The organism is Mycobacterium sp. 050272, assembly GCF_039023525.1.
GTDB lineage: Bacteria > Actinomycetota > Actinomycetes > Mycobacteriales > Mycobacteriaceae > Mycobacterium.
In genome coordinates, this window is the sequence record NZ_JBCHKV010000019.1 from 57,672 (window position 1) to 109,582 (window position 51,911).

A 51,911-nucleotide genomic window follows, 5' to 3' on the forward strand; every position below is an offset into this window, starting at 1 on the left:
TTGGTGATGCCTTCGCGATAGACGTCGTCGGCGGTCACCCGGGTGTGGAAGGCGATGGACGCCAGGATCGCGGCCTTGGCCGCCGCGTCGTAGCCTTCGACGTCCGCGGTGGGATCGGCTTCCGCGTAGCCCAGCGCACTGGCGTCGGCCAAGGCGCTGTCGTAGTCGGTTCCGGTGCTGTCCATCGCGGACAGGATGTAGTTGGTGGTGCCGTTGACGATGCCGGCCACCCGGACCACCGTGTCACCGGCCAACGACTGGGTGAGCGGACGGATCACCGGGATCGCGCCCGCGACCGCCGCCTCGAAATACAGGTCGACATGCGCGTTTTCGGCTGCCTGAGCCAGTTCGCCGGTCGAGGTGGCCAACAGTGCCTTATTGGCAGTCACGACCGACTTGCCGTGCTCAAGTGCGGCCAGGATTGCCTTGCGCGACGGCTCGACCGGACCCATCAACTCCACGACGATGTCGACGTCTTCCCGCGAGACCAGCTCTTCGACGTTGTCGGTGAGCAGTTCGACGGGCACACCGCGGTCATCAGCGACGCGCCGTACCCCGATGCCGCGCAGCGCAAGGGGAGCGCCGACCCGGGCCGCGAGGTCGTCCGCGCTCTCCTCGATGATGCGGACCACTTCGCTGCCGACGTTGCCCAACCCGAGTACCGCTACGCCGACTGGCTTTGCATTACCCGACACAGTCACCTCACTTCCAGACTCAGCAGATCGTCGACCGTCTCGCGGCGCAGGATCACCCGCGCCCGCCCATCGCGAACCGCGACCACGGCAGGCCGGCAGATCATGTTGTATCGGCTCGACAGCGAATAGCAGTAGGCGCCGGTCGCGGCCACCCCGAGCAGGTCCCCCGGCCCCAGGTCGCCGGGCACCCAGGCGTCGCGCACCACGATATCGCCGCTCTCGCAGTGCTTTCCGACGATGCGGGCCAGCGCCGCCGGTGCGTCGCTGACTCTGGACACCAGCCGGGCGTCATACTGCGCGTCGTAGAGCGCGGTGCGGATGTTGTCGCTCATGCCGCCGTCGACGCTGACATAGCGCCGGATGGCCGTCGTGCTGACCTCGACGTCCTTGACGGTGCCGACCTCGTAGAGCGTGATGGTCCCCGGTCCGGCGATGGCGCGTCCCGGCTCGACCACCAGCCGGGGCGTGGGCAGACCCACGGCCGCGGCCTCGTTGTTGATGATCGCACTCAGCTTGGCCGCGAGTTCGGACATCGGCGGCGGGTCGTCGGAGGCCAGGTACGAAATGCCAAGGCCGCCACCGAGATCGACGGTGGAGATCTGCGCGGTCTTTTCGACCCCGAACGCCGCGACGACCTCCTGCAGCAGGCCGAGGACTCGGCGTGCGGCCAGCTCGAATCCGGCCACGTCGAAGATCTGCGAACCGATGTGGCTGTGCAGGCCAACCAGCCGCAGGTGATCGGTCGCGAACACCCGCTCCACCGCAGCCATCGCCGCGCCGCCGGCGACCGACAGGCCGAACTTCTGGTCCTCGTGCGCGGTGGAGATGAACTCGTGGGTGTGTGCCTCGACGCCGACCGTGAGTCGCACGAAGACGTCCTGGACGACGCCGGCCTCCCCCGCGATGGTTTCGAGGCGCTCGATTTCGGTCATCGAGTCCACGACGATGTGGCCCACACCGGCTTTGACCGCGGTCGTCAACTCCGCGACAGATTTGTTGTTGCCGTGCAGGGTGATTCGCTCCGGCGGGAAGTTGGCGTGCAGCGCAACGGCCAGTTCCCCGCCGGTGCACACGTCAAGGCAGAGGCCCTCTTCGTCGATCCAGCGCGCAATCTCGGTGCACAGGAACGCCTTCGCGGCGTAGTGGACATTGGCGCCGCCGCCGAACGCCGACGCGATCTCTGCGCAGCGGGAGCGGAAGTCGTCCTCGTCGATGACGAACAGTGGAGTTCCGTACTCCTGGGCCAGCTCGGTCACCGGGACCCCGGCGATGACAGCTACCCCGGCGTCATTGCGAACCATGTTGTGCGGCCAGACATTCGGTGCCAGCCCCAGCAGCTCCTCCGGAGACTGTGGCCGGGGCGGGCTGTCCGGGTGACGGACTTCTTCGGCATGCCGGGGACCGGCGGGATGGACGTTCACATTCTCTCCGGGGCGCTGACGCCGAGTATTGCCAGTCCGTTGGCGATGACCTGCCGCGTGGCCTGGCACAACGCCAGCCGGGCGATATGCAGGTCCGTGGGTTGTTCGTCGCCCTGGGGCAATACCCGGCACGAGTCGTAGAACCGATGGTAGTCACCGGCAAGGTCTTCCAGGTAACGACAGATCCGGTGTGGTTCGCGCAGCGACGCCGCGGTGTCGAGCACCCGGGGAAACTCGCCGATGGTGCGCAGCAGCGCACCCTCCTTGTCGTGGCTGAGCAATTCGAGATGTCCGGTGTCGGGAATCAAGCCGAGCTCGGCGGCGTTGCGGGCCAGCGCCGAGAGCCGGGCATGCGCATATTGCACGTAATAGACCGGGTTTTCATTCGACGCAGAGGACCACAGCGCGAGATCGATGTCGATCGCGGTGTCCACCGACGAGCGGATCAGGCTGTAGCGGGCGGCGTCGACACCGAGCGCGTCCACCAGGTCGTCGAGCGTGATCACGGTGCCGGCCCGCTTGCTCATCCGCACCGGCTGGCCGTCGCGCACCAGGTTGACCATCTGCCCGATCAGCACCTCGACGGTCGCGGGATCGTCACCGAACGCCGCCGCCGCGGCCTTGAGCCGCGCGATGTAGCCGTGGTGGTCGGCACCGAGCATGTAGATGCACAAGTCGAAGCCGCGTTGACGCTTGTCCAGGTAGTACGCGATGTCCCCGGCGATGTAGGCGGGCTTGCCGTCGCTCTTGATTACGACGCGGTCCTTGTCGTCACCAAAAGCGCTGCTGCGCAACCAACTTGCGCCATCCTTGTCGTAGATGTTGCCGGCCTCGCGCAGCCGGGCGATGGCCTCGTCGACGCGCCCGCTGGTGTGCATCGAGTCCTCGTGGGTGTACACGTCGAAGTCGGTGCCGAATTCGTGCAGCGTCTTTTTGATGTGGTTGAACATCAGGTCGACGCCGATCGCGCGGAAGGTCTCGTGCATCTCGGCGTCGGGCAGCTCCAGCGCGTCGGGCGCCTTCTGCAGTACCTGGGCGGCGATGTCGTTGATGTAACTGCCGGCGTAGCCGTCCTGCGGCGTGGGTTCGCCCTTGGCCGCGGCGATCAGCGAGTTGGCGAAGCGGTCGATCTGGGCGCCGTGGTCGTTGAAGTAGTACTCGCGCGTGACGTCGGCGCCCTGCGTGGACAGCAGCCGGCCCAGCGCATCGCCGACGGCCGCCCAGCGGGTACCGCCGATGTGGATCGGTCCGGTCGGGTTGGCCGAGACGAACTCCAGATTGATCTTGGTGCCCGACAGCGTGTCGGAGTAGCCGTACCGGTCGCCCGCGTCGATCACATCGTCGACGACCTTGGCCTGCGCCGACGCCTCGAGACGCAGGTTGATGAAGCCCGGCCCGGCCACTTCCGCCGAGGAGACACCGTCGGCGCCGGCCAGCGCCTCGGCCAGCCATCCGGCCAGTTCACGCGGGTTCGCACCGACCTTCTTGCCCAGCTGCATCGCCAGGTTGCTCGCGTAATCGCCGTGTTCGGGATTGCGTGGCCGCTGCACCGTGACCGTTGCCGGTAGCGCCGACGCGTCGAGTCCACGCTCGGCCAGCACCGCGGATGCTGTGGCTTTGAGCAGCTCAGCCAGGTCAGCGGGGGTCACGAGCGTCCATCCTATTGGTTAGCGCGCCTACGCCCCGAATCCATTGCGATGTCAGGGCGGCCACCTGGATGCGTTAGTCTGTCGGGGCCGATTGGTGCGACGACTTAGTCGTAGCGCCCCCGTAGCTCAGGGGATAGAGCGTCTGCCTCCGGAGCAGAAGGCCGCAGGTTCGAATCCTGCCGGGGGCACAGGTTCCGCCGCAGGTCACAGGCTATTTGGGTGCCCTGCTGGGTTGCACGAAACTCAGCCGCACCCTATCCTTCGACGTTCGCTGGTCCCGCCGACCTGCGGCAAAATTTGCTCAGCCGTCTCCGGCGCGTCGTTCCCGCGTGTCGCCCAGTGAGTACCGTTGTCGTGTGATCGGTCGCAACTTGCTCGACGGTTTCGAACCGACCGCTCGGCGCTGGCTCAAAGCCTCGTTTGTTAGCGGGATCGCATTCTCAGTCTTTCTGATATGGCTCGATGCGTTCTCGCCGCGCGCGCTACGCACCTGGTGGCACGGGTTGAGTCTCGGCTACACGAATAATATTCTGGCAGCGGCGACCGGCTTTCTCATCGGCGTGCCGGTCACCGTGGTAGTGATTGATAGATTCAAATCGAATTTGGCCGAAAAGATACAAACTGAAGCACAAATTGCGTCAGTAAATCGGGTCTCAAAAGCAGCTTGGCGGGATTTTGCCGAAGCGGTAGACGAATTTTGCAACGATGAACGTGTAGAGGCTGTAAATCACCGACAAGACCGTCCTACTGCAACTGATCAACTTCAAGCCGAGCACGATCTTATTATCGAGCGCCTACAAGCCTGTCGCGCCGCGATCGCTAGCAACCCTAACTCAGCGTTGGCCGAGATCGCTAATCTGAAACCTTTCCTCGCATCTCATTCGACGACGCTTGAAGCGAGACGACGTGCTGTCGATCAACAATTTGGAACCAAGTATTATGTGCGGCGCAATTGGAATTACATCGTTTCGCGATGGCGAGTTTTGGACGAATACGTCAGAGTGAGAAGAATTGAGTTCGAGTTAGAACCTATACCTCGAAATTACTACGAGACCATTCTCGATGCTCTTAGCTCGGGCGACGACAACGATCTCTATGGATTCCTTGACGCTCATAGCGGCGCAAAGTCGTCTCGGTGGCGCGGAATCGCGGCAATTCTTGACTTGCAACACATCGTTGATATCGCTATTGGTATGCCCGACGCGCAGCTAGCTAACATGTTGGCGAACCATTACGACGACTGGATTGGTCCTGGACTTAAGCAATATTGGACTAAGGCTCTCGGGGCGCATATCTTTCTCACGTCACTCGAGATGAGGGTTCAAACGGTTACCCTTTCGGGTTGGCCCCAGAACGCAACAAGGCCGCGACGCCAGGCTGTTACTGACAGCGAAACGAGCGGCAACGTGGCAGTGCCGAGCGAACCGGCGGCTCAGCCGACGACAGTCGAACAATCCCCTACCGACGAAGAAAACAAAGTGCCCACGGAGGGGCAAGAATCGCCGGTTTTGTCGGACGACAACAAGTGAGCTGACCCGAAACTAGCCGCCCCATCGGTCCAGCGCCGCGACTTCCATTCCAACGAGGACGGGCTACGATGTCTCGTCCCAGATCAGCCCATACGGAGGCTCTTCGGCTCGCCCCGAGAATCGGATCACTACATCGCCGCTAGCCGATGGAGGCGGCCCATTGTCTACGACGATGATTTGTGCGCCCTGGCCTGAGGCTGCCAGCCACTCATGAAGATGCCGGTATACATCGTTCACCGCAACGCTGTCAGCGAATTCAGAATCACGCTCGCCGCCGTAACCAAGATTCTTCTGGGGGCTGTCCAACATTAGGAAACCAGGATGGTTACCACCCAGCTCCCACGCGAGTTCAAATATTGCTAAGATCCACGCCAGCGAAATTAGCGTTCGGCCCCCTGACGAGGCGTTAGTGTAACTCATTCCGCGCATGTATGGAACAAGGTTACGCTGTATCGATGCTTCGTCCAATTTGGGATAATGCCACGTCGCTAAAATCTCGACGTATCGGGCACTCACCGCAGCCATAATATCGCTGCGATCTGCCGACTTACTGGCCGCGGATAATTCAGAGCGTAATGCACTGATTGAAGCTTCCAGTCGCACGACCGATGTCAAACGACGCTCAACGCTGTCATACATTTTCAGTGTCGCGCGGGCGCGTTCGACTTGGGTAATCGCAGCCTCACGTTGCCGCATTATGTCATCGCGTTGACTGAGGAAAGGTGTGACAGACTTGTTAGCAGCATGGTCTACGGCAGATGCTGCTTCTATCTCCGACTGGCTAGCGGACTCCAAGTCTCTATACAAACGGGGAAGACCAGCATCTAGCTCTTCGATATACTCGGAAAGCTCCGCCAGTCTAGCTTTCGTTGCCCTCAGCTCGGAGTCAACATCAAAAGCACCTTCAACGTCGCTGGATAAGTTTAATGGTTGTTGACCATTGTGGCTGCCTTCGCTTTCAGATTGAGGGTGTGAATCATCTCCATTAGTGCTGGCTGATTCTGTTTCCAATTCTGACTCGCATAACGAGCAGTGCCCGTCAATGATTTCAGCAGGACGACCGAGCTGGCTAAGGCAGGCAGGACACACCTTGACTCGAAGCGGATCGAACAGTCGACGCGCTTCCGCCAACATATTCAACTTTGAGACATCCTCGGCATACTGAGCCCGTAGCGGAACGAGGCGCTTGAGCTGTGTCTCTCGATCCCGTACCAAGCTAGCCGCATTTCGGGCTTGTTGGGCAGCATCTTGATGGCGGGCCCGGAGGCTCTCTGCGAATGAGGAAGCTGCGGCAATCGACTGATCAATGGCGGCCAAGGTAGATTCAACCTCACTGATACTCCGCAAGGCCTCGTTTTGCAATATCTCAGCGCGAGCGCGAGTGCCCAAGTCTTGCTCGTCAACGAAAGCCTGAGCAGCAGCATATTCTGCGCGTGCATGCATTAGACGAGTCTCTAGCTCTTTTACTTGATTTCCTAACATTATGGCTTTGTCATCGTGTATGCCAAATACGACATCAAAGACTTGTGTCAGCTTCAAATTCCTCATGAAAGAGGATTCGAAAAGCAGATTTTTATCATCCAGACGCTCGTTCGGCATGTAGCAAAGAGCCATCAAGTCACGAAAACTCAATGGGTCGGTCTTCGACTCGGGTTTGGTCGGAGCTTCGCGCAGCTCCACGCCTTCTAATCCGCAGAAACTGAGCAGGAAGCTTGGCAGGCTGGTGGGGTCGCTTGGCGGGCGGACTGGTCGCCTTTCCGTCGAAATGCCCTTGTCGTCAAGCTGCCCCGTGCGGACAAAAGCGACCGTCGAGGATTCCCCGACCGCGCGTTCAATGACATGCGGCGCGCCGTTTAACAGAACCTCAAGAAGCGCGCCTCTTACCTTGCGTAGCACTTCTGGATGGCGCGGATGTTCTCGTGCGCCTAAACAGTAGTCGATGAATTCCAAAATCGACGATTTCCCAGTACTGAACGCGCCTGCAATGATCGAGAGCCCGCGAGGCTGTGTACCAGATGCTCTGAAGTCAATCTCGTAGTCAGTCTCTATGCCCTTCAGGCGCAATCGCAGTATTCGAATTCCACGGTTGTCACGGACGGGGACTGTAGTCGAACCCGTGGCATCGAGTTGGCCACTACGGACAGCTGGAAGGTTGGCTGGCTGTTCAGTCATTCGTAGTCGTTGGGGCTTTAGAAGAAGAGTTTGTCCCTAGCGTCTCAGCGGGGTCATCCTCGCCCTCAGCAGCGCTCGTATTAATAGCAAACAAAAGGTCAATTACCTCCGGCCTCGAAGATTCCGGTGACATCGATATCCATTCGCGCGCATTCTCGCGAAGTCGCCGATCGCTGAGCCTGGTTAGCCGCCGTATCACTATTTCAGCAGAGAGACGATAAGCGGCGGCGTATACCGCAGTAAATTGGCTAGCCAACTCATGACCGGCGGGAGTGACCCCGTATGTCACTTTCCCTTCGACATGCGGCATAGCTAAACTGTACGAGATAAGAATGGCCAGATCGTGCTGTAGGCGCTCTCGCCGGTTCGTGAATCGCTGGGTTGGGCTCGCATAACTCAAAGCACGTCCATCGAATCCAGCCATCACGAGTCGGGTGCGATCTGGATCATTATCGTCCGTGATCATAAGCATCGGATTTGCTACAAGAAAATCATAATAGCTTAGTCGCTCCAGATTTATTCCTGGTTGCGATTGCTGCGCAAGCGTATCGAGCAATAACAACAACTGCGCTAACCTGAAGGTCGTATCATCTTCCGGAACATGGAGTGGGCGGCCGGCTCGCAGGTTCGTATGCGCGCTGCTATTAGTTGGCTCTGTCATTGTTCATACCGGTAGTTGCAATTGCTGGAACGCCGCCCTCAGCTTGATCCTCGGGTGGTTCTTCCTGAGCCTCCGCGCTGTTGGACTCTGATGAGTGTTGCGCCGCGACATCTTCCCACCGCGAAATCCATCCTGCACGCTGATCGTCAACTACTCGGTGCATGAGACCACGAGAGTGAATCAGTCCACCAGGGAGGCCTCTCGACAAAAGCGAGTGGTTCTGTTGAATGTCTGACATGACCGCGTTATGCAATCCAGGTAATTGAGGGTCACTGGCATCGCGTGAGAATTCATTGAAGCGGTCTTCCCAGAGACTATGCACTGTTGCATCTGCGGTAGTCAGGGCCCCAACCTCGCTAGTCACGCCTTTATCGACAATCTCACGAGCCATTAGCTCGGCGTTGAAGAATTGCCGCTTTGCAGCCGCGACTTGTTGGCGACCAGCGGCGCGCAACTGTTTTACGAATAAGGCGTGGTCAAGTTGTGCGGCGTCCTCCTCAGGAACGGCGACCGGCGGCGTCTCGTGGGGAATCGTCCGCTGAGCATTTCCGTAATAGTGGTTCCGGACATCTATAGCGTCCGGCGAGATCAGCAATCCCCGGAGCTCGGTTTCATCCCACAGATTTATGATGATCTTGTGCTCCCGTTGCTTTCTCCTCTTAAAACCGTCCCACCATGAAGCTGTAGGGCCATCCATACTCGAAGGAATGCATAGCGTCCACTGGCTAATAGTGTGTCCCTCTCGATCTGCAGCCACAATCGCCGCTTTAAGAGAGTCTCTAATTTCCTGTTGATGCCCTCGTGCTGTAACCGGATAGAAGAATTTCGATTGCCAGACTGCGACTTTGCCACTTAGAAGACCAACTAGTACATCAATTCCCCAGTCCCCTGGATTCGCAGCGATCATGCGCGCACCGGGGAGGACGGCACGCACGAGCTGACCGAGCATCTTTTCGAAGTCCTCTCGCGCGCCCTCATGTCCCGCCCGCACCTCATGGGCAGCGAAGCTGATAAGTGGGTCGCCTGAAACGACCCCGCTGCCTATCACCCCCGCACTCAAGGATGGGCCCTCCTGGTCATCTACCGCCTCGATGATCTCCATGTTGGCGGCACAGGCTGCGTGGCCGTGACGACAACACCAGCACAGTAGCCCCACCAGCGCGGATTCTGTGGACGTTTTGTCCGACAGCTAGCGCCTCGTTCTCGCCTCGCCGCTACCGGAGAAGGTCATGTCGCTCGGACTGCTGAAAATCAGCGTCAGACCGCCTTTCAGCCAGCTAGCGTGATTGCCCGTGACCGATGACGTGAGAAAAGTGGTAAGCACATTGTTCACAGTTCTGGCCGCTGTGTGGGGCATACCAGCGCTGCTGACACCCGCCGCCCGTGCTGATGCCAACCAATATCTGGCTGACCTTCACTCGCCAGGTATTGCGCATCCCTCGATACCAGACTCGGGGCTCATTGCTATCGGAAACGATGTTTGTTCCAAGCTCAGCGATGGCGCAACTTCTGACGCTGCACGTGATTGGCTCGTTGGTCATCTAGCCCATGGGGGCTACCAGGCAAGCAATGCCGAAGCGGGGACTGTTGTGCATTACGCACTGCAAGATCTTTGCCCCGGAGCTGGTCACTGACGCGGGACGGCGGAAACTAGGTTGGGCAGCCGGTAATCCAGCGACCAGGCGACCGCTGGACTCACCGGATCGCGATGGAGTCGTCGGCGTGCACCACGACATAGGTGGCGTCCGCTAACCACGGAATCCGTTGCGCCAAATGGCCGAAGCGACGACCCCGCAGCTTCCACGCCGGAATCACGACGGGCACATCTGCTTTCAGGTCGGCCAGCATACACAGGGGGGCGGCTGGATTGCGGCTACCTGCTCGGCAGCCGGACCCGGCGAAAGGTAGACACGCGGATCGAGCTGCGCTTGATCCCGCTGCTCGCGCTCGATGAGCCGGCGCCGAAAGCAGGGGATGCGGTCTGTGGCGCGTAGTGCCCATCTCGGGTGTGTCTCCTTTGCCGTGCGGGGCGGCTGCGGAGCCGATCTCCGCACCTCATCTGCACCCAACGACGCCCAGAATGGCACTTCCTGGCACTCACTGTCACTTGCTGTCTTTTGCGAACTTACTGTTAAAGAGCATTTTTCCCTGGCAGTACGTTTGCTAGCGTACCGTATCTCGCAGGTTCGAATCCGGCCGGGGGCACTGCCGTTAGTCAGCTCGGCTAATCACCGTGGCATGGACTCAGATGGTGCGTTTCAGCCCGACGTGGGCGGCGTGGTACCCGAGCCGGCGATAGAACGCCCGAGCCCGTTCGCGAGCCTCGTCCGTGGTCACCTGCGCCAGCTGCGCCCCGTGCCCTCGGCCGTAGTTGTGTGCCCACTCGACGAGTGCAGTACCAAGACCCTGCGCGCGTTCGGCTTTGGCGACCCGTAATCCCTCGATCTGCAGCCGGGTGGCGCCGCCGCGGGAAAGGCCGGGAATGATCGTCAATTGCACTGTCGCGACGACCATTTCGGAACTGTTCAGGACGACTCCGAGATAGTTGGATCGGTTGCGAACCACGATGTCGTAGGCCGCCTCGTACCGTTCCAGTTCGGCGTCTTCGCGATCCTGACTGAATTCGTCGTCGGAGAGCAGCTGGGCGATCACCCCCACGTGTTCGCGCGTCGCGCGCTGCACACGATATGTGCGGCCCGCGACCCGCAGCAGTCCTCGAACCGAGGACTGCGCCAGAGCCTGTAGGCGCGCCACCAACAGGTCCAGCCACGCCCCCACGTTGGTTCGTGCCTCCGCGGTATCCGGGTAGCGGCATCGCAGATGTAGTCCGGACTCGTCCCGGATGAACCAGAGCATCACGCCGTCGGTGTCAACGCTCGCGCTCACATACTGCGCGTCGAGTCCGACCGAGTCGATGCGCACCGGAAGTCGGGTTTGGTCGAGCCACGAAATCGCGAACATGCCGGGCGCGATGGGCATTCCACCCCACGGAGCCAGCACGTCGGCCAGTGGCCAGGAACCCAGCTGCACGGCTTCTTTGACGGCGGCGGCCGCGGCGTGCGGCTCGGCAACCGGCGACTCCAGGACCGAATTGGTGATGAACCAGCCCACCGAGTCGTGCCATTTTTCTTCAAATCGGCTGTGCACGGGGAAGACCGCGCGCAGCGGAGCCCCGGCCAACTCGCCAGTCACCGCAGTCATGGCGACCACAGCGAGTGCCAGCGTCGAGACACCGTCGTCGCGTGCCTGCGCGACGAACGCGGCGCCGTCATCGACATCGAACACGTCACGCACTTCAACGCGTTCCGGATACGGCCCGCACTCACCCAACGGCAGCGGAAACCGTGGCATCACCCCACCGCTGTCGCTGATGATTTGTGCCCATCGCGCGCGCACATGGTCCGGGGCCACGGGACGGTCCAACAGTGCTTGCGTGTGCACGACAAATGCCGGCGGCGGCTGCAGCGACGAGGTACGACCGATGCGCGCGTCAGCGAGCACGGACAACAGGTCCCGGGCAATCACCAGCATCGACCACATGTCCACGTGGGCGTGGTCGGCGGCGATCACCACCGTCAATCCGGCGGCGGTCTCCAGCACACACAATCGGTGTGAGGGCCGCGCATAGGGCGAGCACGTCGCATTGAGAACTACTCGCAGTGCGTCGTTGACCGCCTGGCCCGGAGTGATCTCGTGCTCGACCCACTTGCCGGGGTGAATTTCGATCTCGTGTAGCTGCGGATCGCCGTCCGGCCCGGGTGTGAATGCCGTTCGTAGGGTGCCGTGGCGGGCGATCACGGCCAGCCACGCATCGGCCAACGACTGGCGACTGACCCCCGCCGGCAACCGAATGGACAGAGCCATCCAGGAGCCGGGTCGTGCGCCCGCACCAACGTGTATGCGCTGGTCAAACGACACCGGGAGCTGCCGGCCGAGGTCAGACATCGACACGTCGTAGCCCCAGAGCCGACCGAAGGGTAGCCGGAGGTGCGCCACGTTGGTCAGCCGCATGGCGGTACCCTAACGCCCCAGTTAGCCTGAATGCTCGGTCTGCGCGGTCGGCTCCGGGGCGAGCCTTCCGGTCGTGAGAAGAGTTGGGTGATGTCCACTTTCGTGGTTCCTGGAGCAGAGCTCGCGGTTGAACTGAGCGACGAAGGTGGTCATCCGGTAGTTCAGCTGCACGGACTTACCTCCAGCCGCGCGCGTGACCGGGTGCTCAATCTCGACCTCGGCAGGGGCCTCAGCGGGACCCGATTGCTGCGGTACGACGCACGCGGGCATGGCAAGTCGACCGGACGCAAGGTCGACGAGGATTACCGATGGGAAAGCCTTGCCGAGGATCTTCTGCAGCTGCTCGACAAATGGTTTCCCGGCGAACGGGTGCACGGAGTCGGCCCGTCCATGGGTACCGGCACGCTGCTGCACGCGGCTGCCCGCGAGCCGGACCGCTTCGCCGGCCTCACGCTCATGGTGCCCGCCACCGCGTGGGAAACCCGGCCCGCGCAGGCGGCGATCTACCGGGTTGCGGCCGAACTTATCGAAACCGAGGGAGTCGGGGCATTCATCGCGTCGGCGCGTGGGGCGACACCGCCGCCAGCCACGGCCGGCGCGCCCGAAACAGTTCCGGATGTGGCCGATGCGCTGCTGCCGTCACTGTTTCGAGGCGCGGCTCTCAGCGACCTGCCCGCTCGCGAAGCGGTCGCACGAATCGATGTGCCGACGACGATTCTGGCCTGGGTCGGCGACCCGGCGCATCCGATGTCGACGGCGGAATCGCTTGCCGCACTGATGCCGCGGTCAACGCTCACCGTGGCGCACGTCCCGGCCGATGTCGAGACCTGGCCCCAGATCCTGAGCCAAGACGTCGCCCGCAGAGGCTGACTTGTTCGGCAGATGAATACCGCTGCGATTGAGCGCACTGCCCAACCACGACGTCGGCCCAACGCGGCGGCGACGTCTTCAGGTGATCAGATCGGGACAACGGAGTCAATGTCCTTGTCTCGCTTGCCCTTTAGCGTCGCTCGGTTAAGTGTTATCAACGCAATGTTTGGGTTGCCGAAGGTCGGCCGCATCAGCCGAGATCGGGCCACGCAGTTGCCGCGCCATGGCCGTGAACCAGCCGAGGTGGAATTCGTCATCGTCGGCCAGGAATGCCGAGCGAAGTTCGTACCAGGGCAGGCCCGGATGCCGGTGATGAACGCTGTGCAAATTGAATGCGAGGACGAATCGTTCCAAAGCTCGCGGCAGCCGAAGATTCAGCGCCTCCAGCCGCGCGTCGAGCCGGGTGCCGTAGTGGTATGCGTTGTCCGCGATAGAGATCAAAACCGCGCGCGCAGCGATCGCGACGGCCAGCATCCAGACGTGCCGACCGTAGGCGAAGCCCGCGGCCGCATACGCCGCGACCACCAAAACCGCGTCCGCGCGGAACTCCCCCAGATGCCGTCGGCTGATGCCCTCGAGCAACATGCCGCCGAACGTGTCGGGCGAGTCGAGCAGGCGCCCCAGGTAGCGCCAGAGCCGGCGCGGCGCGGCGACGAGCAACACCGAAGCGGCCTCAATGGCGTAAAGCCCGCCCAGAAGGTGCAGGTAGTACGCGGGAGCCGCCGCAGCCCAACTTGAGGTTGCCGGATCAAAGACCTCGGTCCGCTCCCGGCGGGTCCGGTTGTACCGGTGATGCAACAGATGAGCGGACTTGAGCAGCACAAATGGCGCGCCATAGCCGATGGCAAGCACCCGACCGCAGCCATCGTTCCATTTCCTTTGCCGCATCAACGTGCCGTGGATGGCCTCGTGGATCAGCGACCAGAACGGCATCGAAAGCAGCGCGATCGGCGCCAGCAGCCATCCGAAGGCCGGATCCGCCGGCAACAACCAGAGCGGCAGGACCAATAGCTGGAGGCATAGGCCGGCCAGCGCCACCGCCACTAACACGCACGAGGTGACGCGGCCAGACTTGCCATCTTGTGCGGCTCGCCAGGTCGTTGACTGGATTACTGCCATGACCGCCTGCTCCCCTGTTCAGGATCGGTTGACGCGAATATGGGCCGGACCCCGCCGCGAACGGTGGCGGCCGCGCTCTCAGCGAACGGACGCCCCCTTGGTGCCAGCGCCCCTTCTGGCCAGCACGAGCAGCGCACCGGCGTAAAGGAAGTCCGACGCGGTGCCAACAATCACGGGGGGTGCAATCGTCACCGCAATGTTGGGTGTGGCCGCCAGCTCGTGGCCCACGTACAGCCAAATCGCACTCAGCGTCGAAGTTCCCAGCGCGGCCAACCAGAAGCCGCGCACGGGATCCGACGGCACGCGGAAAAGCCGTTCAAGCATCAGCACCGCCAACAGGGTCGCGATCACGCTCAGTGCCAGCTGTGCGAAGCCCGCGCGCACCGCCACCTCCAAGCCGAGCCGGTGGTGAGTAAACGCCGCCCAGCAGCCGTATGCCCCGCCCCCGAACAGCGCGGCCAACACTGGCCGGGCGTGCGCCCTCACGCGCCCACAGCGAGTGGCCGGTACCCGATCGACGCGAGCAGTTCTGTGACATGCAATTTGATGGAAGGTGAATTGATGGTAGGAGAATTTGTCTCGTCGAAAACTGCGGTACGCATGACAACCCTTTTTCTTGGGTACGTTAAGCATTGATTCAGCTTGCCGCTATTGCTTTCTTCGCGAACATCCTCGCATCGCACTGGGTAATCCGCAACGACATCGACTCCGTTTCCCGCGTCTCGAGCCAGTGGTAGCCCTCCGGCGGGCAAGATAACCTGTCAGTCCCGTTGCCATTACATGGCCGGTCGGTGACGAAACGTGTTGGCCGGCGCGTGTGTTGAGCGAATAACGAGGTTGCGGCTAGGGTCGGGTCGGGCCTTTCGGGACCTGGACAGGATCGGCCCTATATGTATTGCGAGATAGCGGCCACAGAAAGGCTGAATTCATGGCAGGTTCGGTCCGGCGCACCGCGGGAGTCGAAGACACTTTGAACCGGCCTGGACTCATGAATCGTGCGCTGATGCATATAGTCGAATGGGCTCAGGAGCTGAACGAGAAGTACGCGAAACTCGGTAATCGACCGGTGTATGACGTCGAGGAGTTTCCGTGGGCGATGGACATCGAGCGTGAATGGCACCAGGTCCGCGCCGAACTCGATAGCCTGCTAATCCGCAAGGAGGAGCTGCCCGGCTGCCACGAGATCTTGAGTGAGCTGCGCTCGATCAGCACCGACCGCGACTGGAAAACGTTCGTCTTGGCCTGCTACGGCGCCAAGTCGGCCGAGGCCATTCGCCGGTGCCCGCACACGTGGCGCATCCTGCACACGATCCCGGGTATGAAGACGGCGATGTTCTCGGTCCTCGAGCCGGGAAAGCACCTCAAGCCACATCGCGGACCCTACAACGGCGTGCTCCGCCTCCACCTCGGCCTGCTCGTGCCGGACGCCGCGCCCGGCACGGTCGCGATCAGCGTGGACGACACCATCTGCGAGTGGGCCGAAGGCAAGGTCCTGATCTTCGACGACTCATACGAACACGAGGCATGGAACCGCTCCGACGAAACCCGCGTCGTGCTGTTCGTCGACTTCGTCAAGCCGCTGCGCTTCCCGGCCTCCCTCGTCAATTGGCTGCTCCTCAACATCGCCGCCTTCACCCCGTTCATCAGGGAGGGAAAGAAGGCGCACAAGAAATGGGAGAAGACCTTTTACCGAAACGGGGACTCGCTGGACACTGCCGCGCCGTCAGCGCCCGCCGTTGTCCCGACGCAACGCTCGAGCCGTGCGGTCTAAGGCGTACGAGCGAGCGGAATGTTCTCTAGGACAGCCGAATACAAGATGGTAACGCTCAAGTCCGGTCGCGAACTGATCATCGCATTCGGCCTCTGGCTGTTACCGATCATCGACCGGATCATGATGCGGTTCGCGGCGACTGAGGAATACCAGGTCTTCCCGAACGAGGTGTTTCCCTGGACGACGGACCTCGCCGAGAACTGGACCGCCATCCGCGACGAGGCCCGGGAGGTGATGCGCGACCCGATGTCCGTTCCCGCGTTGCGCGAGATTTCGGTCGATCATGAAAAGATCGCGGTCGATGAGCGCTGGCGCTCCTTTTTCCTGTGGGGCTACGGGATCCGCAGCGACGTCAACTGCGGCCGCTGCCCCGAGACGGCGCGGGCCCTCGAGCGCATCCCGGGCCTGATGACCGCCATGTACTCGGTAATGCTGCCCGGCGCACACGTGCCGCGCCATACCGGGCCGACCAAGGCCATCGTCACCGCCCATCTGGGCCTCACCGTGCCGCGTGACCGCCAGAACTGTCGGATGGCGATCGGCGACCATGAGGTGGTGTGGCAGGAGGGCCACATCGCGATCTTTGACGACATGTTCCCGCACGAGGTGTGGAACGACACCGAGGATCACCGCGTGATCCTGCTGCTTCACGTGAAGCGGCCGCTGCGCTTCCCCGGCTCGCTGGTGCGCGACACCTTGTTCGCTCTGTTGCGGTCGAGTCCTTTCGTGCGCGACGGGGTGCGCAATATTGAGCGGTGGCACCAGAGGCAAACTGCCGCAATGGATTAACGGTGCGCCTTCGTCGCGACTGTCGGCGGACAGATTGTCACCGCCACCCTGAATCGCCCCGTACGCACCCGACATCGTCCCGAGCGGCCACATCTCCCAAGCGCCGTGGGTCACGGGTCGGCCAGCATTCGCAGACAACTGGAGTCTTTAGTCCCTAGTGGCCGGTCCGGTACCGACGCGACGATGGGGTTCTGGGCGCGAGTCAGCAGGCACCCAGATGGGCCCGCGTCGGATCCGGATTCAGCACCCTTCCGGCGCGGGCCCGCTCACAGCATCATCGACAGCCATCGCTCACGTAGCCGCGACGGCCCGACGGTTGGAGTCAACAACATGAATTGGCGTGTGAACATCTATGCGGATATCCCTCACCAGGAACCGGCACGACCGTTTGTAGAGCAGTCGCCGATGTTCACTGACTGGGAGTCCATCGGCGGCACACAGCGCAGAATCACCCTAACCGTGCCAGCCACCGCGGCCGACGATCCCGGCTCAGCGTGCGAGGTCGCCACGCGAGAACTTGAGAAACGCCTCACTATGTTGCGGGGCATCAGTGAGTGCAACGCCACTCGTCTGGACTAGTCGGTGAAGCGAACAAACCGCGTCCGGGTCCATGCCACGACGGTATGGCTTCGCAGCCTCGCGGCCGCTGGTGCCGTGTTGATGGCCGCGACGGCGCTTGCGGCCATTGGGCGCGCCGCTGGACCGCCGATGCCGGGCATCGAAGTCGACGATGAAAGCGGCAGGTGCACAGCGGGTTTCGCGGCCCAAGGCAGCGATGACAACTACTACCTGTTGACCAGTGGACACTGCGACGCGCACGACGGTTCCATGTGGACGTACGAGCAGGATGTCCCGCTCGGAAGGATCACCGCGAGCGAGAACGATGGCGATAACAAGGACGCCGCCATCATCCGCCTCGACCCAAGCGTCGGTATACCAGTGGGAGATGTCGACGGCAAGTACCCGGTCCGAGATGTGTTGAGCCCCTCCCAAATTCAAGTAGGCGCGGCGTTCTGCAAATTCGGCGCGGTCACCGGTGAGACTTGCGGCACCGTCAAGAGCGTGGAGGACGGGGTGGTCGAAGCCAGCGTCTACAGCTTGAAAGGCGACAGCGGCAGTCCCGGCTTCGTGAAGAACGCAGATGGCAGCGTTAGTGCGGTCGGCATCTTGATGTCTTCACCGGAAGGTGATGACCACACCACGTACTTCACACTCGTGTATCCACTGCTCGGCAGGTGGAGCTTACGCATTCTCCCCTGAGCATGGCTGAAGGATCGGCTCGCAATCTTCACACCGCCTTCGCCGCGTCGACCTGGTCCCGGCCGTATTCGATGACGGGCGGCGAGTCGCCGTACACGTTGAGAGTGTGGATGAAGCGATGCAGCCCCATCACACCGGCACAGGTGAACCCGAGCTCGATGATCTGCGCGGCGGTAAAGTGCTCGCCCAACCGCCGGTAGAACTTGTCGTCGATCGCGTGATGGTCGGCCGAGAGCAGATCGAGGAACTCGACCGCCATCCGCTCCTGCGGGGTGAGTGTGTCGTGGCCCGGCGCGAGCAGGCAGACGACGTCCTCGTCGGTGATCGAATCATGTTTGCGCGACTGGCTACACGGCTCACATTCACCGAGTTGGGCGCTGCGGATGCGCAATAGCTCGAGAATGCGTCCGCCGAGCAGAGTGCCGGCACCCAGGTGCGTCCGCGCCATGTTCACCTGTTCGAGCTGCGCGCTGCGATAGGCGAAGATCTGCAACGGCACCGGCGTCGCGTAGAGCCCGGCGGCCACGCCGGCATCGACGATTTCGCGGGAATGCGCGCTGAGTTCTTCCATCGGGATTGGTGCAATACGCGGCATTAATTCAGGTTATCTTTTTCATGCGGTGCTGAGAAGGAGAAATCATGTCCAGACTCGCCGGAAAGGTCGCAATAGTTACCGGAGGTGCCGGCGGGATTGGTGCGGCGACCGCAGCCGAATTAGCCCGCGAAGGCGCGGCGGTTGCTGTCGTCGATATCGATGAAATCAAGGCCGGCGAGGTCGCCGATCGGATTCGGCACACCGGCGCGCGAGCAATCGCGCTCGGCGGCGATCTTGCCGAGGAAGACGTGGCGCACTCCGTCGTGCGCGCGACGGTGGCGGAGTTCGGCCGCCTCGATGTCCTGCACAACAACGCCGCGCTGACCGCGAGCAGTTTCCTGTCTCGCGACACCACGGTCTCGGAGATGTCCATCGAGGTGTGGCAGCGGTCCATGGACGTCAACCTCGGCTCCCAGCTGTTGATGTGCAAATAAGCTATTTCCGAAATGCGTAGCAGCGGTGGAGGTTCGATCGTGAACATGTCGTCGGGCGCGGCGCTGTCGGGTGAGCGCACCCGGCTGGCTTACGGCGTCTCGAAGGCGGGGGTGCACGCCCTGACGATGTATGTGGCCACCAGCGAGGGCAAGGGCGGCATCCGGGCGAACACGATCGTGCCCGGATTGATCCTGACCGACGCCGTGCGCGCGCACCTGTCCCCCGACATCCTCGACGGCCTGGGTCGAGCCACCCTGACGCCGTACGTCGGAGAACCACAAGACGTCGCAGAGCTCGTGGTGTTTCTGGCTTCCGAGCAGTCCCGCTACATCACCGGACAAATGATTTCGATCGACGGCGGGATGTCCGCGCATGTCGCAATGAATACCGGCGGTTAATTAATCGCAGCAATTGTCAACACAACCGCGATTGCGAACGGCGGGCGTGAATTAACGAAATCCTTATTAAGTTGTCGGCCCGAGCGCGTATGCCCCGGTTTCCGGGTGGTGGTACCAACCGCCGGCGGCATGCGTGCCCCCATCGACGTGGATCGTCTGGCCGGTGACGTAGCTGGACATGTCGGATGCGAGAAACACTGCCGCCCCGGCCATTTCGTCGACGTGACCCGCGCGTCCCATCGGAACCGTGAACCCCATCCGCTGCTGGGATCCCGGCGGCGCGATTTGCTCGAGACCTTCGGTCCAGGTGATGTCGGGGGCCAGCGCGTTGACCCGGATGCCGTGCGGCGCGAGCTCGAGCGCGGCGGTCTTGGTGTAGTTGATCACGCCCGCTTTGGCGGCCGCGTAGGTCGCATAGCCGGGCGCAGCACGCACGCCCTCGATCGAGGTGACGCTGATGATGCTGCCGGGCAGCTTCTGCTCGACGAGGACGCGGGCCACCCGTTGCGTGCACAGGTACACGTGGCGCAGATTCGACTTGTACAGAGCGTCCCAGCCGTTCTCACTGGTGTCGAGGATCCCCGACCAGAAGACGCCGCCGGCGTTGTTGACCAGGATTGACACCGTCCCGAGCTCGCCCGCGGTCTGGGCCAGCGCGGCGTCGACCGCGGCGCTGTCCCGGACATCGACCGGAATGCCCAGAGCGCCAATCTCGCCGGCAGCGGCCGCGCAGGTATCGGGGTTGCGTTCCCAGATCGCGACCCGCGCACCGAATGCCGTCAGCCCGGCCGCGATGCCGCGGCCGATGCCCGCGCCGCCGCCGGTCACGACAGCGACGCGATCGGTCAGCAGCACACTGGAGGGATCGAGTGCCACGGCGTCGACTATAGAACAATCCCACCTCACGGTTTACAGTTCTCACTAAGTCTGTTCGATGTGTAACGGCAGGAAGGCCGCGATGGCCAGCACGATCTTTGTCACCGGCGCGACTGGTCAGACCGGCGGGAACGTCTGCGAGCAGCTGATCGAGCGCGGCGACCACGTCCGCGCCCTGGTACGCAATCCCGACGACGCCGCCGCGCTGGCCGAGATCGGCGTCGAGCTCGTCAAGGGCGACATCAGCGACGCCGACGACGTGCTCAATGCGGCCAAGGGCGCCGAGGCCGCGATCCACTGCGCCGCGCTGCTGGGCGGTGCCAGTCAGGACCTCGACGACTTCAATGCCGTCAATGTCGTCGGCACGACGAACGTCCTCGACGCGGGCAAGGCGCACGGCATGCGCCGAGTGGTCGCCCTGAGCACCGCCACCTTCCTCGATCTGAGCACGGGCGTCGATTTCGAAGAGGCGCCAGTGCTGAAGAACCCGCCCAACGATCCCTACACCGTCACCAAGCTCGCCGCATTCCAGGATGCCCACCGGCGTGCGGCCGCCGGCGACGACGTGCTGACGTGTCACCCGGGCGCCATCTTCGGGCCCGGCCTGGTCACCGAACGCGCGTTGCACCGCACCAGCTTCAATCGGGTGCTGTTGGCGGGCATGCGCGGAAAGATCAAGCGCTACTTGGCTTTCCCGGTGACCTGGGTGGCCGGAGCGGATGTTGCGAAGGGCTCGATCGCCGCTCTGGACCAGGGGGTCCCCGGCGAGCGCTACCTGTTGGTCGGCCGGCCCGAGGACACCTTCAGCACGGCGGGTGGCATCAACCGGGCCTGCGAGGTGGCCGGCATCGAACACCGGGTCGAGGATCTCGACTACCGCACCGATCCCGAGGCGCTGACGGCCGAATTCGGGCCCACTTTGATGGCCATCGCGCAAGCTGCGGCCCGCATCCAGCGCAAGCCCAGAAGCAAAGACAACCTGACCGCCAGGCGCCTCGGGTATGCGCCGATGTCCTTTGACGATGGGCTGCGGCTGTTGATCTCGTGGCTGCGCAAACTCGGCAAGCTGTAGGCCGCCACGGTGTCGAGCGCCGAATCACGCAGACCCCGTTCCGATCATGGAGATCTGTCCGACCGAATCCTGGACGCCGCGCAACGGCTGATCTTCCGGACCGGCGCCCGCAAACTGTCGCTGTCGGACGTGGCAACGCTGGCCGGCGTGTCACGGCCCACCATCTACCGCTACTTCGTGTCCAAGGAAGACCTGATCGACGCGATGGGAAAACGCGAACGCCGTCGGTTCGGTACGGCGATGGACGACGCGATGTCGGGAGTCGTCGGTGTCGCACGATTGGAGGCGGCGGTCGACGTCGTCGCGGGGTTCCTCGAGGCTGCGCCGCCCGGTCGGCTGCTCGACCTCGAGCCGGGCTTCGCACACGACCAGCTGACCGCGGCACTACCGATGATCACCGAAGGGCTGATACAGGTCTTGCAGCGCTGCGCCCGCGAGGGAGCGCTGGCCGCGGCGGTGGATCCCCGCGACGTGGCCGGCGCCATCGCGCGGACTGCCTTGAGCCACTACATATTTCCCGAGACTGATCGCGGTGCGGCTCGCCGACAGATCCGGGCCGCCGCAGGTCTCGGCGGCCCGCGCCCATGATGGCCAAGGTTGGCGGAGCTCAACGGCTATCCCGACTTTCTTTGTTCTTCACACATTTGGCGCACACTGACTCCATGTCCACATCTGCCTGGCTGGTCAGAATTACCGCTCCCGCATTGGTCAGTGCCGCCCTGGTTTCGAGCGCACCGATGGCGACTGCCGATCCCGTCAATGACGGATACCTTGCTCAACTGCGCGCCGCCGGCCTGTCCTGGCCGCCGGGACACGAGGGCGCCCTGATCGGGATGGCCCAGCTCATTTGCGACGATCTCGGCTGGGGCTGGACCGCCGACCAGATCGCCCGAGACGTGCACGCCAACTTGGATCCGAGAGGCATCGCGGTCGGTGACGTGGCATCGATGGTCGGCATCGCGCACGCGACCTACTGCCCCACCCAGAGGTGCTGGGCGCCGCACTGCTGAACGCCTCGACACGGCAGGATCCGGGACGCATGCCGATTTCATAGAAGATTTCGGTACAGCCGACCAAGTTGTCTTTCAATTCGCTATGCGTCTCGGGGCAAACGAATACCTCCCATTAGTTTGCTGATACGTTCTCGCCAGGTGGCCGCGCAGCGGTTAAACCGGGAGATGAGGACGGAAGAGATGAGGATAAGCGGATTCATCGCGACTACCGCGTTCTTTGCTGGCGCGGCCACGTTGCCGGCACTGCCAGCCTCGGCCGAGCCACTGGCCGCCGCCGACGACACGAAATTGAACGGTGTCTACCACTACGCGGACGAGGACGGCGACACCGGAACGTGGACGATCAACACCACGTGCAAGCAGGTCTGCGTCGCTCACGTGACGACCGCTCCGGGTCAAGGGTTCAACGCCCCGCTCATCGACGGCCAGTACAGCGTGACGCGCACTATCCCGGAGGCCGCGATATGTCCGAACGACAACAGCCTGCACCCGGTCACCGTTCACCAATCATGGGACCCGCTGACGCTCACCGGCCTTGCCGTCTTCTTGGACAGTACCGCGCCCTGCGGCCTCACCGACTCCCACGACACCTTCACCCTGACGAAAATTGGCTAGCTGCAACACCTTTCGATCACACCTTGGAGCCCAGCCCCGCGATCAAATTGATCGTGACCGCCAGAACCACCGCGCCCAGTAGGTAAGACACCAGCGCCTGACGCAACACCGCGGCGCGGATGGACGTCAGATTGATCTCGGTGTCTGACACCTGATACGTCATGCCGACGGTGAAGGCGACATACGCGAAGTCCTGAAATCGCGGCGGCTCCGGATCATGGAAGTCGATGCCGCCGGGATTGCCGGAGTAGTAGAGCCGCGCATAGTGCACGGTGTACAGCGTGTGCACGGCGAACCAGGATGCCGCCACGCTCAGAATGCCGACGATGGCCGCTTGGAGGGCCTGGGCGCCGGAGCGCGACCCAGCGGCCACCACATATCCGACGCCACCCAGGCTTGCGATGCTTGCGGTCAGGATGATCGCGTCCGCGAGCCACCGGGTCGGGTCCTCTCGCGTCGCCCACTCGCGGGTTTGGTCAGCGTCCATTCCGCGCAGGATGAGCTGCGTCCACACCACATACACCCCCGCGGCGGTGATCCAGCCGACCAGCGCATACCGCGAACCGAGGGCATGTCCCACCAGGATGGCGACAACCACGCCGAGCACCACGACAACCGCCATCCGAACCGCAACGGTGTCGCGGAGCAATTTCACCCAGGACATCACATCCCGACCTAACCATCATCGGATAGCGACACTCGGGAGAAACTCCGAAAAAGACATCATTGCCGACGTTCACTATTTCGTGGGTATTGGAATTAAGTGGCTTTCCATGTCGTAGCCTGCCCATTTGCTGCCGGCCATGACCACACCGAACCAATTGCCGTCCCGACTTTGCCACCGACGGGCCCGTCGACGCCGCGCCCAGCAACGTCTCCGTCAGAAACATCGTGATCTCGAGCGCGCCGACGGGGCGACCAGCACGGTGCTAATCTTTGCCCGCTGCGTCAATTCGGCGCGCACGGCCGCTTCAGGAATCGCATAATGATGCGGTTGCACCGCCTCTCCCAAACAAGGAGCCGACCATGATTTCCGCTCGCAAACTGTGCTTATTGACGGTCCCCGCTATTGCTGCCACCGCGTTGACCGTGGGAACCGGGATCGCGGTCGCCGACGACGACGGGTACCTCGCGCAGATCAAGAAGATCGGCCTCACCGGAGACCCCACCGCGTTGATCCAGCTCGGACACTTGATTTGCGCCGACCGCGCCAACGGCGAGACCCCGGACCAGCTGGCCCAGGTGGTGCAGAGCAAGAACCCGGGGATCAGCCTCAGCGACGCGACCGGCGTCGTCAGCGCCGCGGAATCCAACTACTGCCCCTAATGGCTTGAGCGGGCCGCGGCTATCGCGGTGCCGCTGAAAACGCCGCCACCGGCATCTCCACCGTCCCGCGGCATGGGCCGCCGGAGATGTCGGTGTGCCAGGTGCCACGCAGCGACCCGTCCGGTTGCGGCGCGTAGAAGGCCCATGACGTCGCGGGTGCCCAGACCTTCGGAGCCCCTTCACCCATGTAGCAATCCCACTGAAAATTGAAGTGCTCCACCCAGCGGGCTCCGTCCCAGGTGTAGTGGGACGGCTGGGGCAGCGTCGGGTTTTTCGGGACCGGCCCGTTCGTCGCGGTCGCGACGCAGCTGCCCGACGCGCACGACGTCACGAAGACGTAGTCGGCGCTGAAGGTGGGTTCGGCTTGACCGGCCGCCACGCTGGTGCCGGTCTTGTTCACGGCGTATCTGACCAACGAGTACTTGCCATTCCACACGGGTGTCGCGGCGTGCGCCGAAATCGCGGGCACGCCAAGGATCGCGACGATGCCGAGCAGCGCGGCCAGGTAACGCGAGCACACCGTGCCCATGGTGCGGACTCGATGACGCGATGCGATCTCGGCACGGACACGATCGCACGGTAATGCCCCAGTCCAGCCGAAACTTCTTGGCGCCGAACGGTTCCACCCGGCCCCGCCCCGAAACTCATCGCCCGTGCAACAGGAACAGCCCGTAGGCGGCCACGGACTGCGCGTCGGCGATCACCCCCGAGCGGATCATCTCCTCGACGTCTTCGCGGGAAAACCATGCGCTGCGCATGTCCTGCTCCTCGTGCTCGAGGGCTGCTTGCCCCTCGGAGATCCCCGTGGCCAGGAACACCCAGCCGCGCTGACTGGTCATGCCGGGAGCGACGTCGAGCAGGCCAAGTGCCTCGAACGACGCGGCGCTCAACCCTGTTTCCTCGCGCAGCTCGCGCGCGGCCAGCTGGGCGGGTTCGGTGTCGGCCAGATCGGGTGCGGTGCCCTGCGGGAACTCCCAGCGACGCGCGCCCAGCGGATAGCGGAACTGCTCGACCAGCCGGAATCGGCGTCCGTCATAGGGCATCACCAGGGCATAAGTCGGCTTATCCACTACGGCGTAGATGCCGGGGCTGCCGTCGGGGCGGCGGATATCGTCCTCACGGAGGATCAGCCACGGATTCCGATAGATTTCGCGCGATGCGAGGCGTTCGATGAAAGGCACGTTGCTAGTATCACCAACCCGAAGCGACCGCCATGGCGAACAGGTAGCGTCCGGAGCCATGCCTTCCCAAGAAGCCATCACCCACACCGTCAACAGCTATCTCGCCCACGTCGCCAGCGGCGCTACCGACGAGATTGTGAACCTCTACTCCGCCGATGCCACCATCGAGGATCCCGCCGGATCGGAAGTCCGGCGCGGCCGCGACGCGGTGCGCGAGTTCTACACGGCGTTCCAAGACGCCAAGAAAGACACCGAACTCGCCGAAATACGCGTCGGCGGCAACGAGGCGGCGTTCTACTGGCACCTGACGCTCGAGGCCGGCGACACCCGCACCCGAATTTCGCCCATCTCGCTGATGACGTTCGACGACGACGCGAAGATCACGTCGATGCGGGCGTTCTGGGGGCCCTCCGACGTCCGTGTCCTGTAGCGCAAAACCATTACAGCCCAAGAAAATACGGACCCGGCGCTGGGCTGGCCATCGCCGTGGCGGGTGTTGCGCTGGCAGAAATCGGCACAGTAGCCGATAGTCATAGCAATGTGACGTTCTCGGGAGGCGGGTGAGCATGCACGGCCACATCATCGTCAGCGGTGACGACGCGCTGGCGACGACGATCGCCGAGGAGCTGGAAAACGCCGGCGCCACTGTGGTCAAGCTCATCGACGACACCGTCGCCGACACCAAAGAAGACCTCATCGAGGCCGGGATCGTGCGCGCCGCCGCCGTGGTTTGCGCCGGCGACGACGACGCGATCAACCTCGAAATCGCTTTACTGGCAAGGAAATCCAATCCGAATGTGCGCGTGGTCGCCCGGCTGGCCAACGATGTACTGCGCGAAGCCGTCGCCGACGACAACGGTCCGGGAGCGATCCTCGATGTCGCCGAATTGGCGGCGCCGTCGGTGGTCGAGGCTGCTTTGGCGCACACCGTGCACCCGTTCGAAGCGGCCGGCATCAAGTTCCTCGTCTCGGGCTCGCAGGCACCCTATGACGCGACGCTGCGCGAGATCTACGCCGACCTGGCGCCGGTCGCGGTGATTCACGGCGAGAACTCGCATGCGCCCGGGTTGCTGGAGACCTGTCCTGGCCGCGACCTCAAGGTTCACGCCGGAGACTGGACCGCGATGATCGGCACCGTCGACGAGCTGATGGCACGCGGCATCAAGGCCCCGCGGCCCAACACGACACGCATCCGTCAGCGCCGCGTGCGTCTGGCCATCGACGTCGCCCGCGGCCTGCGCAACGACGTCAACCCGATGTTCATGCGCGCGGTGGCCGCGGTGCTGACCGTGTTGATCGGCTCGACGGTGTTATTGCGCTATTGCTACCAACCGCACGCGAAGATGACCTGGGTCGACGCGTTGTACTTCAGCACCGAGACGATCGCGACGGTCGGCTATGGCGACTTCAGCTTCCTCACGCAGCCCACCTGGCTGCGACTGTTCAGCATCGGTTTGATGTTCGGCGGGTTGATGACCACCGCGGTCCTGGTGGCGTTCATCGCCGACCTGCTGATCTCGCAGCGATTCGCCCACACCGCCGGCCGCCGGCGGGCGCGCCATCTGCGCAACCACGTCGTCGTCGTCGGACTCGGCTCGTTCGGCAGCCGCGTCGTCGCCGACCTGACCGCCGCCGGATACGAGGTCGCGGTGATCGAGATTGACGAGAACAACAGCTACCTGTCGACCGCCGCCGAACTCAAGGTGCCGGTGATCTTCGGGGATGCGACGCTGCGCCAGACGCTGGACGCGGCCCGGGTCGACACCGCGCGTGCGATCGCGGTGCTGACCCACGACGACATGACCAACATCGAGACCGGGATCGTGCTGCGCGAGATGCTCGGTCCGCGAGTGATGCCGAGAGTCATCCGGCCCGATGTGCCGATCGTGCTGCGTATTTTTGACCACGCGCTCGGCAGCGCGGTGGCCGAACGGTTCGGTTTTGACACCGTGCGTTCGACCGTCGCACTGGCCGCACCGTGGTTCGTCGGCGCCGCGATGGGCCTGCAGGTGCTGGGGACGTTCTCGGTCGGGCAGCGCTACTTCATGGTCGGCGGCATGCACGTGGCGGCGGGCAGCGAGCTCGACGGGATGCGGATGTTCGAACTGTCCACGCAGACCCGCGTCATCGCAATCACCCGGGACGACACCCCGGTCCAGCTGCACCCGCGACGCGACGCCCGGCTGCGCGCCGGCGACACCGTCTACCTCGTGGGCCCCTACCGCGAGCTGGTCGCGACGCTGCAAAAGGGTCAACCCCCGCAGCCGGAGGTCGGTCGCGAGCGGCTACCGGCCTAGAGCCGCGTGGCGACGTCGGCGGCCCGGCGCACCTGGTCGACATCGGAACTGGTCGGAATCAGCTGAACCTCGTCGGTGCCGATCTCCTCGAATTTGCGCAGTACCGCGAGCAGCTCGTCTTCGTCGCCGGCCCAGCCGGTCATCGGGGCCATTGCGTCCACGTACTCGGCCGGGATCCAGTTCATGTAGCGGCGCAGGTGCCGATGCACCTGGGCGCGCGACTCCTCGGGCGTGCCGAACGCGAACCAGAACGACGTCACCAGATGCGGTTTGGGCTTGCCGGCCCGCGCCCACGCCTCCCGCGTGACGTCGAAGAGCTCATTTTGCTTGTCGACGTCCAGGTCCAGGGTGGTGCCGGCCAGCCCGTCGGCCCAGGCGGCCGCGCTGCGGATGGTCTTCGGCCCGATGCTGCCGACGAACAACGGCGGACCACCGGGCTGGACGGGTGCCGGCCCGACCGGGAGCACCGACTCGGTGATCTTTTCACCGGCCCATACCCGCTTCATCACCGCGACTCGCGCGGCCATGTCGCGCATGGTCTGCGACGCCGGGTCGGCGCCCACTGCGTGGTAGTCCTCGTGCCTGCCACCCACGCCGATGCCGACGGTCAACCGTCCGCCGGACAGCATGTCGCCGGTTGCCAGGCCTTTCGCCAACATCACCGGATCGTGCAGCTGCGGCACGATCACCGTCGTCATCAGGCGCACCCGTTTCGTCCAGGCCGCGAGCGCACCGAGCAGCGTGAGGTTGTCCGGGTTTTCAAACGCGATGCGTTCACCCCAGCACAGCGACGAGAAGGGGCCCTCGTCGATCGCGCGTGCCCAGGTCTCGAGCACCGTGGCATCTAAATCCGGCTCCATCACCGGCATCGTCATTGCTATCCGCACGACGGCGATTCTGGCATGCCCTCAACATGTCGTCTCTCCAGTGGCAGCATGGGGTGAGTGTCGTTAGCCAGTACCTCCATCGCACATGTCCGACTGACCGTCACCGATATCGAGCGATCACGGCAGTTCTACGAGAGCGTGTTCGGTTGGCCGGTGTTGCTGGAACTTCCCGAAAATGCCGACGAGGCAACCCGCAACCAGTTCTCCTTCTTATACGGCGGTGTCATCTACGACCTCGGCGGCACGCTGCTCGGGCTGCGGCCGGTCGCCTCGGATCGCTTCCACGAAGACCGTTGCGGTCTTGACCACATCGCTTTTCGGCTGGCCAGCTTGGACGAATTAGACACCGCGGCAGCACATCTCGACGAACTGGGCGTCGAGCACGAGCCGATCAAAGATATCGGGCCGTCCTACATTCTGGAATTCCGCGACCCGGACAACATCGCGCTGGAGCTGACCGCGCCCAAATAGGGGAATACTGGAAAGAACTATGTCCATCAGTTTCAACCACACCATCGTCGCCGCCCGCGACAAACACGAATCCGCGGAATTCCTCGCCGAGCTCTTCGACCTGCCCGCCCCGAAGCCATTTGGCCACTTCATGGTCGTCGCGCTCGAGCACGGGGTGAGCCTCGATTACGCGGACGCCCCCGAGGGGCAGGAGATCCGGCGCCAGCACTACGCCTTCCTGGTGTCCGAGCCGGAGTTCGAAACGATCTACGGCAAGATCCAATCGCGCGGCCTGCAGCATTGGGCCGATCCACGGCAAAGCCGGCCCGGCGAGATCAACCACCGCGACGGCGGCCGCGGGGTCTACTTCCTGGATCCCTGCGGGCACGCGATGGAGATCTTGACTCGGCCCTACGGATCAGGCGGCTGAGCCAACCGGGCTAGTCGGCGCGTGCAGGGCCATGCCGCAGGCTCTCCTGGCCGCGATAGTCGTCGGCGAGCTTCGCCACGTGTTTGGGCAGGGCGCCCGACGCCACATCGGCCAGCATTGTCTCCTCCAAGACCGAGCGCATGCTGGCGCGCAGCGCACGCCACACGTCGGCCAGGGGTGCCGTCGGCCCCGAGTACGGCAGGTCACCGAGGCCGATGTCGCGGACACTGGCCAGCGGCCCGTCGATGCAGCGCAGCACGTCGGCAATGCTGATCTCGCTGGCCGGACGGGCCAGCTCGTAACCCCCGTCGCGGCCGCGGTGGCTGCGCACCAAACGATCGGTACGCAGGTTGGTCAGGATGTCGACGAGAAACTGCGGTGGTATGCCCTGCGCTTGCGCCAAATCGTCGGTCTTGACCAGCGTGCCGCTGTCCGCGGTGGCGAGCTGAATCATCGCCCGCACCGCGTACTCCGCTTTCGCCGACATCCGCACGTTGAGGATTGTGCCACCATCGGCGCATTGCGATGCGGATGCTCGGGTCTGCGGGCTAGGCGCGCAGCTCCAGCATGTCGATGACGCGCTGAGCCATTTCCTCGAGCGAACAGTCCGGGATCAACCGCAAATCCGGATTCTTGGGCCGCTGATACGGACTGTCGATGCCGGTGAAATGCGTGATTTCGCCCGCGCGGGCTTTGGCATACAGCCCCTTGGGATCACGCGCTTCACACTCCGAGAGCGGGGTATCGCAGAACACTTCGAAGAACTCAAATCCGGCATCGTCGTGCACTTTACGAGCCATCTCGCGGTGCTCGGCCAGCGGACTGATCGCGGGCACCAGCACCGTCTGGCCGGAATCGGCGAGCAGCGTCGCGACATGAGCGAGCCTGCGCAGGTTCTCCGCGCGGTCGGCCATCGAGAAGCCCAAGTCGGCGTTCAGGCCGTGGCGCAGGTTGTCGCCGTCGAGAACATAAGCGGGAGTGCCCTTTTCGAGCAGCTTCTGCTCGACGAGCATCGCCACCGACGATTTACCCGCACCCGACAGGCCGGTGAGCCATACCGTCCGGCCGCGAGCCGCCCGGTCTTCGGCGGTGACCAGCGACTTGTGCCGGACGGTGTTCGGGCTGGCCTTCTGCGCCGCGACGTCGCGCAACACCATGCCCGCCGCCACCGTGCCGTTGGTGTTCGGATCGATCAGGATGAACGAACCGGTGCTCGCGTTGCGGGTGTATTCGTCGAGCAGCAGTGGCACCTGCGTGCGCAGAGTTATACGGCCAAGTTCGTTGAGCTTCAACGCCGTAGCACTCTTGTCCCGATGCAGGGTGTTGACATCGAGCCGGTAGTCCAGCGCGGTGACCCGCGCTCGGGTGGTTCGGGTGGTGTGCTTGATGACGTAATCGCGGCCCGGCTCGAGTGCCGCGCCGTCGGCCATCCAGCACACGGTCGCGTCGAATTCCTGCGTGACCCTGGGCTGGTTGTTGGAGCGGGCGATCATGTCGCCACGCGAGATGTCGATGTCGTCGGCCAGGCTCACCGAGACCGCCATCGGCGGAAATGCTTCTTCCACAGGGCCATTGGGGCCTTCGATCTCGGTGATCCGGGTGGTCTTGCCGATCGGCAGCACCACCACCTCGTCACCGGGGCGCATCACGCCGCTGGCCACCGTTCCGGCATAGCTGCGGTGGTCGCGATGCTCGTGGGTCTGCGGCCGGATCACGTACTGGACCGGGAAGCGCACGTCGACCAGATTGCGGTCACCGGCGACGTAGACCTCCTCCAGATGCGAGAGCAACGCGGGACCCTCATACCAGGGCGTCTTGTCCGATTTGGTCACCACGTTGTCGCCGTGCAGCGCCGACATCGGGATGGTCGCCACGTCCTGCACGTCCAAACGTGCGGCGAACGCGTGGAATTCGTTCTTGATCGCTTCGAATTTCTCTCTGTCCCAGTCGATCAGATCCATCTTGTTGACGGCCAGCACAATGTGCTGGATGCCCAGCAGCGAGGCCAAAAAGGCGTGCCGCCGGGACTGCTCGAGCAGACCTTGGCGGGCGTCGACGAGCACGATCACCAGTGCGGCGGTCGACGCACCGGTGACCATGTTGCGGGTGTACTGGATGTGCCCCGGGGTGTCGGCGATGATGAATTTGCGCCGGGGAGTCGCGAAGTAGCGGTAGGCGACGTCGATCGTGATGCCTTGTTCCCGCTCGGCCCGCAGGCCGTCGGTGACCAGCGCCAGATCGGTGTAGTCGTGGCCGCGCTCTTTCGAGGTCTTTTCGACCGCGGCCCACTGGTCTTCCATCACGGCCTTGGAGTCGTACAGCAGCCGCCCGATCAGGGTGGACTTGCCGTCGTCGACCGAGCCGGCCGTCGCGATGCGGAGCAGTGTCGTTGGTGCAGCCATCAGAAGTAACCCTGCCGTTTCCGGTCTTCCATTCCAGCCTCCGAGATGCGGTCGTCCGCCCTGGTGGCGCCGCGCTCGGTCAGTCGGGACACCGCCGTCTCGGCGATGACCTCCGAGACCGTCGCGGCCTCCGATTCCACGCACCCGGTGCAGGTGACATCGCCGACCGTGCGGAACCGCACCGTCTTCTCCAGCACCGGCTCGTCGGCGCGCGGTTGCATGTGGCGGTGCACGGCCAGCAGCATCCCGTCGCGCTCGAACACCTTGCGCCGGTGGGCGTAATAGATGGACGGCAGCTTGACCTTCTCGGCGCCGATATAGGACCAGATGTCGAACTCGGTCCAGTTCGACAGCGGGAAGACGCGGATGTGCTCGCCCTTGTGGTGCCGGCCGTTGTAGAGGTTCCACAGCTCGGGACGCTGGGCCTTGGGGTCCCACTGGCCGAATTCGTCGCGGAAGCTGAACACCCGCTCCTTGGCGCGGGCCTTCTCCTCGTCACGCCGGGCGCCGCCGAACGCGGCGTCGAACTTGTTCTCCCGGATGGCACGCAGCAGCGTCACGGTCTGAATCGGGTTGCGCGACGGGATGGTCTCGACGACCCGTCCGGCGTCGATGTCCTCCTGCACCGACGCCACCACCAGGCGCACCCCGAACTCGTCGACGAGTTCGTCCCGGGTCGAGATCACTTCGTCGAAGTTGTGGCCGGTGTCGACATGCATGACCGGGAACGGCAGCCGCCCGGGGCGGAACGCCTTGAGCGCCAGGTAGAGCATCACGATGGAGTCCTTGCCGCCGGAGAACAACAGCACCGGCCGCTCGAACTCCGCGGCCACCTCACGGATGATGTGGATGGCCTCGGCCTCCAGCGAGCGCAGATGGCTCAATTCGTACTGACCGGCCGCAGGGCCCGTCGTCACACCACTGGTCATGGCTTCCCTGTCCAAACCGCTTATCCGGATAATCTTGGTAGAACTGACCATGTTTACGGTCATTGACGTTCATAGAACCAGCCCGGACCCGGCCGTGTCAATGGCGCTGGTAGCGGCGGCCGGCGCGCAAGGCGCTAGACGGTTATCTCTTCGAGCTTGCCGCTGGCGACGTCGAAGACGAAGCCGCGCGCCGATACATGCTTGGTGACGAACGGGCTGTTTTCGATGCGGCGCAACGACTGCCGGACGTCCTCGGCGAGGTCCCCGAACGCCTCGGCCGCCCACGGCGGCTTCACACCCGTCTCTTCTTGGATAGCGCGCTTGAATTCGTCGTCGGTGAAGGTGAGCATCCCGCAGTCGGTGTGGTGAATCAGAATCACCTCGCGGGTCCCCAGCAGTCGCTGGCTGATGGCCAGTGACCGGATGACGTCGTCGGTGACAACTCCGCCGGCGTTGCGGATGACGTGGGCCTCGCCCTCGTTCAGGCCGAGGACGCGGTAGACGTCGAGCCGGGCATCCATGCACGCCACGACCGCGACGTGTTTGCTCGGCGGCAGCGGCAGTGGACCATGGAATGCGCTGGCGTAACCGGCGTTGTTTGCCAAGTAATCATCGGTGACCGTCACGCAAGCCTCCTCGGATGGAAATCGCCAGCCAGTCGGTGCCGCAGCATATCTCCTGCGATTGGCGCAGGGTCTAGTTTTGCTCAGCGAATTCTGAATCCCTTAGCGACGGCCACTGGGGAGTCCGGGCTCGCCTCGGCTACAGGTCGTTGCCCGCGTAGGACTGGTTGAAGCTCTTGTTGGCCAACGGGAAGTCGGGGACGATCGTGTCGGCCATCGCCACGGGCAGCGCGGGCCAGTTGAACCAGGACGGGTCGACGATCTTGGAACGGGTGATGCGGTTGGCCGCGTCGATCTCGACGCGGTGCACGATGGTGCCACGCCAACCCTCGACTATGCCGACCCCGCTGCCCGGCGTGCCCGCTTCGGTGCTGACACCGTATTCGATTGGGCCGCTGTGCGACTCGACAAGGTGCCGGACCAGGACAGTGGCCGCGGCGAACTCGTCGCTCCGCACGGTGTAGCGGGCCAGGACATCGCCTGCCGTCGCGGCTATTTCCACGACGGGCAGATCGACGGTGGGGTGCTCGACCCGGGCGTCCGTGCGAAGGCCGCTGGCACGAGCGACGTACCCCAGGCAGCCCAGGGCACGAGCGTCTTCGCAGCGAAGAATCGCGGTGCCGGCGAATCGGTCGTAGGCGACCGCGTTCGTCAGTGTCAGCGACGCGACCTCGGCCAGGTCAGCGGCGAGCTGGTGAAGTTCCTCGGTGTCGGGAAGACATTGCAGCACAACGCCGCCCGGGCGAATAGCACCGCGCAGCAGCCGGTGGCCGGTGACGGAGGCGTTGAGCCGCAGCAGTCTTTCCCGGATACGTTGGGCATGGGCGTTGGCGATGGAGTAGCCGATGTCGTTGGCCAGGGCGCCGAGATCGGCGGCGTGGTTGTAGAGCCGCTCAAGTTCGACGATCAGCGCGCGCAGCCGGTGCACCTCGTCGGGCAGTTCGATGCCGAGGGCGTCTTCGACGGCGAGGCTGTGGGCCAGGGCGTGCGCGGCCGACGTATCGCCGCTGATGCGTTCGGCGAGATCGACTGCCCCATCGGCGGTCCGGCCGTGGAACAGCTTCTCGATGCCGCGGTGGACGAACCACAGCCGGGCTTTCAAGCGCACGACGGTCTCACCCGCGACCGAGAAGCGAAAGTGGCCCGGTTCGATCAGGCCGGCGTGCACCGGGCCGACCGGGATCTCGTACACCCCGGGCCCTTCGACGTTGAGGAACGGGAACGCGCCGGTGTCGGGGAATTCGGGCGCGGGTCCCGGGTCGGTGCGCATCGGATGCCAGTCGGGCCAGTGCGCGTGACTGACCAAGCGGCGAAGTTTGGGGTGGCCGACGGGCCGAATTCCGTAGAGATCCGCCATCTCGCGCTCGAATCGACTCGCCGGAAACGACACATAGGCCAACGATTGGATCGTTGGATTCTGAACGGGCACAACGCATTCAAGCTCGACACGGCGATCGGGGCAGCCGGCCAGAAACAGGTAGACGACACGCAGGCTGTCCCCGTCGTCGTGTGCGGCGACCAAGGCCAGCCTGAAGGAATCGTCCAGCAGTTGTTCGGCCCTTTCGGCGAGCTCGCGCTGAGAAATTCTGTGCCGCAACCAGCTTCGGTTCATCGCGAGGATCCGGCGTTGGCGCTGGCGGCGACTGTGAACAGGTGGGTGAGCGGGCCGGCCGTGATGCCGAGGGCGGCGGCGACCGCGATACCAAGGACCAAGACCGTTGCGGCTGTGGCCGGCACGGCAAGAGATGGCGCACCCGCCGCGGGCGCACCGAGCAGTACACGCCCGCAGTTGCGGGCCAAGGCGGCGAAGGCGATCGCGATCAGCAGGATCGCGACACCCAGCACCCAGGCCAGCCGCGCGCCGGCCAGCGAGCGCGCGATCGCCAGTTCGCTGGCGAACATCGCGAACGGTGGCAGGCCCAGCAGCGCGATCAGGCCGGTGGCGAACGACACGCCGATCAGCCGCGACCGGTGCATGACGCCGGTGATATCGGCGATCGCCGTCGAGTTGTGCGCGGCCTGCAACTGACCACCCGCCAGGAACAACACCGTCTTGGCGATTCCGTGGGCAAGCACATGCAGCAGCAGTGCGGCGACCGCCAGCGTGGTGCCCGCGGCCGCCGCGATCGCGATCAGCCCCATGTTCTCCATCGAGGAGTACGCCAGCATCCGCTTGATGTCGCCGGTGACGGTCAGCATCAGCGCGGCGACCAGCAGCGTCGTCAACCCGACCACCAGCAGTCCGCCGCGCAGAAAAGCGGGTCCGGTGGCCGCGTCGATGATCGGTCGCAGTCGGATGATCACCGAGAACGCGACCGACAACAGCACGCCACTCATCAGCGCGGACACCGGCGCGGGGGCCTGGCTGTGGGCGTCAGCCAGCCAGGTGTGGAACGGGAACAGCCCGGCCTTGGCGCCGTAACCGATCAGCAGTAGTCCGCCGGCCAACCGCGCGACAGCGGGATTCAGGCCGTGCGCGTACGCCGCAAGGACATCGAGGTTCAACGCGTGGGCGGCGGGCAAGCCGGCGTAGCGCGCTGCGAAGTACAGCAGCACGGTTCCCAGGAACGCGACGGCGATACCGACCGAGCAGATCACCACGTACTTCCAGGTCGCTTCCAGCGCGGTGCGCGTGCGCCGATGCCCCACCAGGAAGGCGGTGATCACGGTGGTGGCCTCAATCGCCACCCACACCACGCCAATATTGTTGGCACACACCGCGAGAACCATCGCCGCCAAGAACGCCGGTGTCAGTACACCGAACAGGCGGGCGCCGCGCTCATCGGTGTGGGCGCACGCCAGCTCGCCGTCGATGTAAGAAACGCTCGCCCAGGTGGCCAGCGTGCCGACGATCCCGATGACGATGAGCATCGTCGCCGTGAGCGCGTCGGCACGCAGCAGGCCGCCGAGCGCGAACCGGGTACCGGATCCGACCTGAAATCCCACTGTGACGCCACATACCAGCGCGGTGACCGCGGACAGGACAGTCAGTGCCGCGGTCACGTGCCGCCATCCGCCGACCAGGGTGGCGATTGACGCGGCAAGTGGCGCAAGGATCGCAATGAGGAGCAAAGTAGTCATCAGTCGTGCAGTTCCTGCAGCTTGTCCAGGTCGGCGTCGCCGAAGGTGTTTCGCAGCCGTCCGGTCAGCACGCCGATCACGATGACGGCCAACAGCACATCCAGTGAAGCTCCGAGTTCGACGATCAACGGCACTCCCGCCGTAAGCAGGAAAGCCGTCGCGGCAATCCCGTTGTCTAGCATCAGGAATCCGACGGCTTGCGAGATCGCGTGCAACCGGGTGGTCAACACGAAAAGCGCGATCAGCACCACCGCGAACGCCGCCGGCACGGCGTTGGTGCTGGGGCCGGGCGCCAGGTCCACCACCGGTTGGGTGATCGCAAAGGCGGCGACGGTCAATCCGCCGGTAATCAGCAGCGAACTGGTGGTATTGATCAGCGGCGTGGCCTCGCGCCGCGAGGCGGTCTCGGCACTCACCACCCGCGCGAGCAGCCACGGCAACACCACGACACGCAGCACCAGTACGACGACGGCGACCGCGATCAGCGCGACATCGTGATCGTGGATGCCGCGCAACGCCGGGATCGCGGTGAGTGCCAAGCCCTGCCAGGCCAGCAGATGCACGATGGCGGGCACGTCGCGGCGCCAGACAATCAAGACCGCGGCCAGCACCAGCCCGCCCGCGGCGAAGTCGACCAAGGTCGAGAAGTTCGCGTCGCTCATGTGCGCACCGTGAAGAAGTTGGCGGCGGTGACGGCGAGCAAGGCCAGCAGGAATGAGCCCGCCAATAGTTCTGGCACCCGGAACAATCGGAGCTTGGCGATGAACACCTCGAATGTCGCGAGCAACGCGGCCAGAACCGCCACCTTGATGACTACCGCCGCGACAGCCCCCAGCACCTGAAGCGCGGTGGGCGCGGCGCCGGCAATCCCCCACGGCAAGAACAGGTTTGCCAGCAGCGCCAGCAGAACCGTGAGTCGCATCCCCGACGCCCACTCGACGAGCGCCAACCGGGGTCCGGCATACTCGAGGACCATCGCCTCATGCACCATTGTCAATTCCAGGTGAGTAGCCGGGTTGTCAACCGGCAGCCGCCCTGTCTCGGCGACGATGACGATCACCAGCGCGACAAAGGCGAGCACAGCGGTCAAGGACAGTACATGCTCGGGGTGCGCGATCGTATTTGTCACCAGCGCACCGAGATTGGACGATCCGGCCGGGATGGACAGCGCGAACACCGCCAGCAGGATCGTCGGCTCGACCAGGGCGGCAATGGTGATCTCGCGGCTCGCGCCCATACCCCCGAACGAGGTGCCGGTGTCAATGCCGGCAAGAGCGAGCGCCACAGTGCCCAGAAAAAGTAAGCCGACCACGGCGAATAAATCGGCGCTGGAGTCCAGGGGTGAGCCCGTGGCGACGATCGGTGCGATCGCCGCGATCAATAGTGTGGTTCCGGCGAGGATCGCGGGCGCGACAATAAACACGATCGTCGTTCCCGCCGGCGTGATTTGTTGCTTACCAAGCTGTTTGAGCAGATCTCGCCATGGTTGCAACACTCCGCCGCCCGCTCGGCCCTCCCAGCGGGCCCGCACTTGACGCGTAAGGCCGACCACCAGCGGCGCACCGAGTATGACCAGGCCGAGCTGAGCCGCCCCCGCGACGTAGGACATCGCGTTCACTTGGCCGCCACCAGCACGATCAGCACACCAAGCGCCCCGTAGGCCAGGTAGAGGTGCACGCTGCCGGTGTGCGCACGGCGCATCAGGCCGGCCGCGGCGGCAACCGCCGCGACCACCGGGGCGTACAGACGCTGTTCGATCGCGTCGGTGATCGCGGTCCGGTAGGTGATCCGGTCGGCCATGAACCGTGACTCGGCCGTCTGGGTGACCTCGATGTCGGTGTCGGGGCGCAGCACCTCACCGAAGACTCGCTGCAACGGCTCGGCGAAGGACGTTGCGGTGTATTGCATGCGCTCGGTGAGATCGTCTGCACCACAAGCCCATAACGGCAGCACGACGGGCGCGGGGCGGCGCCGGAAACGCAACCGGGCCAGGCCGGACGCCACCAGCGCGGTGGCGAGCACACTGGCGGCGATCACACCCGGCGCGACCGAACCGAGCACCCCGGGCAGCCGGACCACGGTGCCGAAGTCGGCAAACCCGACGCTGTGGGCGAACGGCAGCGTCGCGACGATCCGCCGCACGATCGGGGCGAGGCACCCCGGCGCGACCGCCAGGATCAGGCAGGCGCCCGCCGCGGTCGCCATGCCGGCGCGCATGCTGGCCGGCGCCTCACCCGCGCCAGCGGCCTGGTGCGAGCGGGGACGGGCGAGGAACCCGATCCCGAATGCTTTGACCATCGCGGCCACACTCAGGCCGGTGGCCAGTGCGACCACGCCAACCGCCAACGGAGTGGTCAGTGCCACCGTCGGATCGTGTCCGGGTGCGGCGTGGATCAGGGACTGGACCAGCAGCCACTCGCCGACAAAACCGGCACCGAGCGGGAGCCCGCATGCGCCCAGTGCGGCCACGCCGAAGAACACCGTGGTGAGCGGCATCCGGCGGGCCAGTCCGCCGAGCAGGTCGAGATCGCGCACACCCGTGGCGACCACCACCGATCCGGCCGACAAGAACCCGAGGCTCTTGAACGCCGCATGCGCCATCAGATGCACTACCGCAGCGGCTGCGGCAATTGTCGCCGCAGCGTAGGCACCGGTGTCCACGAAAAGCTCGGCTGCACCGAGCGCCAACGTGACCAGGCCCATGTTCTCCGTCGTCGAATACGCCAACAGTCGTTTGATGTCGGTCGCCACCGAAGCCTGCAGCACACCGTAGAGCGCGGATGCGGCTCCAACGGCCATCAGCGCCAGACCCCACCAACGGGGACCCGGCCCAAGCAACTGCAGGTCGAAGCGAACGATGCCGTAGATGCCCAGATTGACCATCGCCGCACTCATCAACGCCGACACCGGGCTGGGTGCCTCGGGATGGGCGCGCGGTAACCACGCGTGCAGCGGCACCAATCCCGCCTTCGATCCGAAGCCGACGACGGTCAGCACGAACACCACCGCGCGGAGGCCGCCGGACATGCCCTTGAGGTCGGTGAGCCGGTCGGATGCGCCGGCTGCCGACAACACCATGAGCCCGACCAGGATCGCGGCGAACCCGAGCTGCGTCATCACCGCGTACGACAGGCCCGCGGCCCGGACCTGCGCACGGGTGTCGTCGGACAGCACCAGCATCAGCGACGTGATCGCCATCAACTCCCACGCCAGCAGAAAGGTCGTCACCGAACCCGCGGCCGGCACCAGCAGCATCGTCGCGACGAACATCGGCAGCATCGCGACTGTGGCCCTACTCAGCCGCTCATGCCGCGCGTACCCGATCGCATAACAACCCACCGGCACCGCTACCGCGCCAGTGAGCGCCATGAAGAATCCGCCCAGCGAGTCAAGCTCGATGTGTACGCCGGACAGCGGAAGGAGCCAGTCGATATGTATCGCCCGTACCGACCCGAACATGGCTTGCCAGCCCAGCCATACCCCGGCGATGCCCACACCCGACGTGACAATCCCACCGACCGCCGGGCCAAAACCCTTTCGTGACACCGTTTTCGGCGTCGCCACCGTACCTAGAGTCGACGTGGCCGTCATTTCCCAGTCACCGACCGCAGGGCCGCAACGATTGCGGCTGGTGTCGGCGGGCATCCCGCGATCTCGATATCGACTCCCACCACCTCACTGACCGCGCCAGCAACGGCGTAGGCATCCTTGAACACCCCTGCGTTCAAGGCGCAATCTCCGCACGCGATCACCACCCGTGGACGTGGCGTCGCCTCCAGGGTGTTGCGCAGCGGGCCGGCCATGTTGCGCGTCACCACCCCGGTCACCAGCAGCGCATCGGCATGCCGGGGCGAGGCGACCAGCCGGGCCCCGAACCGCTCGGCGTCGTACACCGGCCCGAACGCGCCCGATATCTCCACCTCGCATCCGTTGCACGAACCCGCGTCGACATGCCGGATCTGCAGCGAACCGCGAACTCCCGCCGGTGGTTCTATTGCCGACGGCGGTGGCGCGCCCGCGGGCTCGACGACCCGGCCGACGTGCAGAATTTTGGCGAACCAACCCATGGCGCTAATTCGCCGAGTGGTCGGCGCGCAGATCCTCCAGCACCGCGACCCGGTCGGTAAGCACCCGGGCGAGTACCTTGCGAGCAACAGCGAGTAGCTCGGCGATATCGGGCGAGGCGATCGAATAGGTCACGACGTTGCCGTCGCGGTCAGCGGCGACAACTCCCGCCCGACGCAACACCGCCAGCTGCTGGGACAGGTTCGATGCCTCGAGTCCGACATCGGACACCAACAACTCCCCCACGGAGCGGTCCCGCTCCACCAGGAGCTCGAGAATCCTGATGCGCGCGGGGTGCCCAAGCGTCTTGAAGAAATCGGCTTTGAGCTTGTAGAGGGGCTTTGCTTCCACCCGTGCTCCTGAAGGCTTTGCTAATGCTGTAGTTCATCAATTGAAGAATTCATCATACGCAACTGCGGGCGAGCCACTTCGGCGCGTCCGGCGCCGGGCGATCCAAGCCGGGTCGCGCTTATCTCGCTACCCTGTCCCAATGCGATGCAGGCAGGCCCGCCGGGCATGATCCGGTACCTCGCCCGGCGTTTCCTCAACTACGCCGTCCTGCTGGTGCTCGCGTCCTTCCTGACCTTCCTGCTGACCTCGCAGACGTTTCATCCGCTCGACAGTTTTATGCAGCGCCACCCGACCCCGCCGCCGGAGGCGATTCACGCCAAGGCCGTTGCGCTGGGCTTGGACAAACCGGTGGCCATCCGCTACGCGAAATGGATTTCCGGTGTGGTCCACGGTGACTTCGGGGTGACGGTGAGCGGTCACCCGGTCTCCCAGGAACTGTGGCGCCGGGTCGGGGTGAGCCTGCGACTGGTGGTGACCGGTTCGGTGCTGGGCACGCTGATCGGCGTCATTGTGGGGGCCTGGGGCGCGGTGCGGCAGTACCGGCTCAGCGATCGGGTGATCACCGTGCTGTCGCTGATCGTTTTGAGCATCCCGTCGTTCGTCCTGGCAAGCCTGCTGATTCTGGGCGCACTGCGGATCAACATGTTCGCCGGCGTGGGAATCTTTCAGTACACCGGGGAAACCTCGCCGCTTGCGCCCACCGGAACCGTCGACGCGATCATCGAACGGTTGCAGCACATCGTGCTGCCCACCCTGACCCTGGCCCTGGGCGCCATCGCGGGTTTCAGCCGCTACCAACGGAATGCGATGCTCGACGTGCTCGGTGAGGACTTTATCCGGACCGCGCGGGCAAAAGGACTGACCCGTCGGCGGGCGCTGTTCAAACACGGTTTACGCACCGCGCTCATTCCGATGGCGACGCTGTTCGCCTACGGAGTGAGCGGGCTCGTCGTCGGCGCGGTGTTCGTCGAGAAGATCTTCGGCTGGCACGGCATGGGCGAATGGGTGGTGTCCGGAATCGCGACCCAGGACGCCAACGTCGTCGCGGCGATCACGCTTTTCTCCGGCGCCGCCGTTCTGCTGGCGGGGCTGTTGTCCGACGTCATCTATGCGGCACTCGATCCCAGGGTGCGGGTGTCATGACCCAAGACACCGATCAAAGCGTACCGGGGCGCTCCGGCATCCACCCGGTCGCCACTTTTACGTCGCGCCGAAACCTGTTGGTGCGACGCTTTTTCCGCAACAAGCCCGCGGCGGTGGCGCTGATCCTGTTGGCGCTGGCATTCGTCGGCTGCTACGCAGTGCCGCCGCTATTGCCGTATAGCTATACCGATCTCGATCTGCACTCGCTGCTGCAGCCGCCGTCGTTGCGGCACTGGTTGGGCACCAACGCGCTGGGCCAGGACCTGCTGGCCCGCACGCTTACCGGCATGCAGAAGTCGCTACTGATCGGTGTGTGCGTCGCGGTGATCTCGACCACCATCGCCGCCACCGTCGGATCGGTCGCCGGCTATTTCGGTGGCTGGCGCGACCGCGCACTGATGTGGCTGGTAGACCTGCTGCTGGTGGTGCCCAGCTTCCTGCTCATTGCGATTGTCACGCCGCGCACCAAACATTCGAACAGCGTGCTGTGGCTCATTGTGCTGCTCGCGGCGTTCGGCTGGATGGTCAGCTCGCGGATGGTGCGCGGCCTGACAATGAGCCTGCGGGAACGCGAATTCGTCCGTGCGGCAAGGTATATGGGCGTGTCGAGCCGACGGGTGATCGTGCATCACATCGTGCCGAACGTTGCCTCGATCCTGATCATCGACGCGACGCTCAACGTGGGTTTCGCGATCCTGGCCGAAACCGGGTTGAGCTTCCTGGGATTCGGTGTTCAGCCACCGGACGTATCGCTGGGCACGCTGATTGCCGAAGGCACTCCGTCGGCGACCACCTTCCCCTGGGTCTTCCTGGTCCCGGGCTCGGCGTTGATATTGATTGTGTTGTGCGCGAACCTTGCCGGCGACGGTCTGCGCGACGCGATCGATCCGGGCGCGAAGCCGTCCCGCCGCAGGAAGCCCAGGCCAATCGGGCCGCCGCAATGACGGCACTGCTGGAGGTGACCGATCTCAGCGTTACCTTCGACACCGGGGATGCGCGGGTGCCCGCGGTGCGCGGGGCGACCTACCACATCAATCCGGGCGAGGTGCTCGCGATCGTCGGGGAATCGGGCTCGGGCAAAAGCACCGCCGCCATGGCGGTCGTCGGGCTGCTGCCCGAATACGCTGAGATTTCGGGTTCGGTTCGGCTGCACGGCCAGGAGCTGCTCGGCCTACCCGACCAGGCGATGTCACGTATCCGCGGCAAGACGATCGGCACGGTGTTCCAAGACCCGATGTCGGCACTGACGCCCGTCTACACCATCGGGGACCAGATCGCCGAAGCCATCCAGGTTCACCACCATGACGTCAACCGCGCAACCGCCCGGAGCCGGGCCGTGGAGCTGCTCGAGCTGGTCGGTATCGCGCAGCCAGATCGGCGGGCAAAAGCGTTCCCGCACGAGCTATCCGGCGGCGAGCGCCAGCGGGTGGTGATTGCGATCGCGATCGCCAACGATCCGGACCTGCTTATCTGTGACGAGCCCACCACCGCGCTGGACGTCACCGTGCAGGCGCAGATCCTCGATGTGCTGCGGACCGCACGCGATGTCACCGGCGCGGGAGTGTTGATCATCACCCACGACCTGGGGGTGGTATCGGAGTTCGCCGACCGGGCGATGGTCATGTACGCCGGACGTGAGGTCGAGATCGCGGCCGTCGACGATCTCTACCGGGACCGCCGCATGCCCTACACGGTCGGATTGCTCGGGTCGGTGCCACGGCTGGACGCCCCGCAGGGCACCCGGCTGGTTCCGATTCCCGGAGCGCCGCCGAACCTGGCCACGCTTGTCCCCGACGCCTGTCCGTTCACGCCCCGCTGTCCGCTGGCCATCGACGAATGTCGTTCGGCCGAGCCAGCTCTGGTGATCGTCTCCGAAGGCCACCAGGCGGCCTGCATTCGCACCGACGACGTCGCCGGGCGCAGCGCCTGCGAGATCTTCGATGTGACAACCGCGCCGCCGGGCGTCGATAATGCGGCAGACCAGGACGCAACCGTGCTGCGGGTGACCGACCTCAGCAAGACCTACCCGCTCACCAAGGGCGTGGTATTTCGCCGGCGGGTAGGCGAGGTGCGAGCGGTCGCCGGCGTCAGCTTCACCCTGCAGCAGGGCCGGACGCTGGCGATCGTCGGAGAGTCCGGTTCGGGCAAATCGACTATTCTGCAACAGATCTTGGAATTGAATACGCCGCAATCGGGTTCGATTGAGGTTCTCGGCGCCGACGTCGCCGGGCTGAATCCGGAGAGCCGGCGCGCGATGCGGCACGACATTCAGGTGGTGTTCCAAGACCCGGTGGCGTCATTGGACCCCCGTCTCCCTGTTTCCGAAATCATAGCCGAACCTTTGCAGGCCAATGGATTCCGGAAGGTCGATGCCGATGCACGCGTAGCCGAACTGCTCGACACCGTCGGTCTGCGTTATGCGGACGCCGCTCGCTATCCGGCCGAGTTCTCCGGTGGACAAAAGCAGCGCATCGGTATCGCGCGAGCGCTGGCGTTGCAGCCGAAGATTTTGGCGCTCGACGAGCCGGTGTCGGCGCTGGACGTCTCGATCCAAGCCGGGATCATCAATCTGCTGCTCGACCTGCAGGAGCGCTTCGGTTTGTCGTATTTATTTGTCTCGCATGATCTTTCCGTCGTCAAGCACCTGGCGCACCAGGTGGTGGTGTTGTACCGGGGCGGCATCGTCGAGCAGGGCGATGGCGATGAGGTTTTCACCAACCCTCAGCACGAGTACACGCGGCGACTGCTGGCCGCCGTTCCACGGGCGCATCCCGATGCCGCAGCCGGTTAGCATCTTGCGCGTGACACACCTACCGAGAGCCCGCACGCTCGCGGCGCTGGCGCTGGCGTTCGTGGTGATGGTCACCGGCTGCTCAAGTGGCTACGAGGACCTGCCGGAGACCCGAGCGGCTCAGGTCGGCGCCACCAGCGACATGAATCCGCAGGACCCGGCGACGCTGCAAGACGGCGGCAACCTGCGACTACCGCTGACGGAGTTCCCGGACAACTTCAATCAATTGAACATCGACGGCAATACCTCTGACACCGGTGCGGTGCTGGCGGCCACGCTGCCGGGGGCGTTCACGACCCAGGCGGACGGCAGGCTGACGCTTAACAACGACTACTTCACCGGTGCCGAGCTGACCGGGACCAACCCCCAAACCGTCACGTACACAATCAATCCCAAAGCGACGTGGAGCGACGGCGCGCCGATCACCTGGGAAGATCTCAAGTCGGAGGTCGACGCGTGCAACGGCCGCGACAAGAGGTACTTGATCGCCAGCCGGGCCGGGTTCGAACGGGTGAAGTCGGTGACCAGGGGGGTGAACGATCGGCAGGCGGTGGTCACCTTCTCCGATCCGTACGCCGAATGGCGGGGGATGTTCGCCGGCGGGATGCAACCGCGCAGCATGACGGCCAACCCGGAGGTCTTCAATAAGGGTCAGCTCGAAGCGCCGGGCCCGTCGGCCGGCCCCTTCATCGTGTCCACGATCGACCGGACAGCGCAGCGCATCGTGCTGACCCGTAATCCGCGATGGTGGGGCCGCAAGCCACGGCTGGATTCGATCACCTTCCTGGTGCTCGATGTCTCCGCCGTCATCCCTGCCTTGCAGAACAAGGCAATCGATGCCGCCGGCATCACGACGCTCGACGATATGGTGACCGCCGGGCGCACACCCGGCATCGTTATTCGGCGCGCGCCGGCCCCGACCTGGTTCCACTTCACGTTCAACGGCGCCGAGGGTTCGATCATGGCCGACGAGCGGCTGCGGCTCGCGATCTGCCAGGGTATCGACCGCCAAGCCATCGTCGATGTCGTCCAACACGGACTGAGCACCCATCCCGTGCCGCTGAACAATCACGTCTATGTGGCCGGACAGGTTGGCTACCAAGACAACAGCGCGCCGGGCGCTTACAACCCGGACAAGGCTCGAAGAGACCTCGATGCCATGGGGTGGAAACTCAACGGCGCGGTGCGGGAGAAGGACGGCAGGCAGCTCGTCGTTCGCGACGTGCTCTTCGACGCGGCATCCAACCGGCAGATTGCCATGGTCGCGCAGAACAGCCTGGCGCAGATCGGCGTGAAGCTGGTACTCGACCTCAAGGCCGGCAGCGGATTTTTCAGTCAGTACGTCGGCGTCGGCGATTTCGATATCGCCCAATTCGGTTGGGAGGGTAACGCTTTCCCGTTGTCCGCACTTGCACAGATTTATACCTCGGACGGTGACAGCAACTTTGGCAGGATCGGCAACGCCGCGATCGATGCGAAGATCGCCGAGACGTTGTCGGAGCTGGACGTAAACAAAGCGCGTGCCCTCGCCAACCAGGTAGACCAGATGATCTGGCAGGAGGGCTTCAACCTGCCGCTATTCCAGTCGCCCGGGAACCGAGCCGTACGAAAGGATTTGGCCAATTACGGCGCGGCAGGCCTGGCCGATGTGGACTACACCGCGGTCGGGTTCATGCGGACCTGAGCCGCCGCCACAGCGGTGTCACCGCCGGCAGCGCACCCTCCGCGATCGCGGCTACCTCGACGGCCTTCCACAGCAGGCGCATCGCCGGACGAGCCGGCAATGCGTCCAGCGCCGGTCCCCGGGCGGCCAGCTGGTCGACTTCGCCGCGGCACACCGCCTGGGCGATGATCAGTGCCGCAGGCTCACGAAAGTCCACGGCGCTGTGCGCCATGGTCGGCAACGCGAGTAACAGAGCATTCGGCACCAGCGATGCCACCTGCTCTGCGACCGCCCGCGGTGTCACCAGATCACGGCCGCCGGAGACCACGACCGTGGGCCAGGTGAACTTCGGTATCTCCGCGACCAGATCGTACGGCTCGGCCTCGAAAGCATCTGTTCCGCTTATGATTTCACGCAACGCCACAGCCGGATCGAGCGGCAGGCCGTCTGGCTGGGCGCCGTAGTCGAGTTCGCGGAACGCGATTCGACTCACCAGGTCGATTTCGTGACGGTACGCGACATTCATACTCACGACCGCGGAGAAGCGAGACAGCATCCGCCACAACGTCATTCGGCCGCTGAGCAACAAGTCGAGTTCGCGATCCAGCAGCGGCGCCCCGCCGTAAGCGTAGATGGTGGTGGCAATCTCTCCCGCCGTCCCGGCCATCACCCCGGTGTCGATCAGCTTGCGAACCTTGGGAGCCAATGCGGCGGTCTCCGGAGTATCACCATCGAACAGCAAGCCGCGGACGGCGCGGCGAACGACCGCAATGTCGTGTCGTGACAGCAGGGGCGAATCCAGAATCATTGCGTGCACCCGGCTGGGGTGGCGTACGCCGAAGCCGGCTGAGATATAGCTGCCGTACGAAGTGCCGTAGATGACGGCGGAGTCCACATGGGCGTCGTCGAGCACGGCGGCGATGTCGTCGACTACCTGATCGACGGTAATCGCGTCGGGCGGTAGGTCCGCGCCGGAGTCGTCGTGGCGCGACATGCCGATCCCCCGGTGCTCGATCATGATGATGTCCAGACCGGCGAGGGCGGCGCGACGCCGTAATCCCTTGTAGACCTGCACCGACGCCACTCCCGGCCCGCCCGGGATGATGACCAACGGGTGGGCGGACTTGCGGCCGGTGCGCACGTAGTACAGATCGAACTCCTCGGCGCTGGCTGGGGATATCGGCCTGCGCACGGGCCGCACGCCGGGCATTCCCGCAAGCTTTTCGTGCACTCGGCGCCGTTTCGCGTTCATGGTCATCGCCGCCCATTCTGCCGGGGCCAGTGGCGATCAGCAGCGCGGCGGGTGCTACGCATTGAGATCGATGCGGTGCGCACCTTTCACGCTGTCGTAGCGATCGGGACTACAGGTCAACACGATCACTTGACCCTGCGCGCCGACGGTGTCGAACACCTCACCCATCTTGGCCAGCCGCTGCGGGTCGGTGAACCCCAGCGCGTCGTCGACGACGACCGGAACGGCGTCCTCCTTGGCGACCAGCGCGGCGCCGGCCAATCGCGCCAGGATCCCGAGTTGCTCCTTGGCCCCACCAGACAGGGAGTCATACGGCACCGTGACGCCATCGAGTGTTCGGCTGCGGATACACAAGTCGGTGTCGACGTCGACCTCGAAGCTGGGCCCGAACACCGGGCGGCCGAGTCGCTGCAATTCGGTGCGGTAGGGCTCGACATAGCCCAACCGGGTGGTGTCGCGATGGCGAGCCATCACGGAACGCAACAGCTGTGCGGCGCGGGCCCGGCCGCCGATCCGGTTGTGCTGATTAGCGGCGTGCTCGCGCTCGATCTCCGCGGCGTCGAGCTTGCCCTGGCGACCCTCGCTGCCGAACACCGACAGTTCGATGGTGAGCTCGCGCAGCGAGCGGGCCGCGTCTTCGTAGCTCGCCCCGAGCGACGCGGCGGCCTCGTTGGCCGCGGCCAATTCGGCGGTCACCGCATCTGGCGCCGCCGCGGCCAATTCTTCGGCAAGTTCTGCGGCCTGACGCTCGGCGGTCGCCGCGGCCTGCCGTCCGGCCTGCGCCGACGAAGCCAGGTCCTCGTCAGCCACCGAGGTACGCTCGGCCACCAGCTGTTCGGTCGCCCTGGCGAGTTCGGCCCGTTGCGTTGTCAATTCGTTGAGCAGAAGTGTTGCCCGGGTGGAGGTTTCGACGAGTTTCGCGTCGGCGTCCGCAGCGGCCCGGCGACTGGTCTCGGATGCGGTTTCCGCGGCCAGGCGAGCGGCCTGCGCGACGTCGAGTTCGGCGCGGGCAGCGGCGATATCGGTGGCGAACAGATCGGGCTCGGCCGGCTGCCCGGCGCGCAGCTGTGCCAGCCGCTCCCGGAACACATCGATGTCGTCGTCGCCGCACAGTCCGGCCAGCGTCGCGTTCAATTGGTCGTGGACGCTCTGCAATTCGCGGCGGTGCTGGTCGGCCAGTCGCGCCGCAGCGAGGTCTGCGACGTCACCTGCGACTAGCGCTTCGGTCAGCTCTTGTTGTGCTGCAGCATATTTCGCGTGTATATCGAGCACGGTCGCACCGGGAGTGATCCGTGCGGTGAGGACACCGGGAACCTCGACTTCGGTCGGACCGGTGGCCGTCGTCGACCAGGTGTGACCCGCCGACAACGAGACGCGTTCTGTCCCGACCGCGAGTTGGATGTCGGCCACCGCCGTGATCTCCACGGCCGCCGAGATCAACGTCAGCTGGTCGCCGGCGCGATCGAGCGCCGCTGCGGCGGTTTCGATTCGGCGCAGCAGCTCCTCGGTGAGCACGACCTCGGAGAGCTGGGCACCGACCCGGTCACGGTCACGGTGGATGGCGTCGATCTTGGCCAGCCGGGCGCTCAACCGGTCGATCTCCTCGCGCTCGGCGAGCTGATCAACTGCGCGGCGGGCGGATTCGACGCAGGTCTGCGAATCGGCCAGAACTCGGGTGGCTTCCTGTAACGCGGTACCGGCCGCCTCGGCGTCGACCTGCGCGGCCGTCAGCGCATCGGCAGCTTGTTGGGCTTGCGCCTCGACAGTTGCGACGGCCGCAGTGCGCGTTGCGATTTCGGTGACGAGGCGCAACCGGCCGTGGTGGGCGGCGTCGGCCGCCGCACTGGTCGCCGCGGCGGCGGCCGCGACCAGCTTGGCTTCCCGCGCTTGGCGGGTGAGTTCGGCGGCCTTGTCCGCGGCGGCCTGCGCGACGGCCAACCGCGGACCGGCCGCAAGCCGCAGTTGCGACAGTTCGGCCACCTGCCCGGTCAGCACGGCATGGCGACGCACCCGATCGTCGACCTCCGCGACGGCCGCCGTGCACTGCGCAACCGCAGCGTCGGCGTCGGACAGCCGAGCGATGGCCGTGGCCCACTCGCCGGTGGGACGTCCGGTGGGGGTGAAATAGCGCGCGTACTCGGCGTCGATCCGCTCGATCAGCAGCGGTTCGCTGCCGGATAGGGCGGCCTCGTCACCGGCCGCGACATCGAGTGCACGCGAAAGGGCATCGCAGCCGGAAAGATCCACCGCGGAGGTCGATGTCGACTGCAGCACGCGCTGGGCGTGCCACAGGTCGTTATCCACCGTCTCGGCGAGCATGCTGCGCACCCGTTCGTGGGCTTCGTCGCCGGTCAGCTGCTCGCGGCGCGGCTCCAGCACGGTCAGCTCTGTCTCACACTTCTTGTGGAAGCGCTTGCGGTAGATGAAACGGTAAGTGCCGCTGCTGATTTCGGCGGTCACCTCGGAACCGACATCGCTGTTGGTGGGTTTGACCTGCTTGACTTCCTTCTTCGTCGACCGGTCCCTGGACTCCAGCAGCAGGTCGAGCGCCTCGATCATCGAGGACTTGCCAATTTCGTTGGCCCCGCTGACCACAACCACGCCGTGGTCGGGAAACTCGATCTCGCGGTGGCCGATTCCGCGGTAGTTCGTCAGGACCAACCGGTGCAACTTCACGCCGCGCCCCGATCTGTGAGGCGCAGCAAGAGCGCCAGAGCGGCCTGCGCGTCGGTCGCGGAGTCGGTGTCGTCCCCGCGCGCCGTGGCCACCAGCTCTTCGACAGCCGCCGCGGCGAATCCGCCGATGCCGAGATCGGTGAACTCGCCGTCGGCGGGTATCACCGCGAGGTCGGTGTGGCGTTCCCAGGTGCGCAAGTCGGCGAACAGCCGCGCGAATCGGTCCAGACAGCCGTCCAGGGTGGCGCGGTCGGTCACCGTCAACGAACCCGTGAGTGCCAGGCGCACCACGGTGCGGTCCTTGTCGGTCATCAGATCGAGATTCATGTCGAGGTCGGCGATATCGCGGCTGCTGTCGACCTGACGGTGCAGGGTGACAAACCGCCAGCGGCCCACGTGCCTGGGGGTCACCGCTACCTCGTTGCTCTCGTCGATGTCGACGACCAGGACGTGCCCCGGATTGGATTCGACGTCATCGAAATTCGTGACTTCCGGCGACCCGGAGTACCAGACCCGGCCGCTCTCACCGACCTGGGTGAGCGAGTGCTTATCCCCCAATGCCGCATAGTGGATCGCGCCGCGGGTCAGCGCCTCTTCGACCCCGGAAAGCCGGATCAGCGACGGCTTCTCGCGGTCGGGGTCGAGCACGTCGACGCCCCCGTGGGCGACGAGCACCCGGGTGACCGGACCCGCGTCGAGTCCCTCGAGGACTTCGGCGACCAGATCGGTGGTCGGGGCCTTGGACCGCCACGGCGCGGCGACGAGCTCGAGGCCCGGCCGCACTTGATGCGTGCCCGCCCGATCAAGCACGAACACGTTGTCCGGGCATTCCCGGGTGAACAATGCGCTGGTGAATACCGACGACGCGTCAAGTGGATCGTGGTTGCCGGGCAGCAGGTAGACCGGAATACCGATGGCGCGCATGGCTTCCAGCGACTGCCCGATCACCTTCGGGTCGAGCTGATTGTGTTCGAAAACGTCACCCGCGACCACGACGAACTCGGCGCCCACCTCGGTCGCGAGGGCGCCCAGGCCGGCCACCGCGTCGCGCCGCGCGGCGGAATACCGCGGTTGGGCGTCGCCGGCCAGGAAGTGGCGGGTCATTCCCAGCTGCCAGTCGGCGGTGTGCAGGAATCGCATCCCGGCTCCCCCTTTCGTGACGTGGCTATCAAGGCATCGCGAGTCTAAATTGGTTGACCGACAACTCTTGGGAAGCGCACCGGCATGCCTTGGCCCGGGTGACTTTTGCCCGCCTCGCAGCGACAATCGCCGTGAGCGTGGGCTTGGCGGCTGTGGCCGGGCTGCCTACCGCAGTGTTCGGACCACCCGGTGATTTGCCCGCCTCGTAGCGACAATCGCCGTTAGTGCACACGGGTGAATTCTCTTGTGTCACTTTCGTTTCAGTAGTCCCTGG

At 64.6% G+C, this 51,911-nt stretch carries 49 protein-coding genes, 1 tRNA gene and 1 pseudogene (1 of these 51 only partly in view); 21 read left to right on the forward strand and 30 right to left on the reverse strand.

Features of this window, described 5'->3' with window-relative positions:
- The 3 genes in view from AAHS21_RS26850 to argS are tightly spaced (at most 2 nt apart) and all read right to left on the reverse strand, a layout consistent with a single transcriptional unit that may run on beyond the window.
- Window positions 1-695, reverse strand: partial view of a homoserine dehydrogenase gene (locus tag AAHS21_RS26850; RefSeq protein WP_342930553.1) — the 5' portion only. 631 nt of this gene lie to the left of the window's left edge; only the first 695 of its 1,326 coding nucleotides appear in the window; its start codon is at window positions 693-695; its stop codon lies beyond the left edge, outside the window.
- Between the two features lie 2 nt (window positions 696-697).
- Complete coding sequence (gene lysA, locus AAHS21_RS26855) at window positions 698-2,116, reverse strand: diaminopimelate decarboxylase (protein ID WP_342930554.1); 1,419 nt, start codon at window positions 2,114-2,116, stop codon at window positions 698-700.
- On the reverse strand, window positions 2,113-3,765 hold the full coding sequence (gene argS / locus AAHS21_RS26860) for an arginine--tRNA ligase (protein ID WP_342930555.1): 1,653 nt from the start codon (window positions 3,763-3,765) through the stop codon (window positions 2,113-2,115). Before argS ends, lysA begins: the two co-directional genes overlap by 4 nt.
- Window positions 3,766-3,880: 115 nt before the next feature.
- Here argS and AAHS21_RS26865 point away from each other — a divergent pair.
- Window positions 3,881-3,953, forward strand: a tRNA-Arg gene (locus AAHS21_RS26865).
- A gap of 168 nt (window positions 3,954-4,121) precedes the next feature.
- Complete coding sequence (locus AAHS21_RS26870) at window positions 4,122-5,294, forward strand: hypothetical protein (protein WP_342930556.1); 1,173 nt, start codon at window positions 4,122-4,124, stop codon at window positions 5,292-5,294.
- 63 nt (window positions 5,295-5,357) lie between these two features.
- Here the strand turns inward: AAHS21_RS26870 and AAHS21_RS26875 are convergent, their stop codons facing one another.
- Genes AAHS21_RS26875 through AAHS21_RS26885 form a run of 3 tightly spaced genes read right to left on the reverse strand, consistent with a single transcriptional unit; the run spans window position 5,358 to window position 9,229 of the window.
- Window positions 5,358-7,466 carry a hypothetical protein gene (locus AAHS21_RS26875; protein WP_342930557.1) on the reverse strand — a complete coding sequence of 703 codons (2,109 nt, stop codon included), beginning with the start codon at window positions 7,464-7,466 and terminating at the stop codon, window positions 5,358-5,360.
- Window positions 7,459-8,127 (reverse strand): hypothetical protein, encoded by a 669-nt coding sequence (locus AAHS21_RS26880; protein ID WP_342930558.1) that lies wholly within the window; start codon window positions 8,125-8,127, stop codon window positions 7,459-7,461. Before AAHS21_RS26880 ends, AAHS21_RS26875 begins: the two co-directional genes overlap by 8 nt.
- Window positions 8,111-9,229 (reverse strand): hypothetical protein, encoded by a 1,119-nt coding sequence (locus AAHS21_RS26885; RefSeq protein WP_342930559.1) that lies wholly within the window; start codon window positions 9,227-9,229, stop codon window positions 8,111-8,113. The genes AAHS21_RS26880 and AAHS21_RS26885 overlap by 17 nt, the downstream gene beginning before the upstream one ends.
- Before the next feature lie 190 nt (window positions 9,230-9,419).
- Between AAHS21_RS26885 and AAHS21_RS26890 the strand changes: the two genes are divergently transcribed.
- Complete coding sequence (locus tag AAHS21_RS26890) at window positions 9,420-9,761, forward strand: DUF732 domain-containing protein (protein ID WP_342930560.1); 342 nt, start codon at window positions 9,420-9,422, stop codon at window positions 9,759-9,761.
- Window positions 9,762-9,822: 61 nt separating this feature from the next.
- On the opposite strand, the gene AAHS21_RS26895 is transcribed toward AAHS21_RS26890, so the two are convergent.
- Both AAHS21_RS26895 and AAHS21_RS26900 read right to left on the reverse strand, forming a co-directional pair.
- Window positions 9,823-9,975, reverse strand: a complete 153-nt coding sequence (locus AAHS21_RS26895) for a hypothetical protein (RefSeq protein WP_342930561.1) — start codon at window positions 9,973-9,975, stop codon at window positions 9,823-9,825.
- 396 nt (window positions 9,976-10,371) lie between these two features.
- The gene (locus AAHS21_RS26900; protein WP_342930562.1) at window positions 10,372-12,138 is read right to left on the reverse strand and encodes a GNAT family N-acetyltransferase; all 1,767 of its coding nucleotides are present in this window, start codon (window positions 12,136-12,138) and stop codon (window positions 10,372-10,374) included.
- Window positions 12,139-12,228: 90 nt separating this feature from the next.
- Here AAHS21_RS26900 and AAHS21_RS26905 point away from each other — a divergent pair, with 90 nt between their 5' ends.
- Complete coding sequence (locus tag AAHS21_RS26905; protein WP_342930563.1) at window positions 12,229-13,008, forward strand: alpha/beta fold hydrolase; 780 nt, start codon at window positions 12,229-12,231, stop codon at window positions 13,006-13,008.
- 144 nt (window positions 13,009-13,152) lie between these two features.
- Here AAHS21_RS26905 and AAHS21_RS26910 read toward each other — a convergent pair whose 3' ends face one another.
- Both AAHS21_RS26910 and AAHS21_RS26915 read right to left on the reverse strand, forming a co-directional pair.
- Window positions 13,153-14,052: a fatty acid desaturase gene (locus tag AAHS21_RS26910; protein WP_342930564.1), complete on the reverse strand. Its 900-nt coding sequence runs from the start codon at window positions 14,050-14,052 to the stop codon at window positions 13,153-13,155.
- A gap of 153 nt (window positions 14,053-14,205) precedes the next feature.
- Entirely contained in the window at window positions 14,206-14,613 is a 408-nt protein-coding gene (locus AAHS21_RS26915; RefSeq protein WP_342930565.1) for a hypothetical protein, read from the reverse strand.
- A gap of 517 nt (window positions 14,614-15,130) precedes the next feature.
- On the opposite strand from AAHS21_RS26915, the gene AAHS21_RS26920 reads away from it, so the two are divergent.
- The 3 genes from AAHS21_RS26920 to AAHS21_RS26930 all read left to right on the forward strand — a co-directional run bounded on the left by AAHS21_RS26920 (window position 15,131) and on the right by AAHS21_RS26930 (window position 17,947).
- Window positions 15,131-15,898: an aspartyl/asparaginyl beta-hydroxylase domain-containing protein gene (locus AAHS21_RS26920; protein ID WP_342930566.1), complete on the forward strand. Its 768-nt coding sequence runs from the start codon at window positions 15,131-15,133 to the stop codon at window positions 15,896-15,898.
- A 120-nt stretch (window positions 15,899-16,018) separates the two neighbouring features.
- A complete protein-coding gene (locus AAHS21_RS26925; protein WP_342930567.1) occupies window positions 16,019-16,687 on the forward strand; it encodes an aspartyl/asparaginyl beta-hydroxylase domain-containing protein in 669 nt (222 codons plus the stop codon).
- Window positions 16,688-17,347: 660 nt separating this feature from the next.
- Entirely contained in the window at window positions 17,348-17,947 is a 600-nt protein-coding gene (locus AAHS21_RS26930) for a S1 family peptidase (protein ID WP_342930568.1), read from the forward strand.
- Between the two features lie 28 nt (window positions 17,948-17,975).
- Here the strand turns inward: AAHS21_RS26930 and AAHS21_RS26935 are convergent, their stop codons facing one another.
- On the reverse strand, window positions 17,976-18,542 hold the full coding sequence (locus tag AAHS21_RS26935) for a carboxymuconolactone decarboxylase family protein (RefSeq protein WP_342930569.1): 567 nt from the start codon (window positions 18,540-18,542) through the stop codon (window positions 17,976-17,978).
- A 44-nt stretch (window positions 18,543-18,586) separates the two neighbouring features.
- Here AAHS21_RS26935 and AAHS21_RS26940 point away from each other — a divergent pair.
- Window positions 18,587-19,375: pseudogene (locus AAHS21_RS26940) on the forward strand (SDR family NAD(P)-dependent oxidoreductase).
- Between the two features lie 66 nt (window positions 19,376-19,441).
- Here AAHS21_RS26940 and AAHS21_RS26945 read toward each other — a convergent pair.
- The gene (locus tag AAHS21_RS26945; RefSeq protein ID WP_342930570.1) at window positions 19,442-20,251 is read right to left on the reverse strand and encodes an SDR family oxidoreductase; all 810 of its coding nucleotides are present in this window, start codon (window positions 20,249-20,251) and stop codon (window positions 19,442-19,444) included.
- 82 nt (window positions 20,252-20,333) lie between these two features.
- Here AAHS21_RS26945 and AAHS21_RS26950 point away from each other — a divergent pair, with 82 nt between their 5' ends.
- The 4 genes from AAHS21_RS26950 to AAHS21_RS26965 all read left to right on the forward strand — a co-directional run bounded on the left by AAHS21_RS26950 (window position 20,334) and on the right by AAHS21_RS26965 (window position 22,951).
- Window positions 20,334-21,323 (forward strand): NAD-dependent epimerase/dehydratase family protein, encoded by a 990-nt coding sequence (locus AAHS21_RS26950; protein ID WP_342930571.1) that lies wholly within the window; start codon window positions 20,334-20,336, stop codon window positions 21,321-21,323.
- Window positions 21,324-21,332: 9 nt separating this feature from the next.
- Window positions 21,333-21,911 (forward strand): helix-turn-helix domain-containing protein, encoded by a 579-nt coding sequence (locus AAHS21_RS26955; RefSeq protein ID WP_342930572.1) that lies wholly within the window; start codon window positions 21,333-21,335, stop codon window positions 21,909-21,911.
- Window positions 21,912-22,027: 116 nt separating this feature from the next.
- Entirely contained in the window at window positions 22,028-22,333 is a 306-nt protein-coding gene (locus AAHS21_RS26960) for a DUF732 domain-containing protein (RefSeq protein WP_342930600.1), read from the forward strand.
- A gap of 183 nt (window positions 22,334-22,516) precedes the next feature.
- Complete coding sequence (locus AAHS21_RS26965; RefSeq protein ID WP_342930573.1) at window positions 22,517-22,951, forward strand: hypothetical protein; 435 nt, start codon at window positions 22,517-22,519, stop codon at window positions 22,949-22,951.
- Window positions 22,952-22,967: 16 nt separating this feature from the next.
- On the opposite strand, the gene AAHS21_RS26970 is transcribed toward AAHS21_RS26965, so the two are convergent.
- Window positions 22,968-23,615 carry a DUF1345 domain-containing protein gene (locus AAHS21_RS26970; protein WP_342930574.1) on the reverse strand — a complete coding sequence of 216 codons (648 nt, stop codon included), beginning with the start codon at window positions 23,613-23,615 and terminating at the stop codon, window positions 22,968-22,970.
- Window positions 23,616-23,977: 362 nt separating this feature from the next.
- Here AAHS21_RS26970 and AAHS21_RS26975 point away from each other — a divergent pair, with 362 nt between their 5' ends.
- Window positions 23,978-24,277, forward strand: coding sequence for a DUF732 domain-containing protein (locus AAHS21_RS26975; protein ID WP_342930575.1), 300 nt, complete (start codon window positions 23,978-23,980; stop codon window positions 24,275-24,277).
- 19 nt (window positions 24,278-24,296) lie between these two features.
- Here the strand turns inward: AAHS21_RS26975 and AAHS21_RS26980 are convergent, their stop codons facing one another.
- Together AAHS21_RS26980 and AAHS21_RS26985 are read right to left on the reverse strand one after the other, a co-directional pair.
- The gene (locus tag AAHS21_RS26980) at window positions 24,297-24,806 is read right to left on the reverse strand and encodes a hypothetical protein (RefSeq protein WP_342930576.1); all 510 of its coding nucleotides are present in this window, start codon (window positions 24,804-24,806) and stop codon (window positions 24,297-24,299) included.
- A gap of 115 nt (window positions 24,807-24,921) precedes the next feature.
- Window positions 24,922-25,458: an NUDIX hydrolase gene (locus AAHS21_RS26985; protein WP_342930577.1), complete on the reverse strand. Its 537-nt coding sequence runs from the start codon at window positions 25,456-25,458 to the stop codon at window positions 24,922-24,924.
- Window positions 25,459-25,516: 58 nt separating this feature from the next.
- Between AAHS21_RS26985 and AAHS21_RS26990 the strand changes: the two genes are divergently transcribed.
- Both AAHS21_RS26990 and AAHS21_RS26995 read left to right on the forward strand, forming a co-directional pair.
- Window positions 25,517-25,888, forward strand: coding sequence for a nuclear transport factor 2 family protein (locus tag AAHS21_RS26990; protein ID WP_342930578.1), 372 nt, complete (start codon window positions 25,517-25,519; stop codon window positions 25,886-25,888).
- A gap of 136 nt (window positions 25,889-26,024) precedes the next feature.
- Window positions 26,025-27,755 carry an NAD-binding protein gene (locus AAHS21_RS26995; protein ID WP_342930601.1) on the forward strand — a complete coding sequence of 577 codons (1,731 nt, stop codon included), beginning with the start codon at window positions 26,025-26,027 and terminating at the stop codon, window positions 27,753-27,755.
- On the opposite strand, the gene AAHS21_RS27000 is transcribed toward AAHS21_RS26995, so the two are convergent.
- Window positions 27,752-28,630 carry an LLM class flavin-dependent oxidoreductase gene (locus AAHS21_RS27000; protein WP_342930602.1) on the reverse strand — a complete coding sequence of 293 codons (879 nt, stop codon included), beginning with the start codon at window positions 28,628-28,630 and terminating at the stop codon, window positions 27,752-27,754. The two genes, AAHS21_RS26995 and AAHS21_RS27000, sit on opposite strands and share 4 nt — an antisense overlap.
- Window positions 28,631-28,699: 69 nt before the next feature.
- Between AAHS21_RS27000 and AAHS21_RS27005 the strand changes: the two genes are divergently transcribed.
- Window positions 28,700-29,113, forward strand: coding sequence for a VOC family protein (locus AAHS21_RS27005; RefSeq protein ID WP_342930579.1), 414 nt, complete (start codon window positions 28,700-28,702; stop codon window positions 29,111-29,113).
- Between the two features lie 19 nt (window positions 29,114-29,132).
- Window positions 29,133-29,522, forward strand: coding sequence for a VOC family protein (locus AAHS21_RS27010; RefSeq protein WP_342930580.1), 390 nt, complete (start codon window positions 29,133-29,135; stop codon window positions 29,520-29,522).
- A 10-nt stretch (window positions 29,523-29,532) separates the two neighbouring features.
- Here AAHS21_RS27010 and AAHS21_RS27015 read toward each other — a convergent pair whose 3' ends face one another.
- From AAHS21_RS27015 to AAHS21_RS27065, 11 genes are all read right to left on the reverse strand, one after another.
- Complete coding sequence (locus AAHS21_RS27015; protein ID WP_342930581.1) at window positions 29,533-30,015, reverse strand: RrF2 family transcriptional regulator; 483 nt, start codon at window positions 30,013-30,015, stop codon at window positions 29,533-29,535.
- A gap of 55 nt (window positions 30,016-30,070) precedes the next feature.
- On the reverse strand, window positions 30,071-31,924 hold the full coding sequence (cysC, locus tag AAHS21_RS27020; protein WP_342930582.1) for an adenylyl-sulfate kinase: 1,854 nt from the start codon (window positions 31,922-31,924) through the stop codon (window positions 30,071-30,073).
- Window positions 31,924-32,904: a sulfate adenylyltransferase subunit CysD gene (gene cysD / locus AAHS21_RS27025; protein WP_342930583.1), complete on the reverse strand. Its 981-nt coding sequence runs from the start codon at window positions 32,902-32,904 to the stop codon at window positions 31,924-31,926. The genes cysC and cysD overlap by 1 nt, the downstream gene beginning before the upstream one ends.
- Window positions 32,905-32,987: 83 nt before the next feature.
- On the reverse strand, window positions 32,988-33,479 hold the full coding sequence (locus AAHS21_RS27030; RefSeq protein ID WP_342930584.1) for a carbonic anhydrase: 492 nt from the start codon (window positions 33,477-33,479) through the stop codon (window positions 32,988-32,990).
- 136 nt (window positions 33,480-33,615) lie between these two features.
- Window positions 33,616-35,088 (reverse strand): NADH-quinone oxidoreductase subunit C, encoded by a 1,473-nt coding sequence (locus AAHS21_RS27035; RefSeq protein ID WP_342930585.1) that lies wholly within the window; start codon window positions 35,086-35,088, stop codon window positions 33,616-33,618.
- Entirely contained in the window at window positions 35,085-36,557 is a 1,473-nt protein-coding gene (locus AAHS21_RS27040; protein WP_342930586.1) for a proton-conducting transporter membrane subunit, read from the reverse strand. Before AAHS21_RS27040 ends, AAHS21_RS27035 begins: the two co-directional genes overlap by 4 nt.
- Complete coding sequence (locus AAHS21_RS27045) at window positions 36,557-37,219, reverse strand: hypothetical protein (protein ID WP_342930587.1); 663 nt, start codon at window positions 37,217-37,219, stop codon at window positions 36,557-36,559. The genes AAHS21_RS27040 and AAHS21_RS27045 overlap by 1 nt, the downstream gene beginning before the upstream one ends.
- Window positions 37,216-38,166: a respiratory chain complex I subunit 1 family protein gene (locus tag AAHS21_RS27050; RefSeq protein WP_342930588.1), complete on the reverse strand. Its 951-nt coding sequence runs from the start codon at window positions 38,164-38,166 to the stop codon at window positions 37,216-37,218. Before AAHS21_RS27050 ends, AAHS21_RS27045 begins: the two co-directional genes overlap by 4 nt.
- A 5-nt stretch (window positions 38,167-38,171) precedes the next feature.
- Complete coding sequence (locus AAHS21_RS27055; RefSeq protein ID WP_342930589.1) at window positions 38,172-40,148, reverse strand: proton-conducting transporter membrane subunit; 1,977 nt, start codon at window positions 40,146-40,148, stop codon at window positions 38,172-38,174.
- Window positions 40,145-40,624 carry an NADH-quinone oxidoreductase subunit B family protein gene (locus AAHS21_RS27060; protein WP_342930590.1) on the reverse strand — a complete coding sequence of 160 codons (480 nt, stop codon included), beginning with the start codon at window positions 40,622-40,624 and terminating at the stop codon, window positions 40,145-40,147. The genes AAHS21_RS27055 and AAHS21_RS27060 overlap by 4 nt, the downstream gene beginning before the upstream one ends.
- A 4-nt stretch (window positions 40,625-40,628) precedes the next feature.
- Window positions 40,629-40,973: a lsr2/espR transcriptional regulator gene (locus AAHS21_RS27065; RefSeq protein ID WP_096289604.1), complete on the reverse strand. Its 345-nt coding sequence runs from the start codon at window positions 40,971-40,973 to the stop codon at window positions 40,629-40,631.
- A gap of 165 nt (window positions 40,974-41,138) precedes the next feature.
- On the opposite strand from AAHS21_RS27065, the gene AAHS21_RS27070 reads away from it, so the two are divergent.
- From AAHS21_RS27070 to AAHS21_RS27085, 4 genes are all read left to right on the forward strand, one after another.
- A complete protein-coding gene (locus AAHS21_RS27070; RefSeq protein ID WP_342930603.1) occupies window positions 41,139-42,116 on the forward strand; it encodes an ABC transporter permease in 978 nt (325 codons plus the stop codon).
- Window positions 42,113-43,060, forward strand: a complete 948-nt coding sequence (locus AAHS21_RS27075; RefSeq protein ID WP_342930591.1) for an ABC transporter permease — start codon at window positions 42,113-42,115, stop codon at window positions 43,058-43,060. The genes AAHS21_RS27070 and AAHS21_RS27075 overlap by 4 nt, the downstream gene beginning before the upstream one ends.
- Window positions 43,057-44,907 carry an ABC transporter ATP-binding protein gene (locus AAHS21_RS27080; protein ID WP_342930592.1) on the forward strand — a complete coding sequence of 617 codons (1,851 nt, stop codon included), beginning with the start codon at window positions 43,057-43,059 and terminating at the stop codon, window positions 44,905-44,907. Before AAHS21_RS27075 ends, AAHS21_RS27080 begins: the two co-directional genes overlap by 4 nt.
- A 67-nt stretch (window positions 44,908-44,974) precedes the next feature.
- On the forward strand, window positions 44,975-46,591 hold the full coding sequence (locus tag AAHS21_RS27085) for an ABC transporter family substrate-binding protein (protein WP_342930604.1): 1,617 nt from the start codon (window positions 44,975-44,977) through the stop codon (window positions 46,589-46,591).
- Here the strand turns inward: AAHS21_RS27085 and AAHS21_RS27090 are convergent.
- From AAHS21_RS27090 to AAHS21_RS27100, 3 genes are read right to left on the reverse strand one after another with little or no spacing between them, the layout of a single operon-like run.
- Window positions 46,578-47,828: an alpha/beta fold hydrolase gene (locus AAHS21_RS27090; RefSeq protein ID WP_342930593.1), complete on the reverse strand. Its 1,251-nt coding sequence runs from the start codon at window positions 47,826-47,828 to the stop codon at window positions 46,578-46,580. The genes AAHS21_RS27085 and AAHS21_RS27090 overlap by 14 nt on opposite strands.
- Window positions 47,829-47,876: 48 nt before the next feature.
- Complete coding sequence (locus AAHS21_RS27095; RefSeq protein WP_342930594.1) at window positions 47,877-50,498, reverse strand: AAA family ATPase; 2,622 nt, start codon at window positions 50,496-50,498, stop codon at window positions 47,877-47,879.
- A complete protein-coding gene (locus tag AAHS21_RS27100; RefSeq protein ID WP_342930595.1) occupies window positions 50,495-51,637 on the reverse strand; it encodes an exonuclease SbcCD subunit D in 1,143 nt (380 codons plus the stop codon). The genes AAHS21_RS27095 and AAHS21_RS27100 overlap by 4 nt, the downstream gene beginning before the upstream one ends.
- Between the last annotated feature and the right edge of the window lie 274 nt (window positions 51,638-51,911).

Bases quoted from the DNA above. Each gene is read 5' to 3' on its own strand.
- AAHS21_RS27070 (WP_342930603.1), top strand. From the start codon at position 41,139: ATGATCCGGTACCTCGCCCGGCGTTTCCTCAACTACGCCGTCCTGCTG.
- cysC (WP_342930582.1), bottom strand. From the start codon at position 31,924: ATGGCTGCACCAACGACACTGCTCCGCATCGCGACGGCCGGCTCGGTC.
- AAHS21_RS27100 (WP_342930595.1), bottom strand. From the start codon at position 51,637: ATGCGATTCCTGCACACCGCCGACTGGCAGCTGGGAATGACCCGCCAC.
- AAHS21_RS27050 (WP_342930588.1), bottom strand. From the start codon at position 38,166: ATGTCCTACGTCGCGGGGGCGGCTCAGCTCGGCCTGGTCATACTCGGT.
- AAHS21_RS26900 (WP_342930562.1), bottom strand. From the start codon at position 12,138: ATGCGGCTGACCAACGTGGCGCACCTCCGGCTACCCTTCGGTCGGCTC.
- AAHS21_RS26965 (WP_342930573.1), top strand. From the start codon at position 22,517: ATGAGGATAAGCGGATTCATCGCGACTACCGCGTTCTTTGCTGGCGCG.
- AAHS21_RS27080 (WP_342930592.1), top strand. From the start codon at position 43,057: ATGACGGCACTGCTGGAGGTGACCGATCTCAGCGTTACCTTCGACACC.
- AAHS21_RS26970 (WP_342930574.1), bottom strand. From the start codon at position 23,615: ATGTCCTGGGTGAAATTGCTCCGCGACACCGTTGCGGTTCGGATGGCG.
- AAHS21_RS27040 (WP_342930586.1), bottom strand. From the start codon at position 36,557: ATGACTACTTTGCTCCTCATTGCGATCCTTGCGCCACTTGCCGCGTCA.
- AAHS21_RS27035 (WP_342930585.1), bottom strand. From the start codon at position 35,088: ATGAACCGAAGCTGGTTGCGGCACAGAATTTCTCAGCGCGAGCTCGCC.
- AAHS21_RS27055 (WP_342930589.1), bottom strand. From the start codon at position 40,148: ATGACGGCCACGTCGACTCTAGGTACGGTGGCGACGCCGAAAACGGTG.
- AAHS21_RS26880 (WP_342930558.1), bottom strand. From the start codon at position 8,127: ATGACAGAGCCAACTAATAGCAGCGCGCATACGAACCTGCGAGCCGGC.
- AAHS21_RS26935 (WP_342930569.1), bottom strand. From the start codon at position 18,542: ATGCCGCGTATTGCACCAATCCCGATGGAAGAACTCAGCGCGCATTCC.
- AAHS21_RS26885 (WP_342930559.1), bottom strand. From the start codon at position 9,229: ATGGAGATCATCGAGGCGGTAGATGACCAGGAGGGCCCATCCTTGAGT.
- AAHS21_RS26950 (WP_342930571.1), top strand. From the start codon at position 20,334: ATGGCCAGCACGATCTTTGTCACCGGCGCGACTGGTCAGACCGGCGGG.
- AAHS21_RS26905 (WP_342930563.1), top strand. From the start codon at position 12,229: ATGTCCACTTTCGTGGTTCCTGGAGCAGAGCTCGCGGTTGAACTGAGC.
- AAHS21_RS26895 (WP_342930561.1), bottom strand. From the start codon at position 9,975: ATGCTGGCCGACCTGAAAGCAGATGTGCCCGTCGTGATTCCGGCGTGG.
- AAHS21_RS26980 (WP_342930576.1), bottom strand. From the start codon at position 24,806: ATGGGCACGGTGTGCTCGCGTTACCTGGCCGCGCTGCTCGGCATCGTC.
- AAHS21_RS27090 (WP_342930593.1), bottom strand. From the start codon at position 47,828: ATGACCATGAACGCGAAACGGCGCCGAGTGCACGAAAAGCTTGCGGGA.
- AAHS21_RS27075 (WP_342930591.1), top strand. From the start codon at position 42,113: ATGACCCAAGACACCGATCAAAGCGTACCGGGGCGCTCCGGCATCCAC.
- cysD (WP_342930583.1), bottom strand. From the start codon at position 32,904: ATGGTCAGTTCTACCAAGATTATCCGGATAAGCGGTTTGGACAGGGAA.
- AAHS21_RS27045 (WP_342930587.1), bottom strand. From the start codon at position 37,219: ATGAGCGACGCGAACTTCTCGACCTTGGTCGACTTCGCCGCGGGCGGG.
- AAHS21_RS27010 (WP_342930580.1), top strand. From the start codon at position 29,133: ATGTCCATCAGTTTCAACCACACCATCGTCGCCGCCCGCGACAAACAC.
- AAHS21_RS27000 (WP_342930602.1), bottom strand. From the start codon at position 28,630: ATGACGATGCCGGTGATGGAGCCGGATTTAGATGCCACGGTGCTCGAG.
- AAHS21_RS26990 (WP_342930578.1), top strand. From the start codon at position 25,517: ATGCCTTCCCAAGAAGCCATCACCCACACCGTCAACAGCTATCTCGCC.
- AAHS21_RS26875 (WP_342930557.1), bottom strand. From the start codon at position 7,466: ATGACTGAACAGCCAGCCAACCTTCCAGCTGTCCGTAGTGGCCAACTC.
- AAHS21_RS26975 (WP_342930575.1), top strand. From the start codon at position 23,978: ATGATTTCCGCTCGCAAACTGTGCTTATTGACGGTCCCCGCTATTGCT.
- AAHS21_RS26930 (WP_342930568.1), top strand. From the start codon at position 17,348: ATGGCCGCGACGGCGCTTGCGGCCATTGGGCGCGCCGCTGGACCGCCG.
- AAHS21_RS26920 (WP_342930566.1), top strand. From the start codon at position 15,131: ATGCATATAGTCGAATGGGCTCAGGAGCTGAACGAGAAGTACGCGAAA.
- AAHS21_RS26995 (WP_342930601.1), top strand. From the start codon at position 26,025: ATGCACGGCCACATCATCGTCAGCGGTGACGACGCGCTGGCGACGACG.
- AAHS21_RS26925 (WP_342930567.1), top strand. From the start codon at position 16,019: ATGATGCGGTTCGCGGCGACTGAGGAATACCAGGTCTTCCCGAACGAG.
- AAHS21_RS27060 (WP_342930590.1), bottom strand. From the start codon at position 40,624: ATGGGTTGGTTCGCCAAAATTCTGCACGTCGGCCGGGTCGTCGAGCCC.
- AAHS21_RS27085 (WP_342930604.1), top strand. From the start codon at position 44,975: ATGGTCACCGGCTGCTCAAGTGGCTACGAGGACCTGCCGGAGACCCGA.